General features: G+C 69.8%; 48 protein-coding genes, 1 tRNA gene and 3 pseudogenes (1 of these 52 only partly in view). 30 read left to right on the top strand and 22 right to left on the bottom strand.

The genetic code is table 11. From position 1 onward, the window contains the following. Positions 1–172: 172 nt before the first annotated feature. Positions 173–1,032 (top strand): annotated as a pseudogene (locus ACWCQ6_RS03170) (integrase core domain-containing protein). 90 nt (positions 1,033–1,122) lie between these two features. Here ACWCQ6_RS03170 and ACWCQ6_RS03165 read toward each other — a convergent pair. The 3 genes from ACWCQ6_RS03165 to ACWCQ6_RS03155 form a co-directional block, all read right to left on the bottom strand. Next, on the bottom strand, positions 1,123–1,488 hold the full coding sequence (locus ACWCQ6_RS03165; RefSeq protein WP_451085044.1) for an FmdB family zinc ribbon protein: 366 nt from the start codon (positions 1,486–1,488) through the stop codon (positions 1,123–1,125). A 66-nt stretch (positions 1,489–1,554) separates the two neighbouring features. Further along, positions 1,555–2,838 (bottom strand): MFS transporter, encoded by a 1,284-nt coding sequence (locus ACWCQ6_RS03160; protein WP_451085043.1) that lies wholly within the window; start codon positions 2,836–2,838, stop codon positions 1,555–1,557. A 398-nt stretch (positions 2,839–3,236) separates the two neighbouring features. Continuing rightward, the gene (locus tag ACWCQ6_RS03155; protein WP_451085114.1) at positions 3,237–4,790 is read right to left on the bottom strand and encodes a potassium/proton antiporter; all 1,554 of its coding nucleotides are present in this window, start codon (positions 4,788–4,790) and stop codon (positions 3,237–3,239) included. Positions 4,791–5,095: 305 nt separating this feature from the next. On the opposite strand from ACWCQ6_RS03155, the gene ACWCQ6_RS03150 reads away from it, so the two are divergent. Then, complete coding sequence (locus ACWCQ6_RS03150; protein WP_451085042.1) at positions 5,096–7,846, top strand: penicillin acylase family protein; 2,751 nt, start codon at positions 5,096–5,098, stop codon at positions 7,844–7,846. A 224-nt stretch (positions 7,847–8,070) separates the two neighbouring features. Here ACWCQ6_RS03150 and ACWCQ6_RS03145 read toward each other — a convergent pair whose 3' ends face one another. Further along, positions 8,071–8,661 (bottom strand): 5-formyltetrahydrofolate cyclo-ligase, encoded by a 591-nt coding sequence (locus ACWCQ6_RS03145; RefSeq protein ID WP_451085041.1) that lies wholly within the window; start codon positions 8,659–8,661, stop codon positions 8,071–8,073. A gap of 106 nt (positions 8,662–8,767) precedes the next feature. Here ACWCQ6_RS03145 and galU point away from each other — a divergent pair, with 106 nt between their 5' ends. From galU to ACWCQ6_RS03110, 7 genes are all read left to right on the top strand, one after another. Beyond that, a complete protein-coding gene (galU, locus tag ACWCQ6_RS03140; protein WP_451085040.1) occupies positions 8,768–9,670 on the top strand; it encodes a UTP--glucose-1-phosphate uridylyltransferase GalU in 903 nt (300 codons plus the stop codon). A gap of 4 nt (positions 9,671–9,674) precedes the next feature. Beyond that, the gene (gene glp / locus ACWCQ6_RS03135; RefSeq protein WP_451085039.1) at positions 9,675–10,985 is read left to right on the top strand and encodes a molybdotransferase-like divisome protein Glp; all 1,311 of its coding nucleotides are present in this window, start codon (positions 9,675–9,677) and stop codon (positions 10,983–10,985) included. A gap of 123 nt (positions 10,986–11,108) precedes the next feature. After that, complete coding sequence (moaC, locus tag ACWCQ6_RS03130; RefSeq protein ID WP_451085038.1) at positions 11,109–11,609, top strand: cyclic pyranopterin monophosphate synthase MoaC; 501 nt, start codon at positions 11,109–11,111, stop codon at positions 11,607–11,609. Continuing rightward, a complete protein-coding gene (locus ACWCQ6_RS03125) occupies positions 11,606–12,130 on the top strand; it encodes a MogA/MoaB family molybdenum cofactor biosynthesis protein (protein WP_451085037.1) in 525 nt (174 codons plus the stop codon). Before moaC ends, ACWCQ6_RS03125 begins: the two co-directional genes overlap by 4 nt. A 17-nt stretch (positions 12,131–12,147) precedes the next feature. After that, the gene (locus ACWCQ6_RS03120; protein WP_451085036.1) at positions 12,148–12,759 is read left to right on the top strand and encodes a GNAT family N-acetyltransferase; all 612 of its coding nucleotides are present in this window, start codon (positions 12,148–12,150) and stop codon (positions 12,757–12,759) included. A 158-nt stretch (positions 12,760–12,917) separates the two neighbouring features. Further along, positions 12,918–14,096: a divisome protein SepX/GlpR gene (gene sepX, locus ACWCQ6_RS03115; RefSeq protein WP_451085035.1), complete on the top strand. Its 1,179-nt coding sequence runs from the start codon at positions 12,918–12,920 to the stop codon at positions 14,094–14,096. 97 nt (positions 14,097–14,193) lie between these two features. Then, positions 14,194–14,267, top strand: a tRNA-Ala gene (locus ACWCQ6_RS03110). 253 nt (positions 14,268–14,520) lie between these two features. Here the strand turns inward: ACWCQ6_RS03110 and ACWCQ6_RS03105 are convergent. The 4 genes and pseudogenes from ACWCQ6_RS03105 to ACWCQ6_RS03090 all read right to left on the bottom strand — a co-directional run bounded on the left by ACWCQ6_RS03105 (position 14,521) and on the right by ACWCQ6_RS03090 (position 18,470). Beyond that, on the bottom strand, positions 14,521–14,868 hold the full coding sequence (locus ACWCQ6_RS03105; RefSeq protein WP_451085121.1) for a hypothetical protein: 348 nt from the start codon (positions 14,866–14,868) through the stop codon (positions 14,521–14,523). Positions 14,869–15,107: 239 nt separating this feature from the next. Beyond that, positions 15,108–15,575 (bottom strand): annotated as a pseudogene (locus tag ACWCQ6_RS03100) (response regulator); the annotation flags it as partial. A 154-nt stretch (positions 15,576–15,729) separates the two neighbouring features. Then, on the bottom strand, positions 15,730–17,724 hold the full coding sequence (locus tag ACWCQ6_RS03095; protein WP_451085034.1) for an FtsX-like permease family protein: 1,995 nt from the start codon (positions 17,722–17,724) through the stop codon (positions 15,730–15,732). Beyond that, positions 17,724–18,470, bottom strand: coding sequence for an ABC transporter ATP-binding protein (locus ACWCQ6_RS03090; protein ID WP_451085033.1), 747 nt, complete (start codon positions 18,468–18,470; stop codon positions 17,724–17,726). Before ACWCQ6_RS03090 ends, ACWCQ6_RS03095 begins: the two co-directional genes overlap by 1 nt. Before the next feature lie 151 nt (positions 18,471–18,621). On the opposite strand from ACWCQ6_RS03090, the gene ACWCQ6_RS03085 reads away from it, so the two are divergent. Both ACWCQ6_RS03085 and ACWCQ6_RS03080 read left to right on the top strand, forming a co-directional pair. Further along, a complete protein-coding gene (locus ACWCQ6_RS03085) occupies positions 18,622–19,899 on the top strand; it encodes a sensor histidine kinase (RefSeq protein WP_451085032.1) in 1,278 nt (425 codons plus the stop codon). Next, complete coding sequence (locus ACWCQ6_RS03080) at positions 19,887–20,552, top strand: response regulator (protein ID WP_451085031.1); 666 nt, start codon at positions 19,887–19,889, stop codon at positions 20,550–20,552. The genes ACWCQ6_RS03085 and ACWCQ6_RS03080 overlap by 13 nt, the downstream gene beginning before the upstream one ends. A 28-nt stretch (positions 20,553–20,580) precedes the next feature. Here the strand turns inward: ACWCQ6_RS03080 and ACWCQ6_RS03075 are convergent, their stop codons facing one another. From ACWCQ6_RS03075 to ACWCQ6_RS03065, 3 genes and pseudogenes are all read right to left on the bottom strand, one after another. Further along, entirely contained in the window at positions 20,581–21,738 is a 1,158-nt protein-coding gene (locus ACWCQ6_RS03075) for a glycosyltransferase family 4 protein (RefSeq protein ID WP_451085030.1), read from the bottom strand. Positions 21,739–21,785: 47 nt separating this feature from the next. Next, on the bottom strand, positions 21,786–23,027 hold the full coding sequence (locus tag ACWCQ6_RS03070) for an FkbM family methyltransferase (protein ID WP_451085113.1): 1,242 nt from the start codon (positions 23,025–23,027) through the stop codon (positions 21,786–21,788). Between the two features lie 240 nt (positions 23,028–23,267). Continuing rightward, positions 23,268–23,411, bottom strand: a pseudogene (locus ACWCQ6_RS03065) (fumarylacetoacetate hydrolase family protein); the annotation flags it as partial. Positions 23,412–23,492: 81 nt separating this feature from the next. Between ACWCQ6_RS03065 and ACWCQ6_RS03060 the strand changes: the two are divergent. Next, complete coding sequence (locus tag ACWCQ6_RS03060; protein WP_451085029.1) at positions 23,493–23,696, top strand: DUF7008 domain-containing protein; 204 nt, start codon at positions 23,493–23,495, stop codon at positions 23,694–23,696. 59 nt (positions 23,697–23,755) lie between these two features. On the opposite strand, the gene ACWCQ6_RS03055 is transcribed toward ACWCQ6_RS03060, so the two are convergent. Beyond that, positions 23,756–24,148: a winged helix-turn-helix domain-containing protein gene (locus ACWCQ6_RS03055; RefSeq protein ID WP_451085028.1), complete on the bottom strand. Its 393-nt coding sequence runs from the start codon at positions 24,146–24,148 to the stop codon at positions 23,756–23,758. On the opposite strand from ACWCQ6_RS03055, the gene ACWCQ6_RS03050 reads away from it, so the two are divergent. The 6 genes from ACWCQ6_RS03050 (at position 24,147) to ACWCQ6_RS03025 (ending at position 29,864) form a co-directional block, all read left to right on the top strand. Beyond that, entirely contained in the window at positions 24,147–24,494 is a 348-nt protein-coding gene (locus ACWCQ6_RS03050) for a LuxR C-terminal-related transcriptional regulator (RefSeq protein WP_451085027.1), read from the top strand. The genes ACWCQ6_RS03055 and ACWCQ6_RS03050 overlap by 2 nt on opposite strands. A gap of 319 nt (positions 24,495–24,813) precedes the next feature. Then, complete coding sequence (locus ACWCQ6_RS03045; protein ID WP_451085026.1) at positions 24,814–25,074, top strand: hypothetical protein; 261 nt, start codon at positions 24,814–24,816, stop codon at positions 25,072–25,074. A 385-nt stretch (positions 25,075–25,459) separates the two neighbouring features. After that, positions 25,460–26,629, top strand: coding sequence for a hypothetical protein (locus ACWCQ6_RS03040; protein ID WP_451085025.1), 1,170 nt, complete (start codon positions 25,460–25,462; stop codon positions 26,627–26,629). A gap of 270 nt (positions 26,630–26,899) precedes the next feature. After that, on the top strand, positions 26,900–27,463 hold the full coding sequence (locus tag ACWCQ6_RS03035; protein ID WP_451085024.1) for an RNA polymerase sigma factor: 564 nt from the start codon (positions 26,900–26,902) through the stop codon (positions 27,461–27,463). Then, complete coding sequence (locus ACWCQ6_RS03030) at positions 27,460–28,608, top strand: CU044_5270 family protein (protein WP_451085023.1); 1,149 nt, start codon at positions 27,460–27,462, stop codon at positions 28,606–28,608. The genes ACWCQ6_RS03035 and ACWCQ6_RS03030 overlap by 4 nt, the downstream gene beginning before the upstream one ends. Positions 28,609–29,078: 470 nt before the next feature. Beyond that, a complete protein-coding gene (locus ACWCQ6_RS03025) occupies positions 29,079–29,864 on the top strand; it encodes an SAM-dependent methyltransferase (protein ID WP_451085022.1) in 786 nt (261 codons plus the stop codon). A gap of 34 nt (positions 29,865–29,898) precedes the next feature. On the opposite strand, the gene ACWCQ6_RS03020 is transcribed toward ACWCQ6_RS03025, so the two are convergent. Further along, entirely contained in the window at positions 29,899–30,378 is a 480-nt protein-coding gene (locus ACWCQ6_RS03020; RefSeq protein WP_451085021.1) for a GNAT family N-acetyltransferase, read from the bottom strand. A gap of 50 nt (positions 30,379–30,428) precedes the next feature. On the opposite strand from ACWCQ6_RS03020, the gene ACWCQ6_RS03015 reads away from it, so the two are divergent. Beyond that, positions 30,429–31,244, top strand: coding sequence for an exodeoxyribonuclease III (locus tag ACWCQ6_RS03015; RefSeq protein WP_451085020.1), 816 nt, complete (start codon positions 30,429–30,431; stop codon positions 31,242–31,244). A 97-nt stretch (positions 31,245–31,341) separates the two neighbouring features. Here the strand turns inward: ACWCQ6_RS03015 and ACWCQ6_RS03010 are convergent, their stop codons facing one another. Continuing rightward, positions 31,342–31,992, bottom strand: a complete 651-nt coding sequence (locus ACWCQ6_RS03010) for a MerR family transcriptional regulator (RefSeq protein WP_451085112.1) — start codon at positions 31,990–31,992, stop codon at positions 31,342–31,344. Between the two features lie 252 nt (positions 31,993–32,244). Between ACWCQ6_RS03010 and ACWCQ6_RS03005 the strand changes: the two genes are divergently transcribed. The 4 genes from ACWCQ6_RS03005 (at position 32,245) to ACWCQ6_RS02990 (ending at position 35,909) form a co-directional block, all read left to right on the top strand. Continuing rightward, positions 32,245–33,768 (top strand): flavin-containing monooxygenase, encoded by a 1,524-nt coding sequence (locus tag ACWCQ6_RS03005; RefSeq protein WP_451085019.1) that lies wholly within the window; start codon positions 32,245–32,247, stop codon positions 33,766–33,768. Further along, positions 33,765–34,724: an alpha/beta fold hydrolase gene (locus ACWCQ6_RS03000; RefSeq protein WP_451085018.1), complete on the top strand. Its 960-nt coding sequence runs from the start codon at positions 33,765–33,767 to the stop codon at positions 34,722–34,724. Before ACWCQ6_RS03005 ends, ACWCQ6_RS03000 begins: the two co-directional genes overlap by 4 nt. After that, positions 34,721–35,614, top strand: a complete 894-nt coding sequence (locus tag ACWCQ6_RS02995) for an SDR family oxidoreductase (protein WP_451085017.1) — start codon at positions 34,721–34,723, stop codon at positions 35,612–35,614. The genes ACWCQ6_RS03000 and ACWCQ6_RS02995 overlap by 4 nt, the downstream gene beginning before the upstream one ends. Before the next feature lie 85 nt (positions 35,615–35,699). Then, the gene (locus tag ACWCQ6_RS02990) at positions 35,700–35,909 is read left to right on the top strand and encodes a hypothetical protein (RefSeq protein WP_451085016.1); all 210 of its coding nucleotides are present in this window, start codon (positions 35,700–35,702) and stop codon (positions 35,907–35,909) included. Between the two features lie 109 nt (positions 35,910–36,018). Here the strand turns inward: ACWCQ6_RS02990 and ACWCQ6_RS02985 are convergent, their stop codons facing one another. Next, positions 36,019–36,225 carry a hypothetical protein gene (locus ACWCQ6_RS02985; protein ID WP_451085015.1) on the bottom strand — a complete coding sequence of 69 codons (207 nt, stop codon included), beginning with the start codon at positions 36,223–36,225 and terminating at the stop codon, positions 36,019–36,021. An 81-nt stretch (positions 36,226–36,306) separates the two neighbouring features. After that, positions 36,307–37,509, bottom strand: a complete 1,203-nt coding sequence (locus tag ACWCQ6_RS02980) for a hypothetical protein (protein ID WP_451085014.1) — start codon at positions 37,507–37,509, stop codon at positions 36,307–36,309. A gap of 542 nt (positions 37,510–38,051) precedes the next feature. Between ACWCQ6_RS02980 and ACWCQ6_RS02975 the strand changes: the two genes are divergently transcribed. Together ACWCQ6_RS02975 and ACWCQ6_RS02970 are read left to right on the top strand one after the other, a co-directional pair. Continuing rightward, positions 38,052–45,017, top strand: a complete 6,966-nt coding sequence (locus tag ACWCQ6_RS02975) for an RHS repeat-associated core domain-containing protein (RefSeq protein WP_451085013.1) — start codon at positions 38,052–38,054, stop codon at positions 45,015–45,017. A 14-nt stretch (positions 45,018–45,031) separates the two neighbouring features. Continuing rightward, complete coding sequence (locus tag ACWCQ6_RS02970) at positions 45,032–45,421, top strand: hypothetical protein (RefSeq protein WP_451085012.1); 390 nt, start codon at positions 45,032–45,034, stop codon at positions 45,419–45,421. A gap of 202 nt (positions 45,422–45,623) precedes the next feature. Here ACWCQ6_RS02970 and ACWCQ6_RS02965 read toward each other — a convergent pair whose 3' ends face one another. Continuing rightward, positions 45,624–46,709 (bottom strand): Dyp-type peroxidase, encoded by a 1,086-nt coding sequence (locus tag ACWCQ6_RS02965; protein ID WP_451085011.1) that lies wholly within the window; start codon positions 46,707–46,709, stop codon positions 45,624–45,626. A 421-nt stretch (positions 46,710–47,130) separates the two neighbouring features. On the opposite strand from ACWCQ6_RS02965, the gene ACWCQ6_RS02960 reads away from it, so the two are divergent. Then, complete coding sequence (locus ACWCQ6_RS02960; RefSeq protein ID WP_451085010.1) at positions 47,131–48,120, top strand: MarR family transcriptional regulator; 990 nt, start codon at positions 47,131–47,133, stop codon at positions 48,118–48,120. A gap of 113 nt (positions 48,121–48,233) precedes the next feature. Here the strand turns inward: ACWCQ6_RS02960 and ACWCQ6_RS02955 are convergent, their stop codons facing one another. The 4 genes from ACWCQ6_RS02955 to ACWCQ6_RS02940 all read right to left on the bottom strand — a co-directional run bounded on the left by ACWCQ6_RS02955 (position 48,234) and on the right by ACWCQ6_RS02940 (position 50,330). Next, positions 48,234–48,719 carry a DUF2505 family protein gene (locus ACWCQ6_RS02955; RefSeq protein WP_451085009.1) on the bottom strand — a complete coding sequence of 162 codons (486 nt, stop codon included), beginning with the start codon at positions 48,717–48,719 and terminating at the stop codon, positions 48,234–48,236. A gap of 166 nt (positions 48,720–48,885) precedes the next feature. Next, complete coding sequence (locus ACWCQ6_RS02950) at positions 48,886–49,215, bottom strand: hypothetical protein (protein WP_451085008.1); 330 nt, start codon at positions 49,213–49,215, stop codon at positions 48,886–48,888. Positions 49,216–49,222: 7 nt separating this feature from the next. After that, positions 49,223–49,495, bottom strand: a complete 273-nt coding sequence (locus ACWCQ6_RS02945) for a DUF397 domain-containing protein (RefSeq protein ID WP_451085007.1) — start codon at positions 49,493–49,495, stop codon at positions 49,223–49,225. Continuing rightward, positions 49,452–50,330: a helix-turn-helix domain-containing protein gene (locus ACWCQ6_RS02940; RefSeq protein ID WP_451085006.1), complete on the bottom strand. Its 879-nt coding sequence runs from the start codon at positions 50,328–50,330 to the stop codon at positions 49,452–49,454. The genes ACWCQ6_RS02945 and ACWCQ6_RS02940 overlap by 44 nt, the downstream gene beginning before the upstream one ends. Before the next feature lie 117 nt (positions 50,331–50,447). Here ACWCQ6_RS02940 and ACWCQ6_RS02935 point away from each other — a divergent pair, with 117 nt between their 5' ends. Next, the gene (locus tag ACWCQ6_RS02935) at positions 50,448–50,669 is read left to right on the top strand and encodes a hypothetical protein (RefSeq protein WP_451085005.1); all 222 of its coding nucleotides are present in this window, start codon (positions 50,448–50,450) and stop codon (positions 50,667–50,669) included. Beyond that, positions 50,666–51,124 (top strand): ATP-binding protein, encoded by a 459-nt coding sequence (locus ACWCQ6_RS02930; protein ID WP_451085004.1) that lies wholly within the window; start codon positions 50,666–50,668, stop codon positions 51,122–51,124. Before ACWCQ6_RS02935 ends, ACWCQ6_RS02930 begins: the two co-directional genes overlap by 4 nt. Positions 51,125–51,170: 46 nt before the next feature. Here ACWCQ6_RS02930 and ACWCQ6_RS02925 read toward each other — a convergent pair whose 3' ends face one another. Further along, a complete protein-coding gene (locus tag ACWCQ6_RS02925) occupies positions 51,171–54,461 on the bottom strand; it encodes a S41 family peptidase (RefSeq protein ID WP_451085003.1) in 3,291 nt (1,096 codons plus the stop codon). A gap of 228 nt (positions 54,462–54,689) precedes the next feature. On the opposite strand from ACWCQ6_RS02925, the gene ACWCQ6_RS02920 reads away from it, so the two are divergent. Both ACWCQ6_RS02920 and ACWCQ6_RS02915 read left to right on the top strand, forming a co-directional pair. Beyond that, on the top strand, positions 54,690–55,262 hold the full coding sequence (locus ACWCQ6_RS02920) for a TetR/AcrR family transcriptional regulator (protein WP_451085002.1): 573 nt from the start codon (positions 54,690–54,692) through the stop codon (positions 55,260–55,262). A 119-nt stretch (positions 55,263–55,381) separates the two neighbouring features. Next, positions 55,382–57,292, top strand: partial view of an MMPL family transporter gene (locus ACWCQ6_RS02915; protein ID WP_451085001.1) — the 5' portion only. It continues 306 nt past the right edge of the window; only the first 1,911 of its 2,217 coding nucleotides appear in the window; it begins with the start codon at positions 55,382–55,384; the stop codon falls past the right edge of the window.

Here is a 57,292-nt window from a genome sequence, read left to right as displayed (position 1 = left end):
AGGCAACGTTCGCCCGTCAAGGAGCGGCCGCCCTCCGGGCGGACGACGCCACTTTCGAAACACGCCCTAGGTGTACTCGGCCATGAGGTTGGTTACGCGCGTCGGTAGTTGATCAAGAAGAGACCTCCGGGCGTAGTGGAGATGCCTGTCTTCACCACAACCGGAGGTCTTGATGGCCCACGCTAATGCCCGGCTGACCTTTCACGGCAGATGTCTTCTGGTGCGCCGTGTCGTGCAGGACCTGCGTCCTGTGGCGCATGTGGCCAAGGAGCTGGGAGTCTCACGGCAGTGCGCGCACCGGTGGGTGGCCCGCTTCCGGGCCGAGGGCTGGGACGGTCTGCACGACCGCTCCAGCCGGCCGCGCACGTGCCCCAGACGTACTCCCGGGCATGTCGAGGCCGCGGTGCTCGACGCGCGGCGTTCACACCGGCGCGGTCCGGACTTCCTCGCCGCGGAAACCGGCGTTCCCGCGCGGACGGTGACGCGCATCCTGCGCCGTCATGGCATGCCCCGCCTGGCCTCGTGCGACCCGCTGACCGGACAGCCGATCCGCGCCGGACGCCGCGGTCACGCCCGCTACGAACGTGACCGGCCCGGGGAACTGATCCACCTCGACGTCAAGAAGATCGGACGGATCCCGGACGGCGGGGGGTGGCGGGCGCACGGCCGGGAAGCCGGTAAGACCTACGCGCAAAAGCAGGCCCGGATCGGTTACGACTACGTCCACGCCGCCGTCGACGACCACTCCCGCACAACGCTTGGGCCTACCGCAAGAGCACCGCCTTCCGGCAGGCCGTGGCCGACCTCTGTGCCCAGCAGCGGTTCATCCGCCCCCACTGCCCCTGGACCAACGGCAAGGTCGAGCGCTTCAACCGCACCCTGCAAACCGAATGGGCCTACCGCCAGGTGTTCACCAGCAACACCGCACGCTCCCGCGCACTGGCGCCGTGGCTGGCCTTCTACAACACTCGACGTCGACACACCGCGCTCGGCGGCCAGCCCCCGATCAGCCGACTGTCACCAACGTCATGACCAAGTACACCTAGCGGCGTGGGAAAACGCCGGTAGCCCCGCCGAACGGATCGGCGGGGCTACCGGCGGAAGCGCGGTGCGGTGTGCGACTCAGGCGGCCGAGGTGCTGCTCTTCGAGGAGGAGGCGGAGGCCGGGGAGGAGGACGCGGTCGACTTCGAGTCGGATCCCGTCGAAGCCGACGTCGAGGACGCGGACGACGAGGAGGCGGACGACGAGGAGTCGGACGACGAAGCGGAACCGGACGTCTTCGCCGAGGCCGGCGTGCTGCTCGACGAGGAGCCGCGGCTGTCGTTCCGATAGAAACCAGAACCCTTGAAGACGATGCCGACCGCCGAGAACACCTTCTTCAGGCGTCCGTCGCAGCTCGGGCACACGGTGAGGGCGTCATCGGTGAACTTCTGCACCGCCTCAAGGCCCTCGCCACATTCGGTGCACTGGTACTGATAGGTCGGCACTTGCTCCTCCTGGCACTCTGACTCGATGAGTGCTAACGACGCTCCATACTGACGTATTCCACAGCATCAGTCCACCGTGACCGGCTTCCGGTGACCGACACCACGTGCCACGGTCCGTCCCGAGGCGGCGGGCGTGAGCCTCGAACGCAGTCCGACCAGGGTGATCAGGGCCAGTACGGTACCGACCAACGGCACCAGGAATCCGGTGTTGGCCCCGTGGGCGTCCGCGAGCCGTCCGGCGACTGTCACCGCCGCTGCCTGGCCGAGCGCGACCGAGCCCGTCAGCCAGGTGAACGCCTCGGTCCGGGCGGACCCCGGCACCAGGGCCTCGACCAGCGTGTAGCCGCTGATCAGGGCCGGGGCGATGGAGAGGCCGACCAGGAGTCCGAGCCCGGCCAGCAGGGGCACCGAGTGCACCGCCCACAGTCCGGACGCGGTCAGCGTCAGTGCCGCGTACCCGACGATCAGTCGCCGTCGCGGCCCGGTCTTCCAGGCGATGGCACCGCAGGCGATCCCGGCGAGCATGTTGCCGGCCGCGAAGACGCCGTACAGCAGGCCGTTGGCCTCAGGGCGGCCGATCTCCTCGGCGAAGGCGGTCAGCGAGACCTGCATGCCGCCGAAGACCGCGCCGATCCCGAGGAAGGCCACCGCGAGCACCCGTACGCCCGGTACGGACAGCGCGGAGGCGTGCCTCTGGGAGGCGCCGGAGGCGGCGTTGCGCACCGCGGGCTGGGTGCGGCGCTGCGCGGCGAAGAACAGCCCGCCGACCACGGTCAGCGCGGCCTCCGTGATCAGGCCGGCCGCCGGGTGGACCCCCGTGCACAGCGCGGTGGCGAGCACCGGGCCGATGACGAAGGTGAACTCGTCCGTCACCGATTCGAAGGCGGCCGCGGTGGACATCAGCGGCGAGGCCTCTCGGTCCGGTGTCGCGCCGAGCACGGCCGCCCAGCGGGCCCGCACCATCGGCCCGATCTGCGGGACGGACGCTCCCGTCGGCACGGCCGCCGCGAACAGCGCCCACAGGGGCGCGTCCGCCAGCGCGAGCGCCGTCAGCGCCGATACGGACGCGGCGTGCACCAGGACACCGGGCAGCAGGACGGCACGCTGGCCGAAGCGGTCGGCGAGCTTCCCCGTCTGCGGTGCGAACAGGGCCATGGACACACCGGTCACGGCGGCGACGGCGCCCGCACTGCCGTACGAACCAGTGGTGTGCTGGACCAGGAGCACGATGCCGATGGTCAGCATCGCGAAGGGCTGCCGTGCGGCGAAGCCCGGAAGGAGGAAAGTCCACGCACCCGGGGTGCGCAGCAACTGCCCGTAACCGGGGCGGTCGGTGACCGTGGACGCCACGGTCCTTGCCTTTCTGCCGCCTGGTGGCCGGGCTCCCGCAGGCGGCCGGCACCGGTGGTGCGGGCTCGTTCGTGCGGGTGCTGCCGAGAGCTGTCCTCTTCGCGCGGGACTGCGGTAGATGCCGGGCGCTCAGCAGAGGCGGAGGACGCCACGACCGCCATACGGTCGCGCCAGCTCTGCATCAGGCAGAGTTGGTCGTTCTGATCGGTCGATCGGGTCGACCGGCCCCGTCACGGGGTCGATCGATTCCTTTCATGCTACAGGCAGGGTCCTTGCACACCTGTGATCGTGCGCAAGGACCCCCTGCAAGGCCTGCACCCGCAAGGCCTGCACCCGCAAGGCCTGCACCCACAAGGCCACAAGGCCACAAGGCCGAAACCGCACCGCCCCCCGCGCCTTCACTGGCGCGTCTTCGGTCCGTCGGTCTTCCCCAGCCGTTTCACGGCCTTCAGCGCATGTGTCACGTCGTGCACCACATCGTGCCCCGCATGGGGCCCGAGGCTCTCGCCACCGCCGCTTCTGCCGCCGGAGGCCAGCCAGCCCGCGAGCTTGCCGTTCTCGCCGACCGCGCGCAGCCGTTCCTCCGTCGCGTCGCGCACCGGATCGGTGGCGACCACCAGCAGCTCGTCGCCGCGCCGCAGCACGGTCGAGGGCGCCGGCACGAAGCTCTTGCCGTCCCGTACGACGAGGGTGACGGCGGCTCCGGCGGGCAGCCGCAGCTCCCCGACCTCCACGCCGTGCATCTTCGAGCGGCCGGGGATCGCCACCGAGAGCAGATGACCGCGCAGCCGCTCCAGCGGGGCGGACTCGATGCCCAGGTCGGCGGCCTCGGCCGGGTCCTCGGCGATCTTCAGGGCCTTCGCCACCCAGGGCAGCGTCGGCCCCTGGATGAGGGTGTAGACGACCACGAGTACGAAGACGATGTTGAAGATGCGGGTGGAGCCCTCGACCCCGGCGACCATCGGGATGGTCGCCAGGATGATGGGCACGGCGCCGCGCAGCCCCGCCCAGGACATCAGGGCCTTCTCCTGCCAGGGCAGCCGGAACGGCGCCAGCGAGATGAAGACCTCCAGCGGACGCGCCACCACGGTCAGCACCAGGCCCACCACGACCGCGGGCCAGAAGTCGTCGAGCAGGTCGTGCGGGGTGACCAGGAGTCCGAGCAGCACGAACATGCCGATCTGGGCCAGCCAGCCGAGCCCGTCGGCGAAGCCGCGGGTGGCGGGCCAGTGCGGCAGCTTGGAGTTGCCGAGGATCATCGAGGCCAGATACACGGCGAGGAAGCCACTGCCGTGGGCCAGGGCGCCGGCCGCGTACGCGGACACCGCGATCGCCATCACGGCGATCGGGTAGAGACCGGAGGCGGGCAGCGCCACATGACGCAGTCCGAACGAGCCGAGCCAGCCGACGGCGATTCCCACGGCCGCACCGATGGCGAGTTCCAGGGCTATCTCGCCGATCAGTACGTACCAGCTGTCCACCGATCCCGTGGTCGAGAAGGCGACCACCAGGATCACCACGGGGGCGTCGTTGAAGCCGGACTCGGCCTCCAGTACGCCGGTGACCCGGGCGGGCAGCGGCACCTTGCGCAGTACGGAGAAGACCGCGGCGGCGTCCGTCGACGAGACGACCGCGCCGATGATCAGCGACTGCCGCCATTCCAGGCCGACCAGGTAGTGCGCCCCGGCCGCCGTGACGCCCACGCTCACCGCGACACCGACCAGCGAGAGCATCACCGCGGCGGGCAGCGCCGGTTTGATCTCTTTCCACTTCGTGCCCAGGCCACCCTCGGCGAGGATCACGACCAGTGCGGCATAGCCGATGACCTGGGTCAGTTCCGCATTGTCGAACTTGACGTCGAAGATGCCGTCCTGCCCTATGGCGATCCCGATGCCGAGGTACAGGAGCAGGCTGGGGAGCCCGCTGCGGGACGAGATGCGTACCGCCACCACCGCGACGAGCAGTACGAGCGAGCAGACGAGCAGGAGTTCGTTGAGCGTGTGGACAGACAGTGGCCGTTCCTTCCCTGCGTACGCCTGCCGAGTCGATCGACTTTCGGCATCGACCTTCGGCATCGGCCGATGGCGGCCGGTACTTCGTTACCTTACCTAATCTTTAACGCTTTCTTGACGCGGTCGAGCATTCGTACGATCGCTACGCAATTCGAATCATCCCGATACCGCGTCAGAGTCGTCGCGGCGCTGCGCCTATGGTTGCTCCTGCACTCCCAGGACCACCTGCCCCTCGAAGGACAGCGATGCCCGCCAACTCAACCGCCTCTTCCGCCTCCTCCGGTGCCGCCGGTGCGAAGACCGGCAGGAAGAAGGGGCGACGTGCCCGCCTGATCGTGATCGTTCTGGTGCTGGCGCTTGTCGCGGGTATCGGTTACGGGACGTTCTGGTCCGTATCGACCGTGCGGGCCTCGCACCCGCAGACCACCGGCTCGACCAAGCTCGACGGCCTCGACGGCAGCGTCGACGTCAAGCGCGACAGTTACGGAATCCCGCAGCTGTACGCGGACTCCGATGCCGATCTCTTCCGCGCCCAGGGCTTCGTCCACGCGCAGGACCGCTTCTGGGAGATGGACGTCCGCCGCCACATGACGGCCGGACGGCTCTCCGAGATGTTCGGCTCCGGACAGGTCGAGACGGACTCCTTCCTGCGCACGCTGGGCTGGCACAAGGTCGCCCAGGAGGAGTACGACAACGTCCTGTCCGAGGACACCAAGAAGAACCTCCAGGCGTACGCGGACGGCGTCAACGCCTACCTCAAGGGGCGCGACGGCAAGGACATCTCCGTCGAGTACGCGGCCCTCGGCTTCACCAACGACTACAAGCCCACCGAGTGGACCCCGGTCGACTCGGTCGCCTGGCTCAAGGCCATGGCCTGGGACCTGCGCGGCAACATGCAGGACGAGATCGACCGCTCGCTGATGACCAGCAGGCTCGACGCGAAGCAGATCGAGGACCTCTACCCGGCGTACCCGTACGACAAGCACCGGCCGATCGTCGACGAGGGGGCGATCTCCCCGGTCACCGGGAAGTTCGACCCGGACGCGACCCCGTCCGACACCGCCGGTCCGAACACCGCGCAGGGCGCCGCCGAGGGCCTGAACACCCAGCTCTCCGCGCTCTCCGACACCCTCGACCGGATCCCGGCGCTGCTCGGCCCGAACGGCAACGGCATCGGGTCCAACTCCTGGGTGGTCTCCGGCGACTACACGACGACCGGCAAGCCGCTCCTCGCCAACGACCCGCACCTGGCGCCGCAGCTGCCCTCGGTCTGGTACCAGATGGGCCTGCACTGCCGCGAGATCACGGCGAAGTGCCAGTACGACACCGCGGGCTACACCTTCTCCGGCATGCCGGGTGTGATCGTCGGTCACAACCAGGACATCGCCTGGGGCCTCACCAACCTCGGTGCGGACGTCACCGACCTCTTCCTGGAGAAGGTCTCCGGCGACGGCTACCTGTACGACGGCAAGGTCAAGCCCTTCACCACCCGTGAGGAGACCATCAAGGTCGCGGGCGGCAAGGACCGGGAGATCACCGTCCGCGAGACCAACAACGGCCCGCTGGTCTCCGACCGCAGCAGCGAACTGGAGAAGGTCGGCCAGAAGGCCCCCGTCACCAACTCCGCTCCGGACCGCGCCGACGGCTACGCGATCGCCCTGAAGTGGACCGCGCTGGAACCCGGAACGTCCATGGACGCCATCTTCGAGCTCAACCGGGCCAAGGACTTCGCCGGCTTCCGGGCAGCGGCCGAGCACTTCGAGGCTCCCTCGCAGAACCTCATCTACGCCGACACCAAGGGCCACATCGGCTACCAGGCACCCGGGAAGATCCCGGTGCGCCTCAAGGGCGACGGCACGATGCCCAGCCCCGGCTGGTCCTCGGCGTACGGCTGGGAGAAGGAGCCGGTCCCGTTCGACGAGCTGCCCTACGAGTACGACCCGGAGCGCGGCTACATCGTCACCGCCAACCAGGCCGTGATCGACGAGGAGAAGTACCCGCACCTGCTGACCAAGGACTGGGGCTACGGCACCCGCAGCCAGCGGATCGACGACCTCATCCAGTCGAAGATCAAGGGCGGCGGGAAGATCTCGACCGAAGACATGCAGAAGATGCAGATGGACAACACCAGCGAGATCGCCGCGCTGCTGGTGCCCGAGCTGATGAAGATCAACGTCTCGGACAAGAGCGTCCGCGAGGCGCAGAAGCTCCTGGAGGGCTGGGACTACACCCAGGAGCCCGACTCGGCCGCGGCCGCGTACTTCAACGCTGTCTGGCGCAACATCCTCAAGCTGGCCTTCGGCAACAAGCTGCCCAAGGAGCTGCGGGTCAAGGGCGAGTGCCTCAACGTGCCCCGGGCCGACGGTTCGGGCCCGGTGGACGAGCAGGGCAGGCTGGTGCGCGAGTGCGGCCAGCGCGACGCGGACTCCGCCCAGCCCGACGGCGGCGACCGCTGGTACCAGGTGGTCGCCCAGCTGATGGACGACCCGGACAGCGACTGGTGGAAGGCGCCGGGGAGCGGCCGGGACGAGCCGATCGAGAACCGTGACCAGCTCTTCGCCCGCGCCATGGAGGACGCCCGCTGGGAGCTGACCGCCAAGCTCGGAAAGGACATCACCACCTGGAGCTGGGGCCGGCTGCACCAGCTGACCCTGGAGAACCAGACCCTCGGCACCGAGGGCCCCGATCTGCTCCAGCGGGCCCTCAACCGCGGCCCGTGGAACCTCGGCGGCGGCGAGGCCGCGGTGAACGCCAGCGGATGGAATGCGGCGGGCGGCTACGAGGTCGTCTGGGTCCCGTCGATGCGGATGGTGGTCAACGTGGGTGACTGGGACAAGTCCCGCTGGATCAACCTCACCGGCGCCTCCGGGCACGCGTTCAGCGCCCACTACACCGATCAGACCGACAAGTGGGTAAACGGTGAACTGCTCGACTGGTCCTTCGGCACGAACGCCGTCGTCAAGTCGACGACCGACACCCTGACCCTCAAGCCCTAGCCGGGCCCTGTCGTCGAGCTGCCGTCGTCGCCCGGACCCCGCGCGGCGGACGGCAGTTCGGCGACACGGCCCAGGGCCTGTCCGGTGGATCAGGGTCGGACAGGGCGCGGCGTCCGGTGCGGTGCATCGCAAGGCGCCGGAGCGTCTTAATGGCAGAGCTGTTCGGACGTTTCGGCAACGCCGCGAGGCGCCGTTTCCCCGGCCATGATCCGCCGGACAGGCCCTTAGCGGCTTGGACGGTCCGTCCGGCGGCTTGCGGACGGTGTCACCACCACGTCCACGGGGTGGTCGTGCGGTTCCTCCGGGACCCGCGCGACCACCTCGTCGTCGTACAGCAGGACGATCAGCGCGGGATGTGCCCCGGCCGCGGCGAGCCTGGCCAGCACCCGGTCGTAGCTGCCGCCGCCACGGCCGAGCCGCATCCCGCGCCCGTCCACCGCGAGGCCCGGCAGCAGCACCGCGTCGGCCTCCAGGACCGCTTCGGGGCCGAGGCGCGCGCCGTCCGGCTCCAGCAGTCCGCGGCCGGCCCGTACGAGGCGGTCCGCCCCCTCGTACGGCGCCCAGTCCAGATCGTTGTCCGCGAGCAGCACCGGCAGCAGCACCCGCACCCCCCGGGCACGCAGGGCCTCCAGCAGCACCCGGGTGCCCGGCTCGCTGCCCACCGAGACGTAGGCGGCGACGGTACGGGCCCCGGACAGCTCCGGGAGAGCCAGTGCGCCCCGGGACAGAACCATCGCGGCGTTATCCACGTCTTCCCTGCTCAGAAGACGCCGTGCGGCCAGCAGTTCACGCCGGAGCAGTGTCTTTCGGGACATCTCAGTGCTCAACGGGCACCCCTGGATCTCTCATATGTACGTATAGGCGTACAAAGTTAACCGGAGCCTCACCTTCCTCACATAAGCACCGGTTATGGTTCTGCGCATGACTCAGTCGCACCCCAGGATCAGCAAGGCTGTCATCCCGGCCGCGGGCCTCGGCACCCGCTTCCTGCCGGCCACCAAAGCCACTCCCAAGGAGATGCTGCCTGTGGTCGACAAGCCCGCGATCCAGTACGTCGTCGAGGAAGCGGTGACCGCCGGCCTCTCCGACGTACTGATGATCACCGGCCGCAACAAGCGTCCGCTGGAAGACCACTTCGACCGTAATTACGAGCTGGAGTCCGCGCTCACCCGCAAGGGAGACGCCGAACGGCTCAAGAAGGTCCAGGAGTCGAGCGACCTGGCCACCATGCACTACGTCCGGCAGGGCGACCCGCGCGGCCTCGGCCACGCCGTGCTGTGCGCCGCACCGCACGTCGGTGACCAGCCGTTCGCGGTCCTCCTCGGCGACGACCTGATCGACCCGCGCGACCCGCTGCTGGCCCGCATGGTCGAGATCCAGGAGCGCGAGGGCGGCAGTGTCATCGCGCTGATGGAGGTCTCGCCGGAGCAGATCCACCAGTACGGCTGCGCGGCCGTCGAGCCCACTGCCGAGGGCGATGTGGTGCGCATCAGCGGCCTCGTCGAGAAGCCCGAGGCCGCCGAGGCGCCCAGCAACCTCGCCATCATCGGCCGCTACGTCCTGGACCCCGCCGTCTTCGACATACTGCGCAGGACCGGGCCGGGCCGCGGTGGCGAGATCCAGCTCACCGACGCGCTCCAGCTCCTCGCCGAGGACGAGAAGATCGGCGGCCCCGTGCACGGTGTCGTCTTCAAGGGCCGCCGCTATGACACCGGTGACCGGAGCGACTATCTCCGTGCCATTGTCAGACTCGCGTGCGAACGTGAAGACCTGGGCCCGGACTTCAAGACCTGGCTCCGCAGTTACGTCACCGAGGAGATGTAGCACTTTGAGCAGCACGATGTGGTCGGTGGACGAGCACCTGGCAGACATTCTCGAAGCGGTGCGCCCGCTCGAACCCATCGAGCTGCAACTGCACGATGCCCAGGGCTGCGTCCTCGTCGAGGACGTCATGGTGGAGATCGCTCTGCCGCCCTTCGACAACAGCTCGATGGACGGGTACGCGGTCCGTGTCGCCGATGTCGAGGGCGCCGACGAGGAGTTCCCCGCGGTGCTCACGGTCATCGGTGACATCGCGGCGGGCAGCGACGGCCTGCCCGGCGACCGGGCCGTCGGCCCCGGCGAGGCCGCCCGGATCATGACCGGCGCCCCGATGCCGGCCGGCGCCGAGGCCGTGGTCCCGGTCGAGTGGACCGACGGCGGTACGGGCGGCGGCCCCGCCGACACCATGCGCTCCCTGAGCGACGCCCCGGAGGGGGCGGGCGGCGAGGTCCGGGTGCACCGCCCCGTGGAGGCCCGCGCCCATGTCAGGGCCCGCGGCAGCGACGTCAAGCCGGGCGATCTGGCGCTCAGCGCCGGATCGGTCCTCGGCCCGCCGCAGATCGGCCTGCTCGCGGCGATCGGCCGCTCGACGGTGAAGGTGCGGCCCCGGCCGCGCGTCGTCGTCATCTCCACCGGCAGTGAACTGGTCCAGCCCGGTGAGGAACTGACCGGCGGCCGGATCTACGACTCGAACAGCTTCGCGCTCGCGGCCGCGGCCAAGGACGCCGGAGCGATCGCCTACCGTGTCGGCGCCGTCACCGACGACGCCGACACGCTCCGTGCCACGATCGAGGACCAGCTGATCCGCGCCGACATCGTCGTCACCACCGGAGGCGTCAGCGTCGGCGCGTACGACGTCGTCAAGGAAGCCCTCTCCTCGGTGGGCGACGAGGACGAGCCGGGCAGCGGCATCGACTTCCGCAGGCTCGCCATGCAGCCGGGCAAGCCGCAGGGCTTCGGCTCGATCGGCCCCGACCACACCCCGCTGCTGGCGCTGCCCGGCAACCCCGTCTCCTCGTACGTCTCCTTCGAGCTGTTCGTACGGCCCGTGATCCGCGCCCTGATGGGGCTTCCGGACGTGAACCGCCCCACTGTCCGGGCCGTGCTGGACGCCGACAAGGCACTCACCTCGCCCTCCGGCAAACGCCAGTTCCTGCGCGGTACGTACGACGCGGAGGCCGGCACGGTCACCCCCGTCGGCGGTGCCGGATCGCATCTGATCGGCGCGCTCGCGCGGGCGGACGCGCTGATCGTGCTGCCCGAGGACGTCACCTCCGCCGAGCCCGGCACGGACACCGAGGTGATCCTGCTCCGCTGATTCCCTGGCGGTGGCGGTACGGTGTCTGGCGCTGTGCCTTCCCGGGGACACCCCCGGGCCCCCGGCCCGCACCCCGGTGCGGGCCGAGCGGGCAACCGGCGCCCTACCGCGAGGCGGAGTGAGTTGAGTACGCAGAACAGGCTGACGCACATCGACGAGGCGGGTGCGGCCCGCATGGTCGACGTCTCGGAGAAGGACGTCACCGCGCGGGTGGCCCGCGCCAGCGGCCGGGTCCTCGTCTCGCCGCGCGTCGTCGAACTGCTCCGCGGCGAGGGAGTCCCCAAGGGCGACGCCCTCGCGACCGCCCGGATCGCCGGGATCATGGGAGCCAAGCGCACCCCCGACCTGATCCCGCTCTGCCACCCGCTGGCCGTCTCCGGCGTCAAGGTCGACCTGAGCGTCGCCGACGACGCGGTGGAGATCCTGGCCACCGTGAAGACCACGGACCGCACGGGCGTCGAGATGGAGGCCCTGACCGCGGTCTCCGTCGCCGCGCTCACCGTGATCGACATGATCAAGGCAGTCGACAAGGCGGCGGTCATCACGGATGTACGGGTCGAATCGAAGTCGGGCGGCAAGTCCGGCGACTACCGGCGCACCGGGGCCGACGGAGCGGACGCGTGACGGCGCCCTGGTCGTCACCGGCCCCGTCCCCCTACCGCGCCCTGGTCGTCACCGCCTCCAACCGCGCCTCGGCCGGCGTCTACGCCGACAGGGGCGGCCCCCTGATCTCCGAGGCGCTCACGCAGCTCGGCTTCGCCGTCGACGGCCCGCAGGTCGTGCCCGACGGCGACCCCGTCGAACAGGCCCTGCGCGCCGGAGCGGCCGCCGGGTACGACGTCATCGTCACGACCGGCGGTACGGGCATCTCGCCCACCGACCGCACCCCCGAGGCCACCCGCCGCGTCCTGGACAGCGAGATCCCCGGCATCCCGGAGGCGATCCGCGCCGAGGGCCGCGACAAGGTCCCCACCGCCGCGCTCTCCAGGGGCCTCGCGGGTGTCGCGGGCCGCACGCTCATCGTGAACCTGCCGGGCTCCACCGGCGGGGTGCGCGACGGACTCGCCGTCCTCGCCCGTCTCCTGGTGCACGCCGTCGACCAGCTGCGCGGCGGCGATCACCCCCGACCGGGGAGCCCGAGCTGAACGTCTCGACCTGGCCGGTGGTCCTCAGCGACGGCGAGATCGTGCTCCGGCCGATCAAACTGCGCGACCAGCGCATGTGGCGCGAGGTCAACCGGCGCAACCGCGAGTGGCTGCGCCCCTGGGAGGCGACCGTCCCGCCGCCCGCCCCGGGCGGGCCGGTGGCCCAGCGCCCCACGTACCGTCAGATGATCCGTCATCTGCGCGCCGAGGCCAACGCGGGCCGGATGCTGCCCTTCGCCATCGAGTACGAGGGCCGGCTGGTCGGTCAGCTGACGGTCGCCGGGATCACCTGGGGCTCGATGTGCTCGGGCCATGTCGGCTACTGGGTCGACCAGGCGGTGGCCGGCCGGGGCGTGATGCCGACCGCGGTGGCGCTCGCCGTCGACCACTGCTTCCGCACGGTCGGACTGCACCGCATCGAGGTGTGCATCCGGCCGGAGAACGGGCCCAGCAGAAGGGTCGTGGAGAAACTGGGATTCCGCGAGGAAGGTCTGCGCCCGCGCTATCTCCACATCGACGGTGCCTGGCGGGACCACCTCATCTATGCGCTCACCGCGGAGGAAGTACCCGACGGACTGCTCGGGCGCTGGCACCGGTCGCGACCTGGAACACCGCGGGAAATGAAATAAGTGTTCGATATTGATCGGCAGTTGGCCCATGCCGAACTCACAAACGCCCATGGTTGATCTGAAGAATCACAAAAAAAGTCTGTGATATCAGCCGGATTGTGCGACACACCGGGCCAATTGGCGGATGCCTCCGCGCAAACCCCTCTACGGTGTGAGATGTGAGCAGCAGCGGCCTCATCTATGCAGTCATCGTCGGGGCCTGGGCCGCCTACTTGGTGCCGATGTGGCTCCGCAGGCAGGACGAGCTCAACGAAGCCCGTCCGACAGAACGCTTCAGCACCGCCATCCGGCTGCTGTCCGGACGAGCGGCGATGGAGCGCCGGTACGCCAAGGACCTGCGGGAGCGCATCGGTGAGCAGGCGGAGCCCGGCGCAGACCCGGACGTCGACACGGACCGACTGGATTCCGTGGACGTCCGGGCCTTCGCCGCACCCGACGCGCACACCGAAGCCCGGGTGCACGACCCGGGGCGCGCGCCGGAGCGCACTCCCGAGGAGCGCCCGGAACCGGCACCGGCCCAGGCAAAGACTCAGGCAAAAGCCCAGGTAAAGGCCCAGGCGAAGGCACCGGCTTCCGCGCGGCGCGCACGCCAGCGCGCCGGCGGGACGGACGCCGAGCGCGTCCGGCGCGCCCAGCGCCTGCAGGTCCTCGCGCGTCGCCGGCGCACCACCGTCGTCCTCTTCCTGGCCTTCACCCTCGGCGCGGTCGTCGCGGCGGTCGGCGGCCTCCACTTCCTCTGGGCGCCCGCGGTTCCGGCCGTGCTGCTGAGCACGTACATCGTGCATCTGCGGGCCCAGGAGCGGCGCCGGTTCGCCTTCACCATGGACCGGCGCCGGGCCGAGGTGGCGGCGCAGCATCTGCGCGAGAGCCGCACCCGCAGGCACCCGCCGGCCGCGGCGGCCCCGGCCGAGCCCGACGAGGAGCCCGAAGCGCGCCGCCCCGAGCCGGAGCCCGCGCCCGCGGTCTCCCCGCAGGAGGCCGGCCGCCGCGCCCTGGTCGAGCAGACGGACCATGCCGAGTGGGTCGACCAGCAGCGCGAGCGCGGCCCGGTCCAGGGCGACAGCTGGGAGCCGGTCCCGGTTCCGCTGCCCACCTACGTCACCGCCCCGGTCGCCCCGCGCGCCACGGGCGGCGTCGAGGTCGGCAACCCGGAGACGTGGAGCGCGGCCCGCTCCAGCACCGCCGAGCCCACGGGCACCTCGCACCCCGTCGTGCCCCAGGTCGACCCGGCGCCGCGCCAGCGCACCAACCAGTCCCGCCGCACCCGGGACCGGGGCCGGACCCCGCTCTTCGACCAGTACGAGGACGGGGAACGCCCCAGAGCCGCCAACGAGTGAGCCCGCTCCGGGCCCGCTGCCCCGCCGCCTCGGCTGACCAGCACGGAACGGATTTCCGAGCACCCCGTTCGGGATGCTAGAGTTTCACTCGTTGCAAGGGCCTGTGGCGCAGTCTGGTAGCGCACCTCGTTCGCATCGAGGGGGTCTGGGGTTCAAATCCCCACAGGTCCACCGCGGGCCGTTCACGAGTTAGCTCGTGAACGGTTCACGAAATCCCGTCCAGTCGATTCAACTGGGCGGGATTTCGTGGTTTTCAGGCTTGGTACGACGCGGATGCCGCTCGGGGAAGCCCGGTTCGGTGCCGTGGGCACGGTGAGCGGAGCTGGCTGTGGCTGTGCGGGCATGGCGAAGCGGCCGCAGGACTCGGGTGGTCCTGCGACGCGCTGATGGCTGTGCGGTTGTGCCTGCTTCGACGGTGCCGTTTCTACGGTTCGGGCGGCGGAGCGGAGTTGCTGGCCGCTACGTCTTCGATGGGGTTCTCGTAGGGGTCCGGAGTCTCGGGGATATCACGGAGGGTGTAGTTCTCTTCCTTCCACAGACGCTGGTCGCGCAGGAAGGACTCAATGGTCCGCAGGTTTTCGACCATGAGCTGGACGGCGCTCAGCAGGGTCTGAGCTACGCGTCCCCGGCTCTGGCGCTTCTCGCGGGAGTGCAGGAACGTCTCGACGTTCTTGGCGCGGCCGTTGAGTCCTTCGACGTGGCTGCGCAGACTGCGGTGCGCCCGTTGCCAGGCTGCCCGGCCCCAGGGAAGGTCCTGGCGGAGCTTGGGCATGATGTCGACCGGCACGGTGATCGTGGACTGCTGGCAGATGACTGGACGCTGGTAGGCGGGCCGTTCTGGCGGGCGCACCGTCGGCCTGGCGTCCGGATGGGCCTGCCTGGCACGGTGGTTGGTCGGGTCGATGGCGTGGGGCTGGGCACGGGCAGGGCGGCGTGGTGCGTGACTGCGGCGGCGGTGGGCGCCGGCGGTGTCGCGTTCCTGGGCCCAGGGGCAGGTCCGAGGCGGTTGACGATTCCGCTATTCGTCAGTCCGGTCGCCATGAGTTCCAGCACCTGGCGCTCCCGCGGGGTCAGCAATTCCGTCGCGCGCTTCTCGCGCGGACTTCCCACGAACTGCTTGAAGATGTCCGAGTCGAGCACGGTCTCCCCCTGCCGGACCCGGTGCAGCGCAGCGAGGAACTCCGCGAAGTCGCCCACCCGTTGCTTGAGCAGATAGCCCGTACCGGCCGGTGCCTCGCGGACCAACTCCTCGGCGTACGTGGGTTCCACGTACTGCGAGAGCAGCAGGACGGCGGTGCCGGTGCCCAGCCGCTGGATCTCGACGGCGGCCCGAATGCCTTCGTCGGTGTGGGTCGGCGGCATCCGGACATCCATGATGACCACGTGCGGCCGGGCCGTCCGCACCACTTCCACAATCCCTGTCGCGTCGCCCAACGAAGCGACGACTTCAATGCCCTCGTCCGCCAGCAGCCTCGCCATTCCCGCTCGTAGGAGCGCGGAATCCTCGGCGATCGCGACGCGCATGGAGCTCCTGCTGGTTAAGGTTCGTGCCCACCGATTGGCGGACGCGTGTCGCCGAATGGTGTAGGGAAGTGTGGGGCTGTCAGCATAGGCGTGGCGCGGCGGTCACCCTTTACTGGCGCGTGGCCGTCGTGGCGGTGCTGACCTGGCGCAGGAGGCGCCCGGTCGCCGCGAGACTCACCACCACCCCCACCAGGACGCACGCCGCGACGAGCGTTCCCAGGACGCCCCACGGCACGCTCAGCGGCACCTCGCCGCCGAAGACGCTCAGCGACCCCTGGTAGGCGTGGGCACCCCACGCCACCACCGCGGCCGCGATCAGCGTCCCCAGCACCGTGGTGGCCAGGGTCTCCCACAGCGCCATCCGCCGGACCTGGCCCGCGCTGACACCGATCATCCGCATACCGGCGATCTCCCGGCCGCGCCTGCTGTAGGACATGACCAGGGTGCTCGCCACCGCGATCAGCGCGTACAGCGAGGCGGGCACGGTCAGCACGGCCAGCACCAGGCTGTTCATCCGATCCTGGTAGGTATCGGCACTCCCGAACCACGTCTCGGCCGGCAGCACCCGCACCCGGTCGGCGCCGAGCCGCTCGGTGAGCTCCGCCGCGGCCGCCTCGACGGAGGCCGCGCCCCGCTCGTCGAGCAGCACCGCCGCACGCTCCGGGCGCGGAGCGGGAGAGGCGCCCCGGGTGTCCGGCGGCAGCACCACCGGGGGCACGGCGGAACCGCCGTCCAGCACCGCAGCGACCTTCGCCCGGACCGGCTCGCCGCCGAACAGGCTGTAGGTGACCGTGGAGCCCGCGTGGTGCCCGTACCACTCGGCGAACTCCCGCGAGACCGCCACCGTGCCCGGCTCCAGTGGCCCGAGGGAGCCGTCCACCACGGTGATCCGGTGCGTACGGGAGAGCGCCATCGGGTCCGCCAGCGCCGCCTGCTCCTTCCACACCGAGTACGGTCCGGCCACCGCGATCTCCAGCGGCGCGGGGGCCGAGACGGCGGCCACCCGCGGGTCCTCCCGCAGCCGGCCGACCGTGTCCTGGTCCAGCCCGGCACCGTCCCGGGCGGGCTCGACCACGAGCTGAGCGGTGGTCCGCGCCCGGTCGTCCGCCGAGGTCGCCGCGCCCGTGGTGGAGAGCACCGTGGTGAAGATCCCGACGATCGCGAGGATCGCCAGCACCGGCCCGACCAGCGACGCGGTCCGCCGCCGGGAGGTACGCACCGACTCCGCCGCCAGCCGTCCCGCCACCGGGTCCGCCCAGCGCAGCGTCAGCGCCATCAGGCGCAGCAGCGGCGGCAGGTACAGCGGCCCGAGCAGGGTGGCCGCGACGGCCAGCGCCATCGTGCCGAACAGTGCCAGCGGCGTCGCCGCCTCGGCGCCCGAGCCCGGCGCGAGCGCCACCATCACCGCACCGGCGAGCAGCGCCGCCACACCGGTCACCGCACGCCCCACCGTCATCGTGCGGGAGTCGAGGTCGGCCTCGCGCAGGGCCTCGGTCGGCCGTGCCCGGGAAGCCCGCTTCGAGGCGGCCACCATGCCGAGCAGGGCGATGACCAGACCGCTGCCCGCGGCGAACACCGAAGGCCACAGCAGCGGGCCCGTTCGCAGGTCGACCGGCGACAGACCGGTCCCGTTCAACGCCTCGACGGTGACCGGCGCGGCCACCGCGGCGACCACGCAGCCGACCACCGCGGCCGGCACCGCCACCGCCAGGGACTCACCGAGCGCCATCCGGCGCACCTGACCGCCGCCCGCCCCCACCAGGCGGAGCAACCCCATGTCGCGGCGGCGCAGCGCGATGCCGAAGGCACCGGTCCCGGCGATGACGAAGACCGTCACGAACGCCGACACCACCCCGGCCATCGCCAGCACGCTCTGCACCCCGCCCATGTCCAGGTCACCGCTGGAGAGGGTGCGGGCCGCACCGGTGCCGTCCTTCAGGGTCGCCGAGGGCGTCGAGCCGTCCGGCGTCCCGTCCACCGCCCAGGTCGCCGCGAGCGCCGACGCCGAGACGCCGATCAGCGCGACGCCGAGCGCGAGCGCGACGAACGTCCCGGCGAACAGGGCCCAGTAGTGACGCACCGACTGCAACGAGATGCGCCACATCACCGCTCCCACAGGCTGAGCTGCTGGGCGACCGCCTCGGCCGTCGGATGGTCGAGCTTGCCGACGACCTGGCCGTCGGAGAGGAAGACCACGCGGTCCGCGCAGGCGGCGGCCGCCGGATCGTGGGTGACCATCGCCACCGTGCGCCCGGCCCGGTCGACCGTGTCGCGCAGCAGCTCCATGATCTGCCGCCCGCTGCGGCGGTCCAGGGAGCCGGTGGGCTCGTCGGCGAACACGATCTCCGGCTCGGCCACCAAGGTCCGCGCGATCGCCACCCGCTGCTGCTGGCCACCGGAGAGCTGCGCCGGGCGCCGGCTCGCCATGTCCGCCAGCCCCACCTGACGCAGCGCCTCCATGACCCGCTCCCGGCGCACCCGCCCGCGCTGCAGCCGCAGCGGCAGCGCCACGTTCTCGTACGCGCTCAGCATCGGCAGAAGGTTGAACTGCTGGAAGACGAAGCCGATGCGGCTGCGGCGCACCACGGTCAGCTCGCGTTCGCCGCAGGCCGCCAGGTCGGTCTCACCGAGCAGGACCTTGCCGGAGTCGGGCTTGTCGAGCCCCGCCGCGCAGTTCAGCAGCGTGGTCTTGCCGGAACCGGAGGGGCCCATCACCGCGGTCAGTGCCCGCTGCGGGATCCCCAGGCTGACCTCGCGCAGTACGGGGACGGGACCCGCGGCGCTCGGATAGCTCTTGGAGACGCCCGCGAGCTGGATGGCGGGGAGCTGGATGTCGGTGAGCAGTGGCATGTTCCCAGTCCAGCAGAGGCGAGGGCCCGGGTCAGTGGGTCTGCGAGGAGTGTCGGGGGGAGGGTTTTCCCTACCACCGGCGCCCGCCGCCGGGCGGTTAGAGTGCCGGGGTGCACCCGCCCGCGCCACGGCCCTCGGAGGAACACCGACCATGACCGTTGCCGTCTGGGAGGCCGTGCGACGGCGTCCGGTGCGCTTCCTGGTCTCCGCCTGGCCGCTGCGCTCCTGGGCCTTCCTGCTGAGCGGCCTGGTCGTGGGACCCGTGGTCCTGCTCCTGTGCGCCGCCCTGTTCCTGGTCGGCGTGGGCCTCTCGGTGGTGGGCGTCGGGTTGCTGCTCCTGCTGGCCCTGGCCGTCCTCGGCCTGCCCGTCGCGGCCCTGGAGCGGCGCCGGTTACGGCTCGTCGAACCGGAACCGCTGCTCGACCCGCACGGCTCCCTGCCCGGGACGAGCGCGCTGCCGTGGCTGCGTACCCGGCTGCGGGAACGGGCGACCTGGCGCGAGCTGGCGTACACGCTGCTGCTCGGGATCGTCTTCACGGCGACCGGAATCGGTTTCGCCGCGCTGCTCGGGTTCTCGCTGATCCTCATGGCGACACCCGTGATCGTCTGGGCCATCGCCCCCGACACGGTGATGCTGGTGCCCGGACAGCCGATCTCCGACCCCGTCGCCGCTCTGCCCGGCAGCGCCGCCGGGCTGTTCGGCCTGGTGGTCTCGGCGTACGCGGGCGGGCTGCTGGCCGGTGTCCAGGTGCGCGTCGCCCAGTTCCTGATCTCCGCCCGCGACGAGGACTTCAGCAACCGGGTCATCGAACTCACCCGTTCCCGGGCCCGGTTGGTCGACGCCTTCGAGGCCGAGCGCCGCCGCATCGAGCGGGACCTGCACGACGGCGCCCAGCAGCAGCTCGTCGCGCTCACCATGACGCTGGGCCTGGCCGAACTGGAGCTGCGCGGCCAGGACTCGGGCGCCGGGCCGCTCGTCACCCGGGCCAGGGGCGAGGCCCGTCAGGCCCTGGAGCAGCTGCGTTCGCTGGTACGCGGCATCCATCCGCAGGTGCTCACCGACCACGGACTGCCCGCCGCGGTCGCCGAACTCGCCCTGCGCAACCCCATTCCCGTCACCGTCGACCTGGATCTGCCGCACCGGCTGCCGTCCGCCCTGGAGACCACGGCGTACTTCACCATCACCGAGGCGCTCACCAACGCCTCCAAGCACAGCGGCGCGGACCAGGTGTCCATCGTGGGCCGGCTGCGGGGCGACACCCTCGTCCTGCTCGTCACCGACGACGGCCACGGCGGCGCCGACCCCGAGGCCGGTGCCGGTCTGCAAGGATTGGCGGACCGGGTGGCCATTCTGAAAGGCAGGCTCATCGTGACCAGTCCCGTCGGCGGACCCACCCAGCTCCGTGTGGAGGTTCCGTGCTCCGCGTAGTGCTGGCCGAGGACGCCGTCCTGTTACGCGCCGGACTGGTCGAACTGCTCTCCCGGGTCGGACACCAGGTGACCGCCGCCGTCGGGAACGCCGAGGAGCTGGCCCGCGCGGTGGAAGCCGACCGGCCGGACGTGGTCATCACCGACGTACGGATGCCGCCCGGCTTCCGCGACGAGGGGCTGCGCGCGGCCCTGGAACTGCGCCGCGAGGATCCGTCCCTGCCAGTGCTGGTGCTGTCGCAGTACGTGGCCACCGCCTACGCCACCCAGCTGCTGGGCGGTTCGCCGGCCGCGGGCGGCCTCGGCTACCTGCTGAAGGACCGGGTCGGGGACGTCACCGATTTCCTCGACGCACTCGACCGGGTCGCCTCCGGGCAGACCGTGATCGACCCGGAAGTGGTGCGGGTGGTGCTCCAGCAGGGAGCCGCCGACAAGCCGCTCCAGCGGCTCACCCCCCGCGAGCGGGAGGTGCTCGCCGTGATGGCGGAGGGCCTCAACAACCAGGCCATCGCGCAGCGGCTCACCATCACCGAGGCGTCGGTGGTCAAGCACGCCAGCAGCATCTTCATGAAGCTGGACCTCGACCCGGCCGAGGGCAACCGCCGGGTCCTCGCCGTGCTCGCCCATCTCCGTCGCGAGGACCCTTCGGCCTGAGCCCCGGCGCCGCGCCGCCCGGCCCGGGTCACTCGCCGAAGGCGCGGGTCCGCAGCCGGTCGGTGCCCGGGGTGAGGAGCTGGTTCAGGCGGTCCGCCGACGCGTCCCAGGACCAGTGGTCCTCCACCCACGTCCGCCCGGCCTGCCCCATGGCGGCGGCCCGCACCGGATCGGTGAGGACGGCCGAAACGGCGTCGGCGACGGCGGACGGGTCCGTGCCGTCGACCACCGTGCCCGTCTGCCCGTCGAGCACGGTGTCCGGCGCGCCGCCCGAGTCGCCGACCACGACGGGCAGGCCGCTGGCGGACGCCTCCAGGAAGACGATGCCCAGCCCTTCCGCCTCCAGCCCCGCCTTCCGGGTCCGGCAGGGCATGGCGAAGGCGTCGGCAGCCGCGTAGTACGCGGCCGTCGAGGCGTGGTCGAGGCCCCCGGCGAAGACGACATGGCCCTCCCCGTACCGGCCCGCCAGCTTGTGCAGCCGCTCCCGGTCCGGGCCGTCGCCCACGATGAGCAGCACCGCGTCGGGCACCGCGCGCCGGATGCGGGGCAGCGCCCGTATCAGCGTGTCCTGGCCCTTGCGCGCCACCAGCCGGGAGACGCACAGGACGACCTTCCGGCCCACCAGGCCATGGCGTTCACGGACCTTCCTCGCCTGGCCGGGCGCGGGCCGGAACTCCGCCGTGTCCACCCCCGGCACCAGCCGCGCGAGCTGGGCACGGGGCCCCAGAGCGGGCGCGATGCGGCGCCGGGTGTACTCGCCCAGGTAGGTGACGACATCGACATGGTCGCCTATGCGTCGCATGACCTGCCGCGCCCCGGGAGTACGGGCCCACCAGATCTCGTGGCCGTGCGTGGTGGCGACCAGGCGGCGCAGCCCTCCGCGTCGCAACGCCGGCGCCATCGCGGCGAGCGGCGCCGCCGCCCCGAACCACGCCCGGTCGCAACCGTGTTCGCGGGCGATCTCCAGGGCCCGCCCGGTCACCCTGGGGGTCGGCAGCAGCATGCGGCTGGGGTCCCTGATCACCGGGAAGGGCAGCGTGGCGTCGTACGCCGCGGCGCCCGGTTCGGACGAGGTGTAGACGACCACGTCGTTGCCGGGGACGCGTGCCGCCATCGCGTGCACGAACGTCTCGATGCCGCCTTGGCGCGGCGGGAAGTCGTTGGTGACGATCAGGGTGGTGTTCATGAGTGGTCGCTGCCTCACGGAGGTTGCGGGAACGGGGGACGGGGCGGTCAGGCGGTGAAGAGGTAGTTGCGGTGGTCCTCGGTGATCCAGGGGGCGGTGACCCAGCGGCCGTGCTGCCTGCGGTGCGCGCGGTAGCCGTAGCTCCCCAGATGGCTCAGCACTTCGGCCGGGTCACTGCCGTACTTCGCGAGGTGCCGGTGCTCGATCTCCAGGAGCAGCGTGGGCCGGTGCCGCCGCAGCGTGGCGGAGCCGCCGCGCAGCACGGCCAGTTCGGCGCCCTCGACGTCGGCCTTGATGAAGGAGAGCCGTTCGAGCCCTGTCTCCAGGGTGAGCTGGTCGAGCGTCCGGACGGGTGTGCGCACCGTACGGGCGGTGCGGAACTCTGCGTTCGGTCCCGGTCCGCGACTCCCCTCCAAGAGGTAGGCCCGGCCGTGTACCGGCAGCCCTCGGCGAACCGGCAGGCTCAGCGTGCCGTGTCCGGTGCGGGCGCCGAGGGCGGTTCGGTGGACCGTCACGTTGCGGGCGCCGAGCAGCCGGGCGGTGGTGCGCAGCCAGCCGCTGGGGCCGGGCTCGACCAGGGGGCCCGGCGACAGCAGGGCGCTCGGTAGGACCGCCAGGACCGTCCCGGCCACCGCCACCCCTGTGGCGCGGACGGCGGCGGACAGCCCCGTGCGGTGGGCCAGGAGGGCCGCGACCACGGCAAGAGCGGGCCACGCCGTCCACTTCAGGGAACACGCCAGCGCGAGGGCGAGCCCGGCGGCCACCGGACGGTGCCGGGCGGCCAGCGCCAGCGTCAGGCAGAGCAGCCCGATGAGCGGCAGGTCGACACCGCTGACGGCGAGCGGCAGCGCCACCACCGGCGAGGCGATCAGCGCGGCACCGACGAGCCGTCCGACGCCTCTGCCGCCGAGGACACGACCCGCCGCCCAGAGGCAGCCGAGGAAGGCCGCCGCGCACCAGAGCCGCGCGTCCCCGAGGAACCGTAACGGCTCCCAGCCGTCATCCAGCAACGCCCCCGGCAGCCCGAACAGCGCCATGCCGGGCAGGTAGGGGGTGACCTCCACGACGGCCTGCGGATCGGCCAGGTAAGGAGTGCCCTGACCCATGGTCAGCAGCCCGGCGCGCTCCACGACGCCGACCTCGCTCTGCGCCCCACCGGTCAGCACGAGCACCGCGAGGGGCACGAGGACGGCCCCGAACCCGGCGATCCACACCGAGACGGCCCGGCCGCGCGAGCGCCAGGAGATGACCGCGACGGCCGCGCACAGATACCCGACGCAGGCGCTCATCCCCCAGAGGCGGTGCGGCCCGAGTGTGGAGACCAGCGGGAACGCGGCTGCCCAGGCCGCGGCCGCGAGCCATCCGCAGCACCACAACTTCCGGCATTTCAAAGACTGTTGTACCTGGTGAGTCAGCACCAGGCCATTGCAGCCAACTCTCCGACCCAGGTCATGACAGCCAGGTCGAGACCTGATGGTGGGGTTTCCCCCACCATGTGCGGGGCGGGTCCACGAAGTTCCTTTGGATGTGGGCTGGAGAGGCGGGAGCAGACGCACCTCGGACACGTGTGGTCCTGGTGGCACGTCCAGGGCTGTCACGCCGGCGTCCAGCAGGTCTGGCAGGCCGCCTCCTGCGCGGACCAGTTCCGTCAGTGAGCCGACGCCGGGCACGGGGCAGCCCGTTACCGTGACCAGACCGGAGACTCCGTACACATCCACAGTGAGCTGTCGCTGCTGACCCAGGTAGAGCGCGGGTTGCTGCAGGCGGGGCTGCAGGAGATCATGCCGTGGGTCCACCAGTGGTACGACGCGTACGAAGAGGAGTGGGGTGACAACCCCGCCCAGGAGTTCCAGACCGCGCTGAACCGTGGCTGTGCGGACCGCAACCTGTCACAGGACGACCTCCGCGCCTGGCGCCCGGAGAAGAAGAGGGCTGGCCGGAAGAAGGCCGCCGAGTAGGGCGCGGGTCGACGATCGAAGGGGCCTTCAGACGGACACGCCTGAAGGTCCCAGGCCCATCAGGTGGTCTTGCCCTCGTCCGGCTCGCCAGCGGCTGCCTCCGGAGCCCCGATCACGTACGTCCCCTTCGCGGGCAGAGTCGCGACGAGTTCGCGCCTGCGTAGTTCCACGATGGCGCGACGTACGGTTCCGATGCTCACCCCGTGTAGCTCTGTCATGGCGCGCTCGCCCGGCAGGGCAGCGCCCTGCGGGAGCTTGCCGGACGCGATGTCGGCGGCGATGGCCGGCGTCGAGCCACGAGTGGAGGCAGCGCGGTGCGGGCCCTGCGCCTTGAGAGGCCCGCGATACTGATGTGCTCGCGTCAGTAGCGCGGGATAGGTTGGGGCATGATTGCCGCCGCACCCAGGGCACGGGGCTCTGCTGGGAACAGCGGCATCAGAAGGGGCCAGCATGTCCAAACGGTCCGATGCGGCGGATGCGGCCTGCGCCTACCGGCGAACCGGAATCGCCCCGGTGAGTGCGACCGGACGACTCAAGGCGCTGACGGATCGGGAGAAGGAAGTCCTTCTCCTGCTGGGCACAGGGTTAGGCAACCGGCAGCTGGCGAGTGAGCTCGGCATCGCGGAGCGGACGGTGAAAGCCCATATCGCTCGTATAGCGGAGAAACTGGGGCAGGAGACTCGGCTGCAGGTTGCAGTGCTGTCCGTGCTCTCCCACAACGCGCTCTGCGTCGATCCGTCCTGTCCGTGCCAAAGCTCCGCACTGCCGCCCGGCGCCCTGGAGGCGTCTGCCGCGTGAGCGCAGGCCCCGCCCGGCCCTCTGACCCGGGGCCGGGCGCGGTCTGTCAGACGGATGCTCCGTCGGGCACCGCCCGCCGGGTGGCCGTGACCGCCTCGCTCCGACCGGACGCCCCCCGGGATACTTCCGCAAGGTGTGGCCGACAGGCACGCGCGGGCATCGGGGAAGCCGACCTCAACGCACCTGCGCGTGAGATTGGTCTCATGTGCGTTCCCTGTGAGGTGCGGATCCAGGGCGACCGGAAGTGCCATGATGAAAGTGTAGGGATCTTCATATCTGCGTGTCGGAGAGGCCGGCATGCCGTAGCGAGGAGCACGACATGGCCCCCGGATCCGCAGACAGCCCCGCGACTCTCTACGGGCCCGTCTCGCTCGTCCTCGGTACGGTTGCTCTGATCGCCGCAGTGTTCGCCGGCTTCCTCGGGATCGCGATCCCGTTTCTGCTCGGCAGCCTCGCCGTCACTTTCGCGCTCCTCGGCCTGGCCCGCAAGCTCAACCGAGGCCTGTGTGCCATCGGCCTCGCCACCGGATCCCTGGGCGTGCTGTACCCGATCTTCCTCGCCGCTGCCCTGAGCGCCTGACGAACTCCGTGCCTGCGGGCCCCCCATTGCGGCCTGCCCGAGCGCGCCTTCGGTCCTGCCTCCGCGGCGCGGCCGGTATCCCTTGATGGCGCCTGCGCGCAGGGCGCCCCGCACCGTTTCGGCGCTCTGCATTTCGCGCAGCACGGATTCGGTTGTCATGAGCATGAAATTCATTGCCCTTTCGGGCACTGCCCACCGGGGCAGTGCCCGAGGAGACACTTACGCTGCAACCCCCTTGATTCCTACGGTCGTTGACGCATCCCCTGCAGGTCCACCGGCCTTCGGGCGGGAGGCGGTGCTGCCGGCCGATGCCTGGCAGGGAGGAGCGGGGCTGCTCGCTCCCACAGATCAGCAGTGACAACGAAGAGGACGAAAGGGAAGATTCATGCAGCTTTCTCGTTCCGCCAGGGTGGCGGCGCTGTCCTTGGCCCCGCTCACACTTGTCGTGACCGGGTTCCACGCGTCCGCCGCCCCCGGCCAGGACCCGCGCCCGGGCGCTCCGTCGTTCTCCATGTCCGCCCTGTCCTCCGGCGAACTGAACGACGTGTCGGGCGTCGGCGCGAACAGCGTCGAGGGCAGGATGCTGGCAGCCCAGGGGTTCGGTGTCATGCGGGCGGCTTCGGGAGAGACCGCTGTCGTCGACCGTTCCTCGGCCCGCGAGGGGATCACCGCTGCAGCCGGCAAGTCCTTCGTGGAGCTGTCGTGGAAGAGGTACGCGAAAGACGCCCGCTACGTGGTCACCCGCGACGGCAAGGAGGTGGCCCGTCTGGGCGCAGGGGTCACCTCCTTCCGCGACACGAACGTGACACCGGGCGCCGACTACCACTACCAGGTCGCACCGGTGCTGCCGGAGAACGGTTCCTCGCAGGCACGGCTTTGGGGGATGAAGGTGTCCGTCCCGGCCTCCGGATCGCTGACGGCTCTGCGCGAGCAGGCGGCTTCCCGGGCAGTCGCCGCAGGCGTTGCCAAGACGTCCACCCTCTCCTGGATCGCCTTCATCCCGCAGAAAAAGATCGACGCTCCCCCAGCGGGCTGTGACTACGGCAGCAAATTCCAGTTCGGCGGCGACGGACGCAGCAAGTTCGACTGGAAGTCGAGCAAGTACCGCACCGCCCTGCACGCCACGGTCACGTGGAAGACAAAGAAGGTGGTGGCCAACAAGGACATCCACTCCACCAACGTCTACGTGAAGAAGACCGGCAAGAAGGTCGCCACCAAGACCGCCACCTCCAAGTACATGTCGGCCAAGAAGCTGGGCTCCGGCAGCAGTTACGTGGACGTGCGGATGTCCCTGCACGCCACCAATCCCTTCTGCAAGGGTCTGGGCAGCGTCAAGGGGGCCATCAACGGGGCCCTCACCATCAACCTGACCAAGAGCGGGAACTACACCATCCGCTCCGGCAAGCACCGCCTGATGCCCAACCACCACATCTACATCTACGACGGCGGCAAGGTCACCAACGTCTACACCCGGAAGTATGCGAACGCCGCGTGCCTGATCGGTTCGGTCGCCTGCCCCGAGGCTGATCTGACCGGCTACTACGGCAAGTTCTAGCCTCGAACTCTCGAAACGGTCCGCCGACTCAGTCGGCGGACCGTTTCGCGTTCTGTGGCCGGTGACCGGCAGGCCGGCGGCCCGGTTGACGCATCGGGTGGGCACAGCGTTCCCAGGGCCCCGGCGCCTGCGGCGGCGGTGCGGTCGAGCCCCCTGATGTGACGTACGCCTCGTTTCTCGGGCGTATTTCCTGGCACGCCGCTGTAACGATCAGCCCGTTCGGCCCACTACTCAGCGACAGAGCACACCAGGAGGGACAGGAGGTGGGCAGTGCCCGATCACGACGCGGATCGTTTCACCGCCATCTACGACGGCTGTCGGCAACGCGTGTGGGCCTACGTGGTCAGCCGTGCGGGACGACAGGTCGCCGATGAGGTGGTGAACGAAGTGTTCACCGTGGCCTGGCGCAAGCTGGACGACGTCCCCGAGACACCGCTGCCATGGCTGCTCGGGGTCGCCCGCAACATCCTGCGGGACAGCATCCGGGCGGAGGCCAGGCGCGCGTCGTTCGCCGCCGAGCTGCACTCCTGGACGGAACCCGCCGAGGCGGACATCGCCGAGGAGATATCCGAGCGCAACGCGCTGCTCAACGCGCTGGCCACGCTGCCGGAGGACGATCGGGAACTGCTGATCCTCTCCGGGTGGCAGGGCCTGACCCCCGCACAGGCGGCCGCGGTGGTCGGCTGCTCGCCCATCACCCTGCGAGTCCGTCTGCACCGGGCGCGCAGACGTCTCACCCAGGCCGCGTCGGCCTCCCCACCCACGGAGGAGGCCGCAGCCGTGCGGCGCGTGTCCACCCGAGTCCGGATCGCCGTAGGAAAGGAAGCCCGGTGAAGAACGACATCCTGCACCGTCTGACAGCCGCCCGCCCCGCTCACCTCGACCCCGACCGCCCCACACCGTCACCGGTACGGGAAGAGGAGCTCGCCACGCTCACGAGCCGTCCGCGCGCGATGCGCACGGCTCGCACCACTGCCCGGCCGCGGAGGGTGGGCCGCTCTCTCGTCCCCGGTCTCGCCCTGGCCACCGCGGCGGCGGTGGCGGCTGTGGTGATCACTGACATCGCGCCGGAGAAGCCGGGATCCGCGCCCTCCGCGACGTCGGGCTCCGGCAGCCGGATCCTTCTCGCTGCCGCCTCCCACGTCGAGCAGCAACCGGCCGGCTCCGGCACGTACTGGTACGTGGAGGAACACCTCGGTTCCTTCCACAAGGTCCTCGGCAAGGACTACACCGTCGCCGCCCGCACCGAGCACCGGTACTGGACGGCCGCCGCCAAGAACAAGCGGTGGTCGCAGTCCCTGGACCTGGGGGCACGTCCGGCCACGAAGGCGGACGAGGCGGCGTGGAAGGCGGACGGTTCCCCCACGTCGTGGAACGTGGAGGGGGAGGAGACCCTCACCTACGCCGGCAAGGGCGAGATCCAGCGCGACGCCCCCGGCGGAGACGGGGACACCTTCAAGATGGGCGACCTCCCCCTCCGCCTCCTGGCCACGCTCCCCACCGATGAACAGGCCCTCCGCAAGCGCCTGTTCGCCCTGGTCGACAAGGACTACAACGGCCCCAAGAGGATCCTCGACCAGATCGTCGTCGACACAGCCGTCCAACTCGCCACGACCCTCCCGTCCACCCCGTCCCTGCGCGCCGCCGCCTACCGCCTCCTCGCCGCCGAACCAGGCGTACGCTCCCTCGGCGACGTCAAGGACCACACCGGCCGCACCGGCTACGCCGTCGCCCTCCCCAGCCCCCACGGGCCCACCGAACTCCGCCTGATCTTCGACAAGTCCACGGGCATGCCGCTCGGCACCGAGACGGTTGCCACCCGGGACGGTGACGGTGTGAGCAAGGGCCAGCGGCAGGGCTACACGACGATCACGTCGATGAAGTGGACCGAAAAGGCGCCTCCGTTCGACACCGACACCGAGGATCCGGGACCGATTTCCGTTCCGGGCGAGGAGCAGGATGTCGAGCCGGCCCGCTGAGGCTGCTTTCGTCGGGGAGCCCGCCGCGACCCGTGGGCATGCGACGCCCCGCGGGTCCGGTGCCGGGCCGTGGTCTTCGCCATGGTCCTGGGGCAGCGCGGCCGGCAGTTCGGGGTCGGAGTAGACCTCGGCGGTGTGCTGCCAGGCGATGAGCAGCTGGGCGACGGACGCGCTGTTGCCGAGCGAGTCGGCGGCCCGCATGGTGTCGACCAGTTCGACGGCGAAGGCGTGGACATCGGTCTCGGGAAGAAAGCGGACCCAGGCAAACGCCCCGGTCACGCTGCCCGTCGGCGGCGGCAGGCCCGCCCCGCCGACGGGCGAGGAGGCGTGGCGGCGGGGGCCGTCGGGTGGTGTCGGCGCGGCCAACTACGCTGGCATTGCTCGCCTGTTCCGTGTGTGCTGCCGGGGGTGTTCTCGCGTCAGGCCGAGTTCCCAGCTGCTCGTGAATTCCCGTACGGAGGAGCGTCCCTGTGACAGCCGGCATGCCCAAGCCCCAGATCGACACCAGCAGGCCCCACCCCGCGCGCGTCTACGACTGGCTGCTGGGCGGCAAGGACAACTATCCGGTCGACCAGCAGGTGGCGGTGAAGCTGCCGGAGGAGGCGCGGGGCAACGCCGCGCGGAACCGGGCCTTCATGCACCGGGCCTCCGCCTGGCTGGCCCGCAGCGGGGTCGATCAGTTCCTCGACATCGGCACCGGCATTCCCACCGAGCCCAATCTGCACCAGGTCGTCCAGGAGATCGTCCCGTCCGCCCGGATCGTCTACGCGGACAACGACCCGATCGTGCTGCGGCACGCGGAGGCGCTGCTCGTCAGCAGGCCGGAGGGGATCACCGACTACATCCACGCGGATGTGCGGCAGCCGGAGCGGATCCTCGAACACGCCCGTGAGCTGCTGGACTTCGACCGCCCGATCGCGTTGTCCCTGATCGCGCTGATGCACTTCCTGCCGGACGACCAGGACCCGTACGGCCTCACCCGCACCCTGGTCGACGCACTGCCCGCGGGCAGCTTCCTGGTGCTCTCGCACGGCACGGCCGACCAGCACCCGGAGCTGAAGCAGGAGACCGAGACCGCGTACAAGAAGGGGGCGATCCCGCTGCGGATGCGCACCCGGAGCGAGGTCGAGCCCTTCTTCGACGGACTGGACCTCGTCGAGCCGGGACTGGTCTTCGCCACGGAGTGGTACCGCGAGGAGCCCGCGCCGGTGCGGGAGCGCAGCGGCTTCTACGTGGGCGTCGGCCGGGTGCGCTGAGCCGTCGGGGGAGTGCGGCCGAGGCGCCAGGCCGCTACCGCAGCGGCTTGGCGAAGCAGCGGCTGCTCTCGTACGTGCGGTAGTGGCCGAACTTCTCGCACGGGACGTAGCCGCTGGATTCGTACAGCGCGATCGCCTCGGGCTGCTTGTCCCCGGTCTCCAGCACCATGCGGACCCGGCCCGCCGCCCGCGCGTCGGCCTCCAGGGCGGCCAGGAGGCGGCGGGCCAGTCCGCTGCCGCGGCCCTCGGGTATCACGAACATCCGCTTGAGCTCGGCGTCGCCGTCCGAGTAGCCCTCGTCGTTCTGGTCCTGGGTGCGCCAGCCGCCGGTGGCGACGGGGCGGTCCTGCGCGTCGTAGGCGAGCAGATACAGACCGTGCGGCGGCTCGAACATAGAGGGGTCGAGCGGTGTGACATCGCCCTCGTCCCCGTACCGCTCGGCGTATTCGAGCTGCACCTGGTCGTTGAGTTTGACGGCGTCGGGGTGGTCGAAGGGCCGAGACTGGATATTCATGCGCGGAATGGTACATGTATGCGCAGGTTCGAGGTCGGTATCGTGCCGGAATGCTCACTGTGACCACCGTCAACGTAAACGGGCTCCGCGCCGCTGCCAAGAAGGGTTTCGTCGAGTGGCTGGCCCGGACCGAAGCCGATGTGATCTGCCTCCAGGAAGTGCGGGCCGAGCCGCAGCAGCTGCCCGAGGAGGTGCGCGATCCGGAGGGCTGGCACACCGTGCACGCGCCGGCCGCCGCCAAGGGGCGGGCCGGGGTCTCCCTCTACTCGCGGCGCGCGCCGGAGCGCGTGCAGATCGGGTTCGGCGGCTTCGGGGACGCGGGGAGTGAGGAGTTCGACGCGAGCGGACGCTACGTCGAGATCGACCTGCCGGGTGTCACGGTCGCGAGCCTGTATCTGCCCTCCGGTGAGGTCGGGACCGAGAAGCAGGACGAGAAGGAGCGGTTCATGGCCGCGTTCCTCCCGTATCTGAAGGGCCTGAAGAAGCGGGCCGCGGCCGAGGGCCGCGAGGTGGTGGTCTGCGGCGACTGGAACATCGCCCATCAGGAGGCCGACCTGAAGAACTGGAAGGCCAACAAGAAGAACTCCGGCTTCCTGCCCGAGGAGCGGGAGTGGCTGACCCGGGTCTTCGACGAGGCCGAGTGCGTCGATGTCGTACGGGCGCTGCACCCCGACGAGGAGGGGCCGTACTCGTGGTGGTCCTACCGCGGGCGGGCCTTCGACAATGACACCGGCTGGCGGATCGACTACCAGGTGGCGACGCCTGGGCTGGCCGGGCGCGCGGTGAAGGGGTGGGTCGAGCGGGCCGCGACGCACGCCGAGCGGTGGAGCGACCACGCGCCGGTGACGGTGGTCTTCGAACAGTAGAGCGTGCGAACGGGGGGAGTGCGGGGCGGCCGGGGCCGGGCAGGATCCCGGCGTGCGATCGAGAGTGCCGGACCGGCGGCCGCCGTGCGACCGCCCGTCAGGGGGCGGGGTTCTGCGGCGGGTCGTCGGTGTTCTCGCGGCACAGGCGGCGGTCCAGGGCCATGGAGAGTTCCGCGTCCACCACCGCGCGGGCCAGGGGGCGGAGTCGGGGAGGTTCGGTCCCGTCGCCGTGGTTCTCCAGGGCGCCCACGAAGAGTTCGGCGAGCGCGTCGGCGTGCTCGCGGACCCGGCGGCCTGCCGCGAGTACGGTCGCGAGCGGTACTCCCTCCCGCACCAGCTGGGACGAGACCTCCAGCAGGCGGCGGCTGATGTGGACGATCTCGTCGCCGTCGGTGGCGAGATAGCCCAGGTCGAGGGCGGCGGCCAGATTCTCCGTGCCGGTCTCGCCCTCGAAGTAGTCCGCCAGCTGCTCGGGCGTGAGGCGGACCGGGGTCTCCTCGGTCGGCTCGCCCAGCCCCAGTACCTCGGCGACGTCGCGGCCGCTCTCGAAGGTGCGGGCGAGATCGGCGATGCCGGTGAGGGTGTGCCCGCGCTCCAGCAGGCCCGTGATGGTGCGCAGCCGGGCCAGATGGTGGTCGTCGTACCAGGCGATGCGCCCCTCGCGGCGGGGCGGCGAGATCAGTCCGCGCTCCCGGTAGAAGCGCACGGTCCGCACGGGGATGCCGGCCTCCTCGGCCAGCTCCTCCATGCGGTATTCGCGGTGCTCGCGTCCTTCGGCCACACCCGCACCATACCGGCCTCCTCCGTGGCGGGGAGCCGGCTCCCGGCGCCCGGCGACTTCGCTCGCCGTCCGCTCTCCGCCATGGGGGAGGCCGCATGTTGTACCGCCGGTAACTTTCCCTCGCCGTACCCCTACCCATCGGTACGGAGCTGTTCTAGTCTCCCAACAATGCCAGTGATTGCTGGCGGAGTCGTGTGACGGACCGCGGGAGGCGGCAGCATGGCCCAGCACAAGCACGTACGAGTGGCGGTGATCGGATCCGGATTCGGGGGCCTCGGCGCCGCCGTCCGGCTGCGCCGTGAAGGCATCACGGACTTCGTCGTCCTGGAGCGGGCCGATTCCGTCGGCGGCACCTGGCGCGACAACAGCTATCCCGGCTGCGCCTGCGACGTACCGTCCCACCTCTACTCGTTCTCCTTCGCGCCCAACCCCGAGTGGCCGCGCACCTTCTCCGGGCAGGAGCACATCCGCGCCTACCTGGAGCATGTCGCGGACACCTTCGGCCTTCGGCCGCACATCCGGCCGGGCCATGAAGTGACGTCGATGCGCTGGGACCGCGAGGAGCTCCGCTGGGCCATCGAGACGGCCAACGGGGCTTCCTTCACCGCCGACTTCGTCGTCTCCGCGACCGGCCCGCTCTCCGACCCGAAGACGCCGGACATCCCCGGTCTCGCCGACTTCCCCGGCAAGGTCTTCCACTCGGCCCGCTGGGACCACGACGCCGATCTGACCGGCAAACGCGTCGCCGTGATCGGCACCGGCGCCTCCGCCATCCAGATCGTGCCCGCGATCCAGCCGAAGGTCGGCAGCCTGGCGCTCTTCCAGCGCACCCCGCCCTGGGTCATGCCGCGCATGGACCGGAGGATCAGCGGCGCCGAGCGCCGGCTGCACCGCGCACTGCCCATCACGGGCACCGTGCGCCGCGGACTGCTCTGGGGCATACGGGAGTTGCAGGTCGGCGCCTTCACCAAGCACCCGAACGAGCTGGGCCTGGTCGAGAAGATAGCCAAGGCCAACATGGCGAAGGCGATCAAGGACCCCGTGCTGCGGGCCAGGCTGACCCCCTCGTACCGCATCGGCTGCAAGCGCATCCTGCTCTCCAGCACCTACTACCCGGCGCTCGCCCGGCCCAACGTGGACGTGATCACCTCCGGCCTGGCCGAGGTGCGCGGCTCCACGCTCGTCGCCTCCGACGGTACGGAGACCGAGGCCGACGCGATCATCTTCGGCACCGGCTTCCGCGTCACCGACATGCCGATCGCCGAGCGCGTGGTGGGCGCCGAGGGCATCACGCTCGCCGAGTCCTGGAAGGACGGCATGCGGGCGCTGCGCGGTGCCAGCGCCGCCGGTTTCCCCAACTTCATGACGGTCATCGGCCCCAACACCGGCCTCGGGAACTCCTCGATGGTCCTGATGATCGAGTCCCAGCTGAACTACATGGCCGACTATCTGCGTCAGCTGAACGTGCTGGGCGGACGGGTCGCGCTCGACGCGCGCCCCTCGGCGGTCGGCGCCTGGGACCGCCACATCCAGGCGCGGATGAAGCGCACCGTGTGGAACACCGGCGGCTGCAACAGCTGGTACCTGGACGCCAACGGGCGCAACACCACCGTCTGGCCGGGCACCACCGCCGAGTTCCGCAAGGTCACACGGTCGGTCGACCTCTCGGAGTACGAGGTCCTGCGGGTCCCGAAGCGGGCCGCCGCCCCGGCGAAGGCCGTCGCCGAGGAGGTCGTGGGATGAGCCGGCTGCTGCGGCGTGACGGCGCCCTGCCGGTCCCCACGCGCGAGCTGGTCGCGCGCTCCGCCGACGGCGCCCGGATCCATGTCGAGGCGCACGGGCGGGACGGCGCCCCGGCGGTGGTCCTCGCGCACGGCTGGACGTGCAGCACCCACTTCTGGGCCGCGCAGGTCCGGGATCTCGCGGTGGACCACCGGGTCGTCGTCTACGACCAGCGGGGCCACGGCCGTTCGCCCTCCGTGGGCCGCGAGGGATACAGCGCCGAGGCCCTCGCCGACGACCTCGAAGCGGTGCTGGCCGCCACCCTCGCACCGGGGGAGAAGGCCGTGATCGCCGGGCACTCCATGGGCGGCATGACGATCATGGCCGCCTCGCGGCGGGCCGGGCTGCGCGAGCACGCGGCGGCCGTACTGCTGTGCAGCACCGGCAGTTCGCGGCTGGCCGCCGAGTCACTGGTGGTGCCGATGCGGGCCGGGGCCGTCCGGACCTGGCTGGCCCGCGCAATCCTCCGTGCGAAGACCCCGCTCGGACCGGTGACACCGGTTTCCCGGCGGATACTCAAGTACGCGACGATGGGAGCGGGCTCCGCCCCCGACCGGGTGGACGCCTGCTCCCGGATCGTGCACGCCTGCCCGCGCGGCGCACGGGCGCCCTGGGGCCATGTCCTTGCGGAGCTCGATCTCGACGCGGGCGTACGGGAGTTGCGGGTGCCCACGGAGGTGATCGCGGGTACGGAGGACCGGATGACGCCGCTCGTGCACGCCCGTGCCCTCACGGCGGCGCTCCCCGACTGCCTGGGGCTCACCGAGCTGACGGGCATCGGCCACATGACGCCGGTGGAGGCACCGGAGGCGGTCACGGCGAAGATCCGGGAGCTCGTCACCGGGCACCTCCCGGCGGGCGGTACGGGTGCGGGCGCGGGTACGGACGGTACGGCCGAGAAGGAGGAGGTCGCATGAACGACAGGCGGAGTCTCGAAGGACAGGTCGTCGTCGTCACGGGCGCGGCACGTGGCGTGGGCGAACTGCTGGCCCGCAAGCTCTCGGCGCGCGGCGCGACGCTCGCGCTGGTCGGGCTGGAGCCGGACGAGCTGAAGAAGGTCTCCGAGCGGCTGCACTCGGAGAGCGGCCACTGGTTCGCGGACGTCACCGACCACGAGGCGATGGCGCGGGTCGCCCAGGAGGTCAAGGAGCGGTTCGGGAAGATCGACGTCGTCGTCGCCAACGCCGGGGTCGCCTCCGGCGGGCCGTTCGTCGACTCGGACCCCGACGCATGGCGGCGGGTCATCGAGGTCAATCTGATCGGTGGCGCCGTCACCGGGCGGGCCTTCCTGCCGGTGCTCATGGAGAGCCGCGGCTACTTTCTCCAGATCGCCTCGCTCGCGGCGATATCACCGGCGCCGTTGATGACCGCGTACTGCGCGTCCAAGTCGGGCGTGGAGGCCTTCGCGCACAGCCTGCGGGCCGAGGTCGCCCACCGGGGCGTGAAGGTCGGGGTCGGCTATCTGTCCTGGACCGACACGGACATGGTGCGGGGCGCCGACCAGGACGCCGTGATGCGGGAGCTGCGCCGGCGGCTGCCCTGGCCGGCGAACCGCACCTATCCGCTGGGCCCCGCCGTCGACCGGATCGTTGCCGGTATCGAGCGCCGGTCCGCGCATGTGTACGCGCAGTGGTGGCTGCGCGGGATGCAGCCCGTGCGCGGCTGTCTGCCCTCGCTGGTAGGGGTCGTCGGGCAGCGGGAGGTCCGCAGGTTCGGGTCGCGGCTGGACGGCGTGAGCAAGGGTCTCGTCGGCGCCGGGGGCGCCGCCGACCAGGCGGCGAGGGCGGTGACTACGCAGCGTAAGTGATCGACATGCGGTGGGTGCCGGGGCCTGCGACGCTGATCGAGGTCCTCACGGACCGTTCCCCAAACATCCACGAGGAGTGAACGGAATGGGTATCGCAGACCAGTTCAAGGACAAGGCGCAGCAGCTCGCCGACCAGGCCAAGAAGAAGGGCGACGAAGGCCGCACCGAGGGCCGGGAGCGGACGCGCCCCGAGAGCCGCCAGCGGATGCAGAACGTGTCCGAGCGGGCCTCGAAGACGTCGCAACAAGGCCGTGACAAGGCCAGGGGCACCGCGGACGAGCGCCGCGAGCGCTGACGGGCCGGTCGCGACACTGCGCGTTGCCTGTGAGGGGCGCGCCCGGATCTCCGGGCGCGCCCCTTCCGCACGGCGCGGGCCGGGGCTCCGCGCGGTCCCGGCCCCGGCCTCAGCCTTCGGCCGTCGGGTGCGCCGGATCGCCCGGGTAGGTGTTCGCCCCGCACAGCACCACGGCGACCCGCTCGCCGGCGCGCGGCCGGTAGCCGCCGCCCCGGCGCCGCCGGCCCCGCGACGCCGCCCGCAATTGCCGGTCGGTCTTGGGCAGCGGCCGGTCCGGCGGCGGGTCCGGCTCCGCCCGACGCCGCCCGCGTCCCACCGTCCCACCGTGCCGTCACCGCGGGCGGCGTCCCGTTTCGCGCCGGCCCGACAGGTGTCCCCGGGCAAGCCGGCCCGGGCGTCACGGAGGCCCGGAACCAAGCAGCGTGAAGGCTCCGTACACCCCGGACGCGAGTGCCGCCACGATCACGACCACTGCCGGAAGCGCCCTTCGCTGGACGCCCGCCAGGGCCACCGCGGCCGGCAGCAGCAACGGAAACGCGGGCATCATCAGCCGGGGCCTGGAGCCGAAGTAGCCGGACCCGATCAACGAGATCACGACCACCACGAGGCAGTAGACGAGCACGGGCAACGGCTGGCGCGGCCGTTGCCGTACGCACAGCCACAGCACCCAGAAGAGGACGGCGAAGGCTGCGCACAGTCCGAGTCCCGCGAAGACGTTGTGGCCGAACTGCTCCACCACGAAGGCGGCCAGCGCCACCCCTCCGTCGATCCGGTTGTCCCAGTCCGCCTGGACATCGAAGTACGCGAACGGGTTCCTCTCCCGCACGGCCACGAAGGCGATGTACGACAGCCAGCCCAGCGGGGCCAGACAGACCCCCACCACCATCCGCCGGTGTGTCCGCAGCGGTTCACCTGCGCGCCACGCGGTGAACAGCCGCCATGCCGCGGTGACGCCGATCGCTGCGATCAGCGCGGCCGCGATCGGCCGGGTCAGCCCGGCGCCGACGCACAGCACACCCGCTGTGATCCATCTGTCGGTCAGAACGGCGTACAACGACCAGGCCGCCAGCGCCGTGAACAGCGTTTCGGTGTACGCCATGGACTGTACGAAGGCCGTCGGGTAGGCCCCCCAGAGCACGGCCAGCAGTACGCCTGCCCGGCGCCCGTACAGCCGCGCACCCACGGCGAAGATGCCACCGGCGGCGACGAGCGAGGCGAGCCATGAGACCAACAGGCCCGCGCCGGCCACGCCGAGGGGCGGGATCAGGGCGGACAGTCCCCGCTCCAGCGCGGGCAGGAGCGGGAAGAAGGCCAGATCGGAGTGGAAGGTACCGTCCGGGAGCCGGACCTCGTAGCCGTATCCGTGTTCGGCGATCCGCTGGTACCAGACCGAGTCCCAGCGGCCTGCCAGCCGGTGCATTCCGTCCTTGCCGGTGGCGGAGGCGGAGATCAGGAGGATCGCGACGCCGGTGAGCCGTACGGCGGCGTAGCCCAGCAGTGCGGGTGCGGCGTAGCGGAGCGAGACGGCCGACGGACGGGGCGCGGAACCCGGTCGCGGGGCGGCAGCCCGGGAGAGGGGGACGGACTTGATCTCGGGCATGTCGGAAGTATCGCGCGTCGACGCCCGCCGGGCCGCACCGGTCCCGATCCCGGCCGCCCGCCGCCTTCGAGATCGACGAGTGGGCGGGTGACATTGCGCCACAGGGCGACGGCATCGAACAGGTCGCCTTCTTCCCGCTGCCCGACGCCCCCGCAACGCTGTTGTGGTTGTGCTGCGTTGGCGAGATCTTGTCTCCTTCAGTTCGGTGATGACAGCTTGTGTGTATCTTGTGACCGCTTGCATGGGGAGTGTGGGTGTCATGGGTCATTCGTGGCTCATGAGGGGGTTCTGGGGAGGGCGGCGTGCGCATGCGCGGCAAACGGTTCGGAACAGGTGTGTCCGCACGCCGGCGGGCATTCACGGTGGGGGTGCTGGGGCTGGCCTTATCGGTCGGGTTAGTGCCTGCAGAGGCGGCTCCATCCGCCCCCTCGTCGGGAGCGTCCACGCGGATTCAGAGCAGTGCCCTCGACGACGCGACGCCAGTTGGCAGCCCTGCGGGTCCGACTGCACCCACGGCCGCCGAGCCGACCACGAACAACGCGGTGTACGCCTACGATGCGGCATCCCGCCTCGTCGGTGTCACGGACCCGGACGGCGAGACCGCCCGCTACCGCTACGACGCGGCGGGCAACCGCCTCGGCGTGGACCGTTTCGCATCGAGTGCTCTGTCGGTACTCTCCCTGGTTCCTGTGCGTGCCGCGTCGGGCGAGAGCGTCACCCTTTCCGGCACGGGGTTCTCGACAACAGAGGCCTCCAATACGGTCTCGTTCGGAACGAAGACCGCTACGGTCACGTCGGCGTCGGCCACCCGGCTGGTGGTGACCGTTCCCGAAGGCGCGGCCAAGGGACCGGTCTCGGTAGCAGTCGGCAGTGGCAGCGCAACATCGACGGAGACCTTCACCCCGGCGCAGGGCAAGCCCGTAGTCACCTCGTATGCGCCGACCTCCGGGCCGCCGGGGACAGAAGTGGTGCTCTCCGGGTCCGATTTCGCGGCTGCCGCGACGGACAACGTCGTCCGCTTCAACGGTGGCAGGATCGCAGAGGTCGTCGAACGCACTGACACAGCCCTGACGGTGAAGGTCCCCGCAGGTGCTACGACAGGCCGGATCACGATCGAGACCCCTGACGGCCGGGGATCGGCTCCCGGCGACTTCAGCGTTCCCCTGGAGGGAAACGAATTCGAGACAACTGTTCGTACGTCGCCGACCGATGAAGACCCACCTTCAGTCTCGATCTCGGCCTCCGACAAGAGAGCCCGAGTGCTGATCGATGCCGAAGCAGGCGACTCTCTGAGCTTTCACCTCTCCGGCTCGACGTTCAAAGGCGACCTGCAGTTGCGGATGGTCTCTCCCCAGGACATCGAGCTCGACCAGGTCCGGGTGCGCCCCGGCAAGCTCTTCGACTGGGATCTCACCGACCTGCCAGTCTCCGGAACGTATTCCCTGGTCATCGAGCCGTACAGCTCCGATACCGGGGCGGGAGCCGTCACGGTTACCGCGTCTCAACCCCTGGCGGTCGGTCGGCTCTCACCGACCGATGCGACGCCTGCCAGCATCAGCCTGAACAGGCCAGGGCGACTGGCGCAAGCCACCTTCGAGGCGGAGAAAGGTGACGACCTCTCGATCGGCGCGCTCGACAGCACCTTTACCGGCGCGGCCTACATCACGGTGCAGACACCGTCCGGTGAGCTTGTCGGCTGGGGAGCGGCCCACGTCCCTGCCGGAGCCTCCGCAACTGTCGGGCTGGGGGACTTGCCAGAGACGGGAACCTACATCGTCACCGCCGATCCCGACCCAGGGGTCACAGGAACGCTGGGACTTCTGCTGTCGGCAGACGTCAAAGTCTCTCTTTCGTCGGACGCGGCGTCCGTACCAGTGGTGGTGTCGCGACGTGGGCAGCTGGCGCGAGCGGAGTTCACCGCCCCGCCCGGCGGAATCGTGGGGCTCGGCGTCACTGACGTAACCATCCCGATAAATTCGACCCTCCGGGCATGGGACGCCGACGGAAACTTCGTCGAAGGACTCGGAACCGTTTTCGCGAACAGCGGCGGCAGTCTGCACTTGAACGGCCTGACCCCTGGAGACGACTACACAGTGGTGCTCCAGACGTATGCGGCCTCCACCGGGTCGATGAAGTTCTGGCTTTCGACTCCGGTGACAACCGAGCCCCTCACCACCGGCAGCCCCAGCACACAAGCGGAACTGACACGACCGGGCCAGCAGCTCATTGTTCCTGTCCTCGCTGCCGACAGCAGCGGGATCTCGGTCTTCGTGTCCGGACCGGTTGCGATGAAGGGCGGCGGCGACGTCGCAAGAGTCACACCCGACGGCCAAGTCGTGAAAGACGCCGGGATCGGAACATCGGGAGAGGCAGTGGCGGCTCTTCCCACGCCTCTGCCCGAGGGAACACACCTGCTTCTGGTCCAGCCCTGGCGCACAACCGCGGGCACTGTGACCGCATCACGGATGGCCGGGGTGAACGCCGGAACGCTCGCGCTGGGCGGTGCCAAGCAAACGGCGGTGATCTCCCATCCGTACCTGCACGCCTACTTCACCTTCACGGTCGAGTCGGAGGACGGGGCCGAACTCGACCTCGAGGTCGAAGCCCCGTCACCGTTCAGCTGGATCGCGACGCTGATTGATTCATCAGGGGAGGAATGGGGCGGGGCATATCTGCACCAGTCGACTCTCTCAACATCCTTCGGTTTCCTTGATCCGGGTACATACACGTTGGTGGTCGAGCCGATGGGCCCATCGACCGGCCAGATCACTCTCGGCCTCAAGGACGGATCCGCCGCCGCGGCGAGCGGCGGTGACGACACGAGCGGCTCGGCGGGGATCGTTCCCGAGGGGGCGGACGCCTGGCAGCCGGGCAAGCAGCAGAAAGCCGGCCGGGACTGGGTGACAGGCCGCGGTGACGGGCCGAAAGCTCCCCGGAAACTTCGTTCGCCCCCGGGCAGAACGGCGTTGACCGGTCACGTGCTGAAGCTGGACGGGAAACCCCTGGCGAAGGTTGCCGTCTCCGTCGGCGACAAGACGGCCAGAACCGACTCCCGCGGCAGATTCCTGCTGGCCGGCATCAGTCCCGATGCGAAGACCCTGGTGGTCGACGGATCGACGGCCAACACGAGGAAGCGGCAGTACGGCCGCTTCGACATACACATCGGCCCTAAGCGCGGTCAGAGTGTCGACCTCGGGTTCCCGGTCTGGATGACGCCCCTCGACACCAAGAACACGGTGAGCTTCGCCGCCCCGGCGAAGTCCGACGTCGTGCTGAAGACCCCGAAGATTCCCGGGCTCGAAGTCCGTATCCCCAAGGGTTCGGTGGTCCGGGACGAGAAGGGCAAGCCGGTCACGGAGCTGGGGATCACCGCCATACCCATCGACCGGCCGCCGTTCCCGCTGCCCGAGAACAGTGTCGTGCCCGTGTACTTCACCGTGCAGCCTGGCGGCACATACGTCTTTCCCAAGGGCGCGCAGGTCATCTATCCGAACTACACACGCGAAGCCCCCGGCACCCGCGTGGAGTTCATGGACTACGACCCGAAGAAGAAGGGCTGGTACGTCTACGGGCACGGGAAGGTGTCCGAGGACGGCCGTCAGGTCGTGCCCGATGCCAAGACACGGGTCTGGGCCTTTCACGGCGCGATGTTCAACATCCCCGACTGGCTGCCCTGGGACCTGTCGTGGGTGAAGGACGCCTTCGACTGGCTGTCCGGTGACCCTGTCGACCTGTCCACCGGGATGCTCACTGACTCGCGTACCGACCTGGCCGTGTCCGACTCCCGTGGATCGGCCCAGATCACCCGGACCTACTGGCAGGGCGACACACGGACCCGCGCCTTCGGCATCGGACGCGACCTCTCCTACAACGTCTTCCTGCACTCGAAGAAGCAGTACGAACAGGTCGACCTGTATTTGCCCGGCGGCCAGTCAGTCCCCTTTGTGCGCACTTCAGCTGGCACGGGCTACGCCGACGCGGTCTTCGAACCCTCCGGAACCCCGTCCGGATTCCACGGCTCGAAGATTGTGTGGGACGACGGAGCGTGGCACATGAAGTTCCGTGACGGCACTACCTGGATCTTTCCTCAGTATGCACCTCTGAAGGAGATCCGGGACCGGCACGGCAACGCCGTTCAGCTGACCCGAGCCGGCAACAAGGGCGAGATCACGCAGATCTCCACTCCCGGCGGCCGCTGGATCTCCCTCGCCTACGACACCAAGAAGCGCGTTTCATCAATCCGGGACAACGCGGGCCGTACGACCGAGTACACCTACGACACCGCCGGACGCCTGGCCACCGTCAAGGACCCGGCAAACAGGATCAGCCGCTACACGTACGACGGCACGTCCAACCGCATCAAGACAGCAGTGGATGCCCGCGGCATCACCTACATGACCAACGTCTATGAGGGCGGGCGGGTCCAGGAACAGACGCTCACCGAGGGCGCCAAGTACACCTTCGAGTACACGCTGACCGGAGCAGGCAAGGTGACCTCCACAACGGTCACGCAGCCCGGTGGGTCCCTGAGGCGGGTCGAATTCGACGCCGACGGCTTCGGAGTCAAGGACACCCAGGCATACGGCAGCACCCTGGCCCGCACCACCCAGTACCACCGGGGGCCTCACCACCGCGTGGACGCGGTCACCGACCCGTACGACCGCCGCACCGAACTCACCTACGACGCCAACGGGTACGTCACCCGCACCACCGAGCTCGCAGGCACGCCACAGGCACGCCAGTCCGGCACCGCGGTCTACGACGGTCCGTACGACCAGCCCACCGCCCTCACCGATCCATTGGGCAACACCACCATCCTCGGTTACGACGCTGTGGGCGACCTGCGGAAGGTCACCGACCCCGAGAAAAGGGAGACCACTCTCACCTACACCTCCGACGGGCAGGTGAAGACGGTGACCGACGCCTCCGAAGCGGTGACCGAATACACCTACCTGAACGGCGAGATGGTGTCGGTCAAGGACGCGGAGGGCCGCACCAGCGGCCAATTCCTCGACGCGGCAGGACGGCCGTCCGCTCTGACCGACGCGGCAGGATCCCGCACGACGCTCACGTACGACTCTCTGAACCAGACCCGCAGGATCACCGATCCGCTCGGTCAGGTCACCGCTCTGGACTACGACGAGAACGGCAACCTGACCACCCTCACCGACGCCCGCCAGAACGCCACCATGTGGGCGTACGACAACGCGGACCGGGCCGAGTCGGCGACGGATCCGCTGGGAGCACAGGCGCTGTTCGCCTATGACGCCGCAGGCAACCTGGCGAAGGTGACCAGCCGCTCGGGCCAGGTCGCCACAACCGAGTACGACCTGCTGGGGCGGACGAAGAACACCAAATACGGCGTGAACGTGGCCGGTACGGCCGAGTCCACCGTCACCTACGCCTACGACGCGGTCGACCTGCCGAAGACGATCACAGACACCCAGGCGGGGACCCAGACCTTCGAATACGACGAGTACGACCGGACGAAGACAGTCACCGGCCCCACCGGCACGGTCGCCTACGTCTACGACGCGGCGGATCGACGCAAGGAGATGACCGCAGCCGGGAAAACCACGCTCTACGGCTACGACACCTCGAACATCCTCACCTCCGTCACCTCCGACGACCAGACGGTCACCTTCGGCCTGGACACGGTGGGCCGCGAGAAGACCGCCGAACTGCCGGGCGGGATCACCCGTACCACCACCCTGGACAAGACGGGCACGATCAAGAACATCGGCTACACCAAGGGCACGGCCGACATCGGTGACCTCTCCTACACGAGAGACGTACGCGGCCTCCAGACCGGCCTGTCCGGCACTCTCGCCTCGGTGGCGCTGCCGGCGGCAGAGACGGGCGCGGTGTTCGGGAAGGACAACCGGCTCACCACCTTCAACGGCCGCTCCTTCACCTACGACGCGGACGGCCGGCTCAAGACCGACGGGAAACGCACCTACACCTGGAACGCCCGCGGCCAGTTGTCCGGGCTCACCGCCACCGGTGGAGCTTCGAGCCTGTTCACGTACGACGCACTGGGCACACGCGCCACCACAACCCTCGGCGACACCACCAAGAAGTTCCTGACCGACGGCTCCAACCCGCTGGTGGAACAGGACGCCACAGGAGCCGAAACGGCCACGGTCGCGGCATCCGGCCTGGACGAGTACCTGACCCGGACCGAGAACAACGCGACGCAGATCTACCTCACCGACGCGCTGGGCACAGTCGTCGGACTGGCCGACACCGACGGCACGGTCGTCACCCGCTACACCTACGACCCCAACGGCCAGTCCACCAGCTCGGGCGCCGCGTCCTCCAACCCCTACACCTTCACCGGGCGCGAGTCCGACGGAACGGGGCTCCTGTACTACCGCAACCGCTACTACGACCCCGAGACCGGCCGTTTCATCTCCCAGGACCCGATCGGTCACGCGGGCGGCACCAACCTCTACCAGTACGCGCTCAGTTCACCCACCACCTACACCGACCCGTCGGGCAACAGTCCACTGCTCGCGGGCTGCGTCTTCGGCGGGCTCTCCGAAGCCGGCCTCGACTGGCTCGGTCAACGCCTGTCGGGCCGCAAGGTCGACTGGGGCCAGGTCGGTGTCTCAGCGGCCATGGGCTGCGCGACCGGCATGCTCGGCGCCGGGGGCGCGTCCAAGTGGGCGTCCCTGGGCAAGTGCCGCAAGGTCGGCAACAGCTTCACCTCGGACACCCCCGTTCTCCTCGCGGACGGCACCCGCAAACCGATCAAGGACGTTCAGATCGGCGACGAGGTCCTGGCCACCGACCCCGAAACCGGCGAAAGCGGCCCCCGTCCGGTCACGGCCCTGATCAAGGGCACGGGTGACAAACAACTGGTCGACATCACCCTCGACACGGGTGCGTCCCACTCCCTGACGGCCACGGACGGCCACCCCTTCTGGGTCCCCGCCCTGAACCGCTGGGTCGAAGCCGACGAACTCACCGCCGGCCAGTGGCTCCAGACGAGCAGTGGAACCTGGGTACAGATCGCCGCAGTCACCCGCCGCACCGCATCCACCACGGTCTACAACCTCACCGTCGCAGATTTCCATACGTACTATGCGCTGGCAGGGGATACGCCGGTCCTGGTTCACAACTGCGACGTGGGGGGCTTGCGGCCTGACTTCAACTCGACGAAGTCTGCGGTTGATCATTACGTCAAACACGTACGTGGGCTGGATTTTCGATTGAAGAAGGGTGTATTTCGCGCCACGAGAGAGTCCACACCGATCCGAATTCGGGGTGTGGATATGCCGGAATTCTCGGGTGCCGGTGGAAGGCGAGCGTACCGTGAAGCCGCGCGTGATTTTATGCAGAGTGATGGTCCTTATGGTTCGATCACTCATGTCGCCTCAAGCGGTGCAATCCATCGGTTTGATCCGGCCAGCGGTTACTATGGCCTCGTGAATAGTGGAGGGACGATTTCAACTTTCTTCCGCCCGGCTGATGGCCTCTCGTACTTCCGTCGATCGATTAATTAAGGAGGTGAAGGAGAATGATGTTTGTTGAAAGGTACAACGTCGTAGCGCGGACGTTAGGCAAGGAAGCTTTGACGCCTAATCGAGCTATTGAGGCATGGCTTCAGTTCGTCGAAAGCTGCGAGGAGGGCTACGAAGACAGTCTTGCTGAATACAGGAATGAATTGTCCATTCGGCGCTTCTTGCAGGCGGTGATCGACGACCCGCAGGTTCAGCGAACCTCGGATGCGCAGTGGTTCATCAGGGAAGTCGAGGCCGTCGACGCGAAATTTTCATCGCTGCTTGAGGGTGGGTTTCAAGTCGCTGGAAGCTGGGGCTGGTGGGAGCGTCGAATTCCCCGCGTCGGCGGTGGGGTATTCCTGATCGATGTCCGAGACGCTTATGGCGTGGATCTGGAGCCGATCTGAACCGGTGCCAATGTGCGTATGGCTCAACAGCTCCTTGAGTATGACGAGTTCGATGTCCTGCTCCAGGAGTGGGGCGAGCACGTTCGGGTTGAGTGGCACGCCCCACTCCTGTTCACACGGTGACCGAAGACGGATCGCGGCTTCGTCAGAAGCCCTCTGGTCGGAAACGTCCATCTGGACCCAGATACGGAGAGGTCAGATCTTAGCTGAACGTGTCAATCCACTTGTTGCCGTGCGGGGGGACGAAGAAGTATCCGCCGCCTGTGGTCAGCAAGTACTTTGACAGGGGTTCCCCTTCCAGGCGTTTCTGGGTCGCTTCGAATCCTTGGGCCAGGTCTCGCTGGAAACAGGAGAAGATGATCCCCGTATCACCGTTGCCCCGGTCATAGCTGTAACTGCGCCGCACGATCGGTGGGGGAGTGCGGCGGTCAGGGGTCGCGAGACGTACATGCGAATCAAGCGGTGTAAGCCTGCCCGTCGGATCGGCCGCAAAGTTGGGCTGTTCGTCGGTCGGTGTGCCGTCGAGCCACCCTCCATCGCGCCTACGTCCGATGATCCGCTCCTGTTCTCGTACTGAGTCTTTGTCCCATAGGTCGGTCGCGAACCGGATGACGCGCACAACCTGGTAGCTGCCGCCTATAGTCCACTGTGGCTCGTTCTGATCGGCAGAAGTGAGTGCGCGGCTGAGGGATTCCCTCTCGGTGCCCGGATTGCCGAAGCCCTCGGTGAAGTGGAACGGGTTACGGGCCAGACCCCTGCCGTCCTTGACCCGGTTGGCGGGACGAGAGCCATAGATGTGCCACCGAATCGTCCAGTGCGGGGAAGCGGTGTTCCTGAGGCGCTCAACGGTCTTCTGTATCGCCGCGGCCTTGTCGCTCGCGACGTGGGCGAGAACGTCTCCATGTGACGTGGCGGGATCAAGAAGGTCACCGGTGAAGTGCGGCATCGCCTTGAGCTGGCGAGGAATCGACTTCTCAAGTCCGAAAAGTGTTGCCCCGAGGGCGAACCCCACGGACGTGTCCGGCTCGGCGGCAGCGCGAACCCGTTTCACCAATTCTCTCAGCGCGCCACGTGACCGCCCGATGTCGAGCGCGATCAACGCCACGTACTTTTCCGGCAAAATTCCACGCAACTGGACCGGAATGCCGGCCGAGTCGTCAGAGCCGGCACTGCCCCCTGCAGCGCCCCTGTCTGCCAGCCCGTAGGCAGCCGCACCACCACCTGCTAAAGCAACTGCCACGCCCGAAGCCATCAAGTTTCTGCGTCGTATCACTTCGACCTCGCTCACTTTGATGAGCCCGTTGCTTCATCAACTTCTCATCTTGTCAACCGAAGTACGTCCGCAACAGTCGTGTCCGGAGTCCGAGCTTCGGGAGCCGGGATTCGGATTTCGAGCTTCAGAGCGGGGCCGTTCACTCGTTCGTGGGTAAGGGGAGGGGCCCGGGGCCGGGGCTTGAGCTTCGGGTTTCGGGGGCCGGGTTTCGGGTTCCGGGGTTCGAGCGGTGTTGTTCAATCGGTTGGTTGGTTGGGGGTTTGGGAAAACCTCCCACCCTCCCGGACCCGTAACGGCCAGCAAGTATGACTAATCGTGACCGAGTTGCGGCGAGGAGTCGCGGCTGTCTACGGTGCCGAACATAACGACCCCGGACGCGGTGTTAGAGCACCGGCCGGGGTCTGACCCCAAGATCGAAGCAGTAAGGACCGATCCCGTGGCTGTTGCAAACCTTAGCTCTGCCCTGCGTGCGCCCGCATCCTCGCGCGCCCATCCGAAGGCCCGGCCCGGTTACGGAAAGCGATCCGTTCCGGAGCAACGTCCGCCTCTCGAAGGCGATTTCGCATTTCTGCCCGAGCGTGAGCGGCACATCGCGGGTTACGTCGACGCGTTGCCGGACGGTGCGGCGGTGGACGTCAAGTCGCTGGCCAGGTGCCTGCCGCTGTACGGACAGATGGCCGTCGGCAGCGCGTTACGGGCCCTGAGCGTGGCCGGTCATCTGCGGCGTGTCCGGTGCCTGGGCGGGGACGGCGGCGAGGGCGGCGGCCAGGTCCGCTGGGTCACCCGCACCTACTGGTCGAGGGTCGCTCACGACAACGAGTGGTGGGGCGCCTTCCTCGCCGCCGAGGAGCACCGCTCGGCGCCGGGGCCGGGCGCGCGGGCGGGGATGGGCGAGGTTACGCCCGCAGCGCCCGTACCCGTACCGGTATCGGCGCCTGTGCCGGTGTTGCTGCCGCAGCAGCGCACCGCAGAGCCGGAGTTGGGGCCGGGACCACAGCCGGAACCGCAGCCGGAGCCTGAAGCGGGCGGGGAGCGGCCGCCCTCGCGTGCCTTTCTGGCCCTGGCCCGTCTGGGCCGTACCGATGCCCGTCTGGCGCTTTCGGCGGCGGACTGTGCGGAGCTGGAACAGTTGGCGGCCGAGTGGTTCGCGCGGGGCGTGGACGCCGAATACCTGACGCGCGCCCTCACCGCCGGGCTCCCCGAGTCCGTCGGCTCGCCCTTCGGCCTCGTCCGCAGCCGCCTCCGCGACAAGCTCCCGCCCCGCCTGCCCGCCACAACCCCGTCCGCGCCGGTAACTCCCGTGCGCCGCATGCTGGTCGAGTGCACCGAATGCCGCGTTCCCGGTCGCCCCGAAGCATTCCGCGACGGCCTGTGCAGGCCCTGCCGCGAGCCCGAACCCGAACCCGGCACCGACCCCACGACCTGACCGCCGCCCCGTCGGGCGCGGGTTCAGTCGAGGCTCTGGTGGTAGGTGATGCGGAGCGTGTCCGACAGGTCTGCCTCCAGCCCTTCGAGCACGCTCCAACCCTTCCCCTTTGCCTACCGCTTGGAGAGGGACGCTACGAGCCTGTCCATCTCCTCCCTGTACGACTTCTCGAAGCTGGATTCGAAGAGTCCACCGACACCGAAGATTTTCGCCTCGACCGAGATTTCGCTGATCACGCGGCTGCGGTCGGGCCCGAGCTCCTCGAAGCGCACCGCGCCCTCCATGCGGATCTTGTCCGCCATGGTCGAGGGAATCCGCTTCCAGTGCCACGTACGTTCAGACGTACTGAACGTGCTCTTCTCGGTCTCCCGGTAGCCGCTGCCGAAGAGCTTGGCCAACGGCCCGGGCAGCTCCCGTTTCGGCTGCATCGCCACCCGGCGTGTGGTCTGCTCGGGACCTTCCTGCCGGTCCGCCACGGCCCATTCCGCATACCCCAGGTCCTGGAGATACACCTCGGCCGTGATCACGTCGTCGAGGAGCAGCTCCCAAATCTTGGACAGGGCGCCGTTGAACTCGTTTGTCGTTGTGAATTTACCCATGCCCCCAGGTTAGAGATGCCGGTTCTTTTTAGGGTAATTTGTGCCCATTTGAACGTCTCCGGTCGGTATTTGGAAGAAGTCGATCACTTCGGGCAGGTGGGTGGCGGCTGGAACGAGGGCTTTACTGGGGCTTTCTGTATAAGTCCCAGTAACCCGCGTCCCACCATCAGCCGCCCCCGTTGTCGCTGTCCTGTGCGGAACGCAGCAGGAGCGTTTGGGCGACGATCTCCGACGCGGGGAGAAGGCGGTGCTCGGAGGGTAGGCAGAACGCGGCCGGATTCAGTTCCCCGCCCGCCAGTTGGCCGCGGGCTCCGTCGTGCCGCTGCAAGGACGCCACCAGGCCGGGCGGGAACCGAAGGCCGAGCACCCTCTCCGCCTCGCGTATCCCGTCTTCGTCGACCGGGTTGTTCAGCGTCTCCAGAGTCCGCGGAGCATGCCGGTGCAGCCATGCCTCGATTTGGCCCCAGGCGGCGTGAATCCGGGCCGGTTCGCCCACCGGGGAGTCAGGAAGCCTTGATGGACTCCACGAACGGCGTCCACGCGGACGCGTTCACGACGAGCACCGGCCCCTCGGGGCGCTTGGAGTCGCGGACGGGGACGAGGTCCTGGTGACCGTCCGCGACTTCGAGGCGCTCGCCGCCATCGCCGTTGCTGTAGCTGCTCTTGCGCCAGCGGGCGAACCCCTCGGCGACTTCGAGGCAGTTGCCGCCCGAGGTGTTGCTGTGGCTGCTCTTACGCCAGGTAGCGACGCTCAAGTCGATTTGGGTGCGCACCATTTCGGTAGTCCTCTGTTGCTTTTTCGATCACGGTGAGGGATTCCTCCGGAGACAGGGCGGCGGCCCGGAGGAGATCGTACGACCTCCGATACTGCTTCACGATCGTCGGATCGTCGATGGTGTTTCCGTGGTGCTGGCCTTCCGTGTAGAAGAGCGGGGGAGCGTCCGGGAAGTCCAGCAGCATGGCGTTGTTCAGCATGAGAGTGTGCGCTCCCGTGTTCCACGGAAGAATTTGCGTAATGATCCGGCTTCTCTTGGCGAGAGCGGCGACGTGGTCAAGCTGTTCGGCCATCTCCTGTGGCGGCAGGATAGGCATCCACAGCAGCGACTCAGGCAGAACGACCCAGTACTGCGGGGTCCGGTGGTTCCTCTCGAAGAGCTGCGCCCGTGCCAGCCGCGCATTGATCTTGGCGTCGATCTCTTCCGGCAGGTCCGGCGTCCGTTCGACGCGGAACAGGGCACGTGCGTACGGCTCTGTCTGGAGCAGGCCGGGGAAGACTGCCGGAGACCACTCGTTAATGGTCTCGGCCTTCTTCTCAGTCTCCAGCACGCGCTCGAAGTACTCCGCATGCCCCTTCCGCCGGGCCTTCCTAACGTCCTCGCACCGCCGCCCGAAGAACCCGTCCGTCTTCAGTACCCGGTCCACATGCTGGGCCAGATCCACCGGCATCCGCCGGTGACCGTGCTCGATCTCGCTCAGGTAAGTGATGCCGTAGAAGCTGCCGTCCACCAGCTTCTCCAGGGTCAGGCCCGCCTCCTCCCGCTTGAAGCGGAGTTCCTTTCCGTAGAACTGCGGGACGCCCGCCGAGCCGTCGATCTCCTTGCGTGTGGCCACTGTTGACCGCCTTTCGCGCTGTGCGTTGTGGAGCGGGAAGTCCTTTCACGGTAGGGGTCGATGCGGCAGCGTGTGAGGCGTTCGTCACAGTCGGCAACGAAAGGTGGACTTACCCCCATGGACGACACGTACGACCTCGCCGCCCACGACATCGGCCCGGACATCGACGCGCTCCGTGCCGCGCTCGCCGCGCACGGCATCACGCTGCCGACGCTCGGTGTCGACCCGCTGACCCTCGCCGCACGGACGACCCGGCCGCCGTTGGTCGCGCTCGGCAACTGCAACGCGGCCACCGCGCACCGGCTGGCCGAGGTGCTGCGTTCGGCGGCCGGGGGATGAGCCCGTTGCCGGTCGCGCTGGATCTGCTCGCCGTGCCGAAGGCCGTACCGGAGATGCGGCGGACCCTGCGGGAGCGGTGCGGGGGTGCGGACTCGCCCGATCTGCTGCTCTGTGTCAGCGAGTTGCTGACCAACGTGATCGTGCACCTCGGGGAGGGGACGCCGGTCACGCTCCGGGGCAGCGGTACGTGCACCGGCCGGGTCAGGGTCGAACTGAGCGATCCCGAGCCGTGCGTCTGGCCGACCCTGCGCACCGCGTCCGTCGGTGACGAGTCGGGGCGGGGGCTGGCGCTCGTGGACGCGCTGGCGCTGCGGTGGGGCGTCGAGCAGGGGCCGTACGGCAAGACGGTCTGGTGCGAGCTGCGGGCCCCCGACGGCGCGAGGCAGATCACTCGCGAGGGTGCGGGGGCGGAGGCCGGCCGATCCGGCGCAGCGCGGGTTGCGCGTTCCCGCTGAAGGCCGGGGGAACGTTCAGCTGCGCGCCGCCGGTGCCCACCCCGTACTACCGCGGCGGCAACGGCGGCCGTCGCCGGTCCGGGACGTCGTCGTACGTCGGCGGGGTCGCCGCGGGCTGGGCGGCCAGCAGGTCCAGGGCCACCCGTACCGCGTCGTCCAGCACCGCGTACCGGCCCTCCGCCCAGTCGAGGGGGGTGCGCAGCGCCTCCAGGTCCGGCTCGACGCCGCGGTTCTCGATCGACCAGCCGTAGGTGTCGAACCAGGCCGCGTTCATCGGCACCGTGATCACCGTGCCGTCGCCGAGCCTGGTCCGGCCGGTCATGCCGACGACGCCGCCCCAGGTCCGCTGGCCCACGACAGGGCCGAGCTTCAGCAGGCGGAACGCGGCGGTGATCATGTCGCCGTCGGAGGAGGTCGCCTCGTCGGCCAGGGCGACCACGGGGCCGCGCGGGGCGTTCGAGGCATAACTCACCGGCTGGGCGTTGCGGGTCAGGTCCCAGCCGAGGATGGTGCGGGTCAGTTTCTCCACCACCAGCTCGCTGATGTGGCCGCCCGCGTTGCCGCGCACGTCGACGATGAGGGCCGGGCGGGACACCTCCATGCGCAGATCCCGGTTGAACTGGGCCCAGCCCGATCCGCCCATGTCGGGGATGTGCAGATAGCCGCACTTGCCGCCGCTCAACTCCCGTACGACGTCACGGCGTTTGGCCACCCAGTCCTGGTAGCGCAGCGGCCTCTCGTCGACCAGGGGGATGACGGCGACGCGACGGGGGAGGCTCCCGCCCCCGGCCGGGCGGAAGGTCAGCTCGACGGTGGTGCCGCCCGCCGCGGTGAGGAGGGGGTACGGGCCGGCGACCGGGTCGACCGGGCGTCCGTCGACATGGGTGAGGACCGCGCCCTCCCGGATGCCTGTGCCGGCCAGCGGGGAGCGCGCCTTGGAGTCGGAGGAGTCGCCGGGCAGGATGCGCCGGATCGTCCAGTCGCCGTCCCGGCACACCAGGTTCGCGCCGAGCAGGCCGATCGCCCGCTGGTAGTGCGGCGGGCCCTCGTTGCGGCGGGCCGGGGTCACATAGGCGTGCGAGGTGCCCAGCTCGCCCAGGACCTCGCGCATCAGGTCGGCGAACTCGTCGGGGGAGGCGACCCGTTCGACCAGCGGGCGGTACTGGTCGAGCACGGCCGTCCAGTCGATGCCGCACATGTCCGGGTCCCAGAAGTAGGAGCGGATGATGCGGCCGCCCTCCTCGTACGCCTGCCGCCACTCCGCCGCCGGGTCGACCTCGTGCAGGATGCGGCGCAGGTCCAGGTAGACCGTCGAGTCGCTGTCGCCGGGCTCGGTGGCGGGGACGGCGCGCAGCTCGCCCTCGTCCATGACGACCAGCCGGGTCGCGTCGCCGCTGACCGCGAACCAGTCGAGATGGCCGACCAGTTCGGTCTTCCTGGCCCTGGTGATGTTGAAGTGTTCGAGGGTGGGGCGGCCCGACATGTCCGCCGGGTTGGCGAAGGTCTCGCCGAGTGCGCCGGAGATCGGCCAGCGCAGCCAGACCAGCCCGCCGCCGCTCACCGGGTGCAGCGCCGAGTACTTGGAAGCGGAGACCGGGAAGGGCGTCACCCGGTTCTCCAGGCCCTCGAACTCGACGGTGACCGTCGACGGACCCTCGCCCGTCCCGACATCGGGGATGTCGTCGGCCGGGTCGAGCCCGCCCGCCGCCGGGCGCCCCTCCGGGGACAGGGCGAAGGGGGAGGGGGTGGCGGACGAGAGCGGCACCAGGTACGGGCGGCAGCCCAGGGGGAAGGAGAGGTCGCCGGTGTGGACGTCGTACACCGGGTCGAAGCCGCGCCAGGAGAGGAAGGCGAGATAGCGTCCGTCGCCCGTGAAGACGGGGTTCTCGTCCTCGAAGCGGCCGTTGGTGACATCGACGATCACGGGGGCGCCGGTGCCCAGGATGCGGGCCAGCTTGATCTTGCGCAGCGAGCGGCCGATGCCGGGGTGCGACCAGGTCAGCCAGGCGCCGTCCGGGGAGAACGCCAGGTCGCGGACCGGGCCGTTGAGGGAGCGGATCAGCTCGGTGGGCTCGCCGGTGGAGGTCTCCTCGTCGGTGTCCAGGAGCAGCAGCCGCCCGTCGTTCGTCGCGATCGCCAGCCGCTCGCCGTCCGGGTCGGCGATCAGCTCGTGCACCCGGCCGAGCTGCCCGGACGCCAGCCGGCGCGGCTCGCGGTCGCCGCTGGCGCGCGGCAGGCAGGCGATCTCGATCGCGTCCTCGCCGTCGGCGTCGGTGACGTAGGCGACCTGGCCGCCGCTGCCGAGCATCTCGGGCAGCCGGACCCGGACCCCGGGGGTGTCGGCGATGGTCCGGGCGGGACCGTCGCGATGGGTGAGCCAGTACAGGCTGCCGCGTACGGTGACGGCGCTGGCCCGGCCCGTTTCGTCCACGGACAGCGAGTCGATGTTGCTGGCGGCCGGGACCTGGTGGACGCGCCGTCCGGTGCGGGGCCCGCCGAGCCGGACCTCCAGCTTCCTGGGCACCGCGTCCGGCGAGGCCAGGTCGTCGACCAGCCACAGATCGCCCGCGCACTGGTAGACGATCCGGTGCCCGTCGCTGGAGGCGTGCCGGGCGTAGAAGGCGTCGTGGTCGGTGTGGCGGCGCAGGTCGGTGCCGTCGGGCCGGCAGGAGTAGAGATTGCCGACGCCCTCGTGGTCGGAGAGGAAGGCGATCCGGCCGCCGACGAACATCGGTGAGGCGAGATGGCCGCCGATGTCCGGGAGCAGCCGCTTGCCGTGCAGCCAGAGCCGGCCGGTCGCGCCGCCCCGGTACCGCTTCCAGGCGGCCGGTTCGTGCGGGGGTGTGCCGGTGAGGAGCAGGGTGCGCCGCTCGCCGTCGATGTCGGCGATCGCGATGTCGGAGGCCGGGCCCCAGGGCAGCTTGCCGCCGGGGCTGCCGTCGGTGGGGACGCTGTAGGCCCAGGAGACGTGCGAGAACGGCTGGTTGTGCGAGGACACGGCAAGGATCTGGGCGGAGTCCTCGGGGTCGGGGGTCCAGCCGCAGACCCGGGTGTCCGTCGAGCCCCAGTAGGTGAGCCGGCGGGCCGGGCCGCCGTCGACCGGTGCGAGATGGATCTCGGGATCGAGGGTGCGCCAGGTCGTGTACGCGATCCGGCCGCCGTCGGGGGAGAAGCGGGGGTGGCTGACCCGCGTCCGGTCGATGGTCAGTCGCCAGGCGCGGCCGGGCTGCTCTCCCTCGGGCGCGAGGGGGGCGACCCAGAGGTCGTCCTCGGCCGCGAAGCAGAGCAGGTCGTCGTGAAGGTGCGGGAAACGGAGATACGCGACGTCGTCACTCACCCTCCAATGCTTTCCGCGCGCAAGGGCCCCGGCAACTCGTGGTGCGGAACGGCCCGTGGTGCGGAACGGCCCGTGATGCGGATGGGGCTTGTGGTGCGAATGAGGCTTGTGGTGTGAAACACGTTGAAACGGTTTCGATTCGCCGGGTGGGCGGGGTTAGCGTCGAAGTGTACGAAACGGTTTCGTTCCCTTGACTGGTGTGCGAGAACGCGGACAGGAGGTCGATACATGGCACGCACCCGGCTCACGCCCGAGCGTGAGAGCGAGCTGTACGCCGCCGTGCTCGACCTGCTCCGCGAGGTCGGCTACGACGCCCTGACCATGGACGCCGTCGCCGCCCGTACCCGTTCCAGCAAGGCCACCCTCTACCGCCAGTGGGGGAGCAAGCCCGAGCTGGTCGTCAAGGCCCTGCGGCACAACAAGCCGGTGTCCCTCGCGGAGATCGACACGGGATCGCTGCGAGGCGACTTCCATGCCGCGCTGAGCCGCAGCGACGACTGCCAGATGGAGAAGGACTCCGCGCTGATGCGGGGCCTGAGCCATGCCGTCCACAACAATCCCGATCTCCACCAGGCCCTGCGCGAGCTGCTGATCGAGCCGGAGATGACCGGCCTCGACCGGCTGCTGCGCCGAGCCGTGGACCGGGGTGAGGTACGTCCGGACAACCCGGCGATGAGATATGTGCCGCACATGGTGGTCGGCGCCCTCGCAGCCCGGCAGCTGGTCGAGGACCGTGCTGTCGACCAGGCGTTCCTCCTCGATTACGTCGACTCCGTGGTTCTCCCCGCCCTCGGAGCCTGACCCCGCGCGTCCCCTTCGCGCGGCCCTCTCCCCGAGCTCCACCTGACACGCCGCTCTCGTCGTCGGGCTGGTTCCGCACGCCCCTTGCACGCACACGACCTGACCGGGAGTACGCCTCCGTGGCCACATTTCTCTACAAACTCGGACGGTTGTCCTTCCGGCGCCGCCGCTATGTCGCTCTGGTCTGGGTGGCACTGCTGGCAGTCGCCGGAATCGGCGCGGCCTCCGCGTCCCCCGCCACCTCCAGCTCCTTCTCGATCCCGGGCACGGAGGCGCAGAAAGCCTTCGACCTGCTGGAAGAGCGTTTCCCCGGCGCGAGCGCCGACGGCGCGACCGCACGGGTCGTCTTCAAGGCCCCCGACGGCCAGAAGATGACGGACCCGGAGAACGTGGCCGAGGTGAGCGAGGTCACCGAGGAGCTGATGTCCGGTTCGGACCAGATCGCCCACGTCACCGACCCGTACACCAGCAACGCCGTCAGCCAGGACGGCTCCACCGCGTACGTCTCCGTGTCCTACGAGGTCAGCACGCTGGAGCTGACCGATGCGACCCGGGACGCGCTTCAGGACGCGGGCGAATCGGCGCAGAAGAGCGGGATGACGGTGGAGATCGGTGGTGACGCGCTCCTGGTGATACCGGAGACCGGGGTCGCCGAAGTCATCGGTGTCGCGGTTGCCGCCGTGGTGCTGGTCATCACCTTCGGCTCGCTGATCGCCGCCGGGCTGCCGCTGCTCACCGCCCTGATCGGGGTCGGTATCGGTGTCTCGACGATCACGGCACTGGCGAACGTGCTGGAACTGGATTCCACCACCTCCATCCTCGCGATGATGATCGGCCTCGCGGTCGGTATCGACTACGCGCTGTTCATCGTCTCCCGCTACCGTGCCGAGCTGGCCGGGGGCCGGGAGGGCGAGGAAGCGGCCGGACGGGCCGTCGGCACGGCCGGTTCCGCGGTCGTGTTCGCCGGACTCACCGTCGTCATCGCGCTGGTCGGCCTGGCCGTCGTGAACATTCCGTTGCTGACGAAGATGGGCTTCGCCGCAGCGGGCACGGTCGCTCTCGCCGTTCTCATCGCGCTCACTCTGGTCCCGGCGCTGCTGGGCTTCGCGGGCAAGCGGATCACGGGACGCAAGGCGCGCAAGGCCGCCGAGGAGGGGAAGCGGGCCGAGGCCAAGCCGAACATGGGCACCCGCTGGGCGCGGTTCGTGCTGCGCAAGCCGGTGTGGGTGCTGCTGGCCGGAGTCATCGGCCTCGGCGTGATCGCCGTACCGGCCGCGTCCCTGGAGATGGGCCTGCCCGACGAGGGCTCCCAGCCCACCAGCACCACCCAGCGGCGCGCCTACGACCTGGTCTCCGAAGGCTTCGGTCCCGGTTTCAACGGGCCGCTGACGGTCGTCGTGGACACGGCGGACAGCTCCGACGGCAAGTCCGCGGCCAAGCGGGTCTCCGCCGAGATCTCCGCCATGCCGGGCGTCGTCGCCGTCACCCCGGCCCAGTTCAACAAGGCCGGCGACACGGCGGTGTTCACCGTCGTACCGAAGGACCGGCCGAGCTCCGTCGAGACCGAGAACCTGGTCCACGAGATCCGTGACGCGGGCAAGGACATCACGTCCGACACCGGCGCCGAGGTCCTGGTCACCGGCTCCACGGCGATGAACATCGACTTCTCGCAGAGGATGTACGACGCGCTGGTGCCGTACCTGGCGCTCGTCGTCGGCCTGGCCTTCGTGCTGCTGATGCTGGTCTTCCGGTCGGTGCTGGTGCCGCTGAAGGCGGCCCTCGGCTTCCTGCTCTCGGTCCTCGCGGCCCTGGGCGCGGTCGTCGCGGTCTTCCAGTGGGGCTGGTTCGACTCGCTCTTCGGTGTGGAACAGCCCGGCCCGATCCTGTCGATGATGCCGATCTTCATGGTGGGCATGGTCTTCGGCCTCGCGATGGACTACGAGGTCTTCCTCGTCACCCGGATGCGTGAGGCGTACGTCCACGGCGAGAAGCCCGACCAGGCGATCGTCACCGGCTTCGACCACGGCGCC

It is taken from the genome of Streptomyces sp. NPDC001880 (genome assembly GCF_053594575.1).
Note: the sequence above shows the minus strand (reverse complement) of the source record. Positions and strands in the feature narration are given on the sequence as shown.

Excerpts from the sequence above, each read along its gene's own strand:
- ACWCQ6_RS03150 (WP_451085042.1), top strand. The coding sequence starts at position 5,096 with ATGCCCGCCAACTCAACCGCCTCTTCCGCCTCCTCCGGTGCCGCCGGT.
- ACWCQ6_RS03145 (WP_451085041.1), bottom strand. The coding sequence starts at position 8,661 with ATGTCCCGAAAGACACTGCTCCGGCGTGAACTGCTGGCCGCACGGCGT.
- galU (WP_451085040.1), top strand. The coding sequence starts at position 8,768 with ATGACTCAGTCGCACCCCAGGATCAGCAAGGCTGTCATCCCGGCCGCG.
- ACWCQ6_RS03105 (WP_451085121.1), bottom strand. The coding sequence starts at position 14,868 with ATGCCCAAGCTCCGCCAGGACCTTCCCTGGGGCCGGGCAGCCTGGCAA.
- ACWCQ6_RS03095 (WP_451085034.1), bottom strand. The coding sequence starts at position 17,724 with ATGTGGCGCATCTCGTTGCAGTCGGTGCGTCACTACTGGGCCCTGTTC.
- ACWCQ6_RS03090 (WP_451085033.1), bottom strand. The coding sequence starts at position 18,470 with ATGCCACTGCTCACCGACATCCAGCTCCCCGCCATCCAGCTCGCGGGC.
- ACWCQ6_RS03085 (WP_451085032.1), top strand. The coding sequence starts at position 18,622 with ATGACCGTTGCCGTCTGGGAGGCCGTGCGACGGCGTCCGGTGCGCTTC.
- ACWCQ6_RS03075 (WP_451085030.1), bottom strand. The coding sequence starts at position 21,738 with ATGAACACCACCCTGATCGTCACCAACGACTTCCCGCCGCGCCAAGGC.
- ACWCQ6_RS03070 (WP_451085113.1), bottom strand. The coding sequence starts at position 23,027 with ATGAGCGCCTGCGTCGGGTATCTGTGCGCGGCCGTCGCGGTCATCTCC.
- ACWCQ6_RS03050 (WP_451085027.1), top strand. The coding sequence starts at position 24,147 with ATGTCCAAACGGTCCGATGCGGCGGATGCGGCCTGCGCCTACCGGCGA.
- ACWCQ6_RS03055 (WP_451085028.1), bottom strand. The coding sequence starts at position 24,148 with ATGCTGGCCCCTTCTGATGCCGCTGTTCCCAGCAGAGCCCCGTGCCCT.
- ACWCQ6_RS03045 (WP_451085026.1), top strand. The coding sequence starts at position 24,814 with ATGGCCCCCGGATCCGCAGACAGCCCCGCGACTCTCTACGGGCCCGTC.
- ACWCQ6_RS03040 (WP_451085025.1), top strand. The coding sequence starts at position 25,460 with ATGCAGCTTTCTCGTTCCGCCAGGGTGGCGGCGCTGTCCTTGGCCCCG.
- ACWCQ6_RS03020 (WP_451085021.1), bottom strand. The coding sequence starts at position 30,378 with ATGAATATCCAGTCTCGGCCCTTCGACCACCCCGACGCCGTCAAACTC.
- ACWCQ6_RS03015 (WP_451085020.1), top strand. The coding sequence starts at position 30,429 with ATGCTCACTGTGACCACCGTCAACGTAAACGGGCTCCGCGCCGCTGCC.
- ACWCQ6_RS03010 (WP_451085112.1), bottom strand. The coding sequence starts at position 31,992 with ATGGAGGAGCTGGCCGAGGAGGCCGGCATCCCCGTGCGGACCGTGCGC.
- ACWCQ6_RS03005 (WP_451085019.1), top strand. The coding sequence starts at position 32,245 with ATGGCCCAGCACAAGCACGTACGAGTGGCGGTGATCGGATCCGGATTC.
- ACWCQ6_RS03000 (WP_451085018.1), top strand. The coding sequence starts at position 33,765 with ATGAGCCGGCTGCTGCGGCGTGACGGCGCCCTGCCGGTCCCCACGCGC.
- ACWCQ6_RS02995 (WP_451085017.1), top strand. The coding sequence starts at position 34,721 with ATGAACGACAGGCGGAGTCTCGAAGGACAGGTCGTCGTCGTCACGGGC.
- ACWCQ6_RS02990 (WP_451085016.1), top strand. The coding sequence starts at position 35,700 with ATGGGTATCGCAGACCAGTTCAAGGACAAGGCGCAGCAGCTCGCCGAC.
- ACWCQ6_RS02980 (WP_451085014.1), bottom strand. The coding sequence starts at position 37,509 with ATGCCCGAGATCAAGTCCGTCCCCCTCTCCCGGGCTGCCGCCCCGCGA.
- ACWCQ6_RS02970 (WP_451085012.1), top strand. The coding sequence starts at position 45,032 with ATGATGTTTGTTGAAAGGTACAACGTCGTAGCGCGGACGTTAGGCAAG.
- ACWCQ6_RS02955 (WP_451085009.1), bottom strand. The coding sequence starts at position 48,719 with ATGGGTAAATTCACAACGACAAACGAGTTCAACGGCGCCCTGTCCAAG.
- ACWCQ6_RS02945 (WP_451085007.1), bottom strand. The coding sequence starts at position 49,495 with ATGGTGCGCACCCAAATCGACTTGAGCGTCGCTACCTGGCGTAAGAGC.
- ACWCQ6_RS02935 (WP_451085005.1), top strand. The coding sequence starts at position 50,448 with ATGGACGACACGTACGACCTCGCCGCCCACGACATCGGCCCGGACATC.
- ACWCQ6_RS02930 (WP_451085004.1), top strand. The coding sequence starts at position 50,666 with ATGAGCCCGTTGCCGGTCGCGCTGGATCTGCTCGCCGTGCCGAAGGCC.
- ACWCQ6_RS02920 (WP_451085002.1), top strand. The coding sequence starts at position 54,690 with ATGGCACGCACCCGGCTCACGCCCGAGCGTGAGAGCGAGCTGTACGCC.